Source organism: Alistipes sp. CHKCI003 (genome assembly GCF_900021155.1).
Lineage (GTDB): Bacteria > Bacteroidota > Bacteroidia > Bacteroidales > Rikenellaceae > Alistipes > Alistipes excrementavium.
Window position 1 is genome coordinate 1 of the sequence record NZ_FCNT01000079.1, and the last position, 57,671, is coordinate 57,671.

39 protein-coding genes and 1 tRNA gene (1 of these 40 running past the window's edge) are annotated in these 57,671 nt (G+C 62.6%); 20 read left to right on the forward strand and 20 right to left on the reverse strand.

Annotation, left to right across the window (positions count from 1 at the left end; all coding sequences use genetic code 11):
* The 4 genes from BN3659_RS10120 to aspS all read right to left on the reverse strand — a co-directional run.
* Positions 1-486: metallophosphoesterase family protein (locus tag BN3659_RS10120; protein WP_091536780.1), on the reverse strand; the 486-nt coding region annotated here is incomplete at its 3' end.
* A gap of 239 nt (positions 487-725) precedes the next feature.
* Positions 726-2,000: a replication-associated recombination protein A gene (locus tag BN3659_RS10125; RefSeq protein WP_091536694.1), complete on the reverse strand. Its 1,275-nt coding sequence runs from the start codon at positions 1,998-2,000 to the stop codon at positions 726-728.
* 334 nt (positions 2,001-2,334) lie between these two features.
* Positions 2,335-2,610: a putative quinol monooxygenase gene (locus tag BN3659_RS10130; protein ID WP_091536696.1), complete on the reverse strand. Its 276-nt coding sequence runs from the start codon at positions 2,608-2,610 to the stop codon at positions 2,335-2,337.
* A gap of 114 nt (positions 2,611-2,724) precedes the next feature.
* Entirely contained in the window at positions 2,725-4,479 is a 1,755-nt protein-coding gene (aspS, locus tag BN3659_RS10135; RefSeq protein ID WP_091536698.1) for an aspartate--tRNA ligase, read from the reverse strand.
* 477 nt (positions 4,480-4,956) lie between these two features.
* Between aspS and BN3659_RS10140 the strand changes: the two genes are divergently transcribed.
* The 5 genes from BN3659_RS10140 (at position 4,957) to BN3659_RS10160 (ending at position 10,860) form a co-directional block, all read left to right on the forward strand.
* Positions 4,957-6,735 carry an NADH-quinone oxidoreductase subunit NuoF gene (locus tag BN3659_RS10140; protein WP_091536699.1) on the forward strand — a complete coding sequence of 593 codons (1,779 nt, stop codon included), beginning with the start codon at positions 4,957-4,959 and terminating at the stop codon, positions 6,733-6,735.
* Between the two features lie 22 nt (positions 6,736-6,757).
* The gene (locus BN3659_RS10145; RefSeq protein ID WP_091536701.1) at positions 6,758-8,518 is read left to right on the forward strand and encodes an NADH-dependent [FeFe] hydrogenase, group A6; all 1,761 of its coding nucleotides are present in this window, start codon (positions 6,758-6,760) and stop codon (positions 8,516-8,518) included.
* A gap of 11 nt (positions 8,519-8,529) precedes the next feature.
* Positions 8,530-9,018: an NADH-quinone oxidoreductase subunit NuoE family protein gene (locus tag BN3659_RS10150; protein ID WP_091536703.1), complete on the forward strand. Its 489-nt coding sequence runs from the start codon at positions 8,530-8,532 to the stop codon at positions 9,016-9,018.
* 341 nt (positions 9,019-9,359) lie between these two features.
* Positions 9,360-9,809, forward strand: a complete 450-nt coding sequence (locus tag BN3659_RS10155; protein ID WP_091536782.1) for a nucleoside deaminase — start codon at positions 9,360-9,362, stop codon at positions 9,807-9,809.
* A 91-nt stretch (positions 9,810-9,900) separates the two neighbouring features.
* The gene (locus tag BN3659_RS10160) at positions 9,901-10,860 is read left to right on the forward strand and encodes a tetratricopeptide repeat protein (protein ID WP_091536704.1); all 960 of its coding nucleotides are present in this window, start codon (positions 9,901-9,903) and stop codon (positions 10,858-10,860) included.
* Positions 10,861-11,155: 295 nt separating this feature from the next.
* On the opposite strand, the gene queG is transcribed toward BN3659_RS10160, so the two are convergent.
* Positions 11,156-12,067 (reverse strand): tRNA epoxyqueuosine(34) reductase QueG, encoded by a 912-nt coding sequence (queG, locus tag BN3659_RS10165; RefSeq protein WP_091536706.1) that lies wholly within the window; start codon positions 12,065-12,067, stop codon positions 11,156-11,158.
* Between the two features lie 100 nt (positions 12,068-12,167).
* On the opposite strand from queG, the gene BN3659_RS10170 reads away from it, so the two are divergent.
* Positions 12,168-13,874 (forward strand): AMP-binding protein, encoded by a 1,707-nt coding sequence (locus tag BN3659_RS10170; RefSeq protein WP_091536708.1) that lies wholly within the window; start codon positions 12,168-12,170, stop codon positions 13,872-13,874.
* 391 nt (positions 13,875-14,265) lie between these two features.
* On the opposite strand, the gene BN3659_RS10175 is transcribed toward BN3659_RS10170, so the two are convergent.
* A complete protein-coding gene (locus BN3659_RS10175) occupies positions 14,266-17,502 on the reverse strand; it encodes a glycosyltransferase family 117 protein (protein WP_091536709.1) in 3,237 nt (1,078 codons plus the stop codon).
* Between the two features lie 1,045 nt (positions 17,503-18,547).
* Positions 18,548-19,168, reverse strand: a complete 621-nt coding sequence (locus BN3659_RS10180) for a hypothetical protein (protein ID WP_091536711.1) — start codon at positions 19,166-19,168, stop codon at positions 18,548-18,550.
* 233 nt (positions 19,169-19,401) lie between these two features.
* On the opposite strand from BN3659_RS10180, the gene cysS reads away from it, so the two are divergent.
* From cysS to BN3659_RS10205, 5 genes are all read left to right on the forward strand, one after another.
* On the forward strand, positions 19,402-20,877 hold the full coding sequence (gene cysS / locus BN3659_RS10185; RefSeq protein ID WP_091536712.1) for a cysteine--tRNA ligase: 1,476 nt from the start codon (positions 19,402-19,404) through the stop codon (positions 20,875-20,877).
* Between the two features lie 503 nt (positions 20,878-21,380).
* Positions 21,381-22,772 (forward strand): MATE family efflux transporter, encoded by a 1,392-nt coding sequence (locus tag BN3659_RS10190; protein WP_091536714.1) that lies wholly within the window; start codon positions 21,381-21,383, stop codon positions 22,770-22,772.
* Positions 22,773-22,784: 12 nt separating this feature from the next.
* On the forward strand, positions 22,785-23,435 hold the full coding sequence (locus BN3659_RS10195) for a cytidylate kinase-like family protein (RefSeq protein WP_091536716.1): 651 nt from the start codon (positions 22,785-22,787) through the stop codon (positions 23,433-23,435).
* Positions 23,436-23,446: 11 nt separating this feature from the next.
* Complete coding sequence (prfB, locus tag BN3659_RS10200; protein WP_091536717.1) at positions 23,447-24,559, forward strand: peptide chain release factor 2; 1,113 nt, start codon at positions 23,447-23,449, stop codon at positions 24,557-24,559.
* A 908-nt stretch (positions 24,560-25,467) separates the two neighbouring features.
* On the forward strand, positions 25,468-26,883 hold the full coding sequence (locus BN3659_RS10205; RefSeq protein WP_091536719.1) for an exo-beta-N-acetylmuramidase NamZ family protein: 1,416 nt from the start codon (positions 25,468-25,470) through the stop codon (positions 26,881-26,883).
* A gap of 480 nt (positions 26,884-27,363) precedes the next feature.
* Here the strand turns inward: BN3659_RS10205 and BN3659_RS10210 are convergent, their stop codons facing one another.
* The 4 genes from BN3659_RS10210 to serS form a co-directional block, all read right to left on the reverse strand.
* Complete coding sequence (locus BN3659_RS10210) at positions 27,364-27,945, reverse strand: sugar O-acetyltransferase (RefSeq protein WP_091536720.1); 582 nt, start codon at positions 27,943-27,945, stop codon at positions 27,364-27,366.
* A 493-nt stretch (positions 27,946-28,438) separates the two neighbouring features.
* A complete protein-coding gene (gene bla / locus BN3659_RS10220) occupies positions 28,439-29,389 on the reverse strand; it encodes a class A beta-lactamase (protein WP_091536724.1) in 951 nt (316 codons plus the stop codon).
* A 570-nt stretch (positions 29,390-29,959) separates the two neighbouring features.
* Positions 29,960-30,127 carry a DUF362 domain-containing protein gene (locus tag BN3659_RS10230; RefSeq protein WP_091536726.1) on the reverse strand — a complete coding sequence of 56 codons (168 nt, stop codon included), beginning with the start codon at positions 30,125-30,127 and terminating at the stop codon, positions 29,960-29,962.
* A gap of 57 nt (positions 30,128-30,184) precedes the next feature.
* The gene (gene serS / locus BN3659_RS10235) at positions 30,185-31,456 is read right to left on the reverse strand and encodes a serine--tRNA ligase (protein WP_091536785.1); all 1,272 of its coding nucleotides are present in this window, start codon (positions 31,454-31,456) and stop codon (positions 30,185-30,187) included.
* Positions 31,457-31,573: 117 nt separating this feature from the next.
* Between serS and BN3659_RS10240 the strand changes: the two genes are divergently transcribed.
* Positions 31,574-33,376, forward strand: a complete 1,803-nt coding sequence (locus BN3659_RS10240) for a peptidase U32 family protein (protein ID WP_091536728.1) — start codon at positions 31,574-31,576, stop codon at positions 33,374-33,376.
* Between the two features lie 432 nt (positions 33,377-33,808).
* Positions 33,809-34,693, forward strand: coding sequence for a class I SAM-dependent methyltransferase (locus BN3659_RS10250; RefSeq protein WP_091536732.1), 885 nt, complete (start codon positions 33,809-33,811; stop codon positions 34,691-34,693).
* Between the two features lie 542 nt (positions 34,694-35,235).
* Here BN3659_RS10250 and BN3659_RS10260 read toward each other — a convergent pair.
* From BN3659_RS10260 to BN3659_RS10275, 4 genes are read right to left on the reverse strand one after another with little or no spacing between them, the layout of a single operon-like run.
* On the reverse strand, positions 35,236-35,817 hold the full coding sequence (locus BN3659_RS10260; protein ID WP_091536735.1) for a chromate transporter: 582 nt from the start codon (positions 35,815-35,817) through the stop codon (positions 35,236-35,238).
* A complete protein-coding gene (locus tag BN3659_RS10265) occupies positions 35,814-36,311 on the reverse strand; it encodes a hypothetical protein (RefSeq protein ID WP_091536736.1) in 498 nt (165 codons plus the stop codon). The genes BN3659_RS10260 and BN3659_RS10265 overlap by 4 nt, the downstream gene beginning before the upstream one ends.
* Before the next feature lie 18 nt (positions 36,312-36,329).
* Positions 36,330-36,896: a chromate transporter gene (locus BN3659_RS10270; protein WP_091536738.1), complete on the reverse strand. Its 567-nt coding sequence runs from the start codon at positions 36,894-36,896 to the stop codon at positions 36,330-36,332.
* Complete coding sequence (locus BN3659_RS10275; protein WP_091536739.1) at positions 36,886-37,617, reverse strand: 16S rRNA (uracil(1498)-N(3))-methyltransferase; 732 nt, start codon at positions 37,615-37,617, stop codon at positions 36,886-36,888. Before BN3659_RS10275 ends, BN3659_RS10270 begins: the two co-directional genes overlap by 11 nt.
* A 66-nt stretch (positions 37,618-37,683) precedes the next feature.
* On the opposite strand from BN3659_RS10275, the gene BN3659_RS10280 reads away from it, so the two are divergent.
* Entirely contained in the window at positions 37,684-39,990 is a 2,307-nt protein-coding gene (locus BN3659_RS10280; protein ID WP_091536741.1) for a M3 family metallopeptidase, read from the forward strand.
* Between the two features lie 88 nt (positions 39,991-40,078).
* Positions 40,079-42,175 carry a M3 family metallopeptidase gene (locus tag BN3659_RS10285; protein WP_410488794.1) on the forward strand — a complete coding sequence of 699 codons (2,097 nt, stop codon included), beginning with the start codon at positions 40,079-40,081 and terminating at the stop codon, positions 42,173-42,175.
* Positions 42,176-43,585: 1,410 nt separating this feature from the next.
* On the opposite strand, the gene BN3659_RS10295 is transcribed toward BN3659_RS10285, so the two are convergent.
* A tRNA-Gln gene (locus BN3659_RS10295) sits at positions 43,586-43,656 on the reverse strand.
* Positions 43,657-43,791: 135 nt separating this feature from the next.
* On the opposite strand from BN3659_RS10295, the gene BN3659_RS10300 reads away from it, so the two are divergent.
* Positions 43,792-45,069, forward strand: a complete 1,278-nt coding sequence (locus BN3659_RS10300; RefSeq protein ID WP_091536745.1) for an MFS transporter — start codon at positions 43,792-43,794, stop codon at positions 45,067-45,069.
* Positions 45,070-45,579: 510 nt separating this feature from the next.
* Here the strand turns inward: BN3659_RS10300 and BN3659_RS10310 are convergent.
* The 4 genes from BN3659_RS10310 to BN3659_RS10320 all read right to left on the reverse strand — a co-directional run bounded on the left by BN3659_RS10310 (position 45,580) and on the right by BN3659_RS10320 (position 52,223).
* Positions 45,580-46,617, reverse strand: coding sequence for a DNA/RNA non-specific endonuclease (locus BN3659_RS10310; protein ID WP_091536748.1), 1,038 nt, complete (start codon positions 46,615-46,617; stop codon positions 45,580-45,582).
* Between the two features lie 93 nt (positions 46,618-46,710).
* Complete coding sequence (locus BN3659_RS10315; RefSeq protein ID WP_141682559.1) at positions 46,711-49,005, reverse strand: BACON domain-containing protein; 2,295 nt, start codon at positions 49,003-49,005, stop codon at positions 46,711-46,713.
* A gap of 13 nt (positions 49,006-49,018) precedes the next feature.
* Positions 49,019-49,186 carry a hypothetical protein gene (locus BN3659_RS13195; protein WP_171847755.1) on the reverse strand — a complete coding sequence of 56 codons (168 nt, stop codon included), beginning with the start codon at positions 49,184-49,186 and terminating at the stop codon, positions 49,019-49,021.
* A gap of 163 nt (positions 49,187-49,349) precedes the next feature.
* On the reverse strand, positions 49,350-52,223 hold the full coding sequence (locus tag BN3659_RS10320) for a putative LPS assembly protein LptD (RefSeq protein WP_091536751.1): 2,874 nt from the start codon (positions 52,221-52,223) through the stop codon (positions 49,350-49,352).
* Between the two features lie 140 nt (positions 52,224-52,363).
* Here BN3659_RS10320 and BN3659_RS10325 point away from each other — a divergent pair, with 140 nt between their 5' ends.
* The 4 genes from BN3659_RS10325 to alr form a co-directional block, all read left to right on the forward strand.
* The gene (locus BN3659_RS10325; RefSeq protein ID WP_091536753.1) at positions 52,364-53,485 is read left to right on the forward strand and encodes an N-acetylmuramoyl-L-alanine amidase family protein; all 1,122 of its coding nucleotides are present in this window, start codon (positions 52,364-52,366) and stop codon (positions 53,483-53,485) included.
* A gap of 10 nt (positions 53,486-53,495) precedes the next feature.
* Complete coding sequence (locus BN3659_RS10330; protein WP_091536755.1) at positions 53,496-54,497, forward strand: MlaD family protein; 1,002 nt, start codon at positions 53,496-53,498, stop codon at positions 54,495-54,497.
* A gap of 18 nt (positions 54,498-54,515) precedes the next feature.
* A complete protein-coding gene (locus BN3659_RS10335) occupies positions 54,516-57,017 on the forward strand; it encodes an endonuclease MutS2 (RefSeq protein ID WP_091536757.1) in 2,502 nt (833 codons plus the stop codon).
* 345 nt (positions 57,018-57,362) lie between these two features.
* Positions 57,363-57,671, forward strand: the 5' end (the start) of a protein-coding gene (gene alr / locus BN3659_RS10340) for an alanine racemase (protein WP_091536758.1). 2,067 nt of this gene lie beyond the right edge of the window; the window shows 309 of its 2,376 coding nt (coding positions 1-309); it begins with the start codon at positions 57,363-57,365; its stop codon lies beyond the right edge, outside the window.

Consider the following 57,671-nt stretch of genomic DNA (forward strand, 5'->3'; position numbering starts at 1 on the left):
GGGCCATTCGCCCACCTCCATGTCGCGCATGTCGGCGCCGTCGATCGTGAGACGAACGGCGGTGCGTACCTTGTGGAACCCGTAGCAGCCCGCGGCCCCCGGGTTGATGTGCAGCAGGTCGTGTACGGGGTCGTAGACGACTTTGAGGATGTGGGAGTGTCCCGCGACGAAGAGTTTGGGCCGCAGGGTTTCGATCTTTTGCAGCGCGCGCGGATCGTAGCGGCGCGGATAGCCTCCGATGTGGGTCATCAGCACGGGTACCTCCTCGCAGCGGAACGAGGCGAACTCGGGCCATGCGAGCCGCACGGCACCTCCGTCGATGTTGCCGTATACGGCCCGCAGCGGTTTGAAGCGGGCGATATGGTCTGCGAGCTCGGGCGAGCCGATGTCGCCGGCGTGCCAGATTTCGTCCACGTCGCGCAGGAATTCCTGCAGCGGAGCGTCGAAAGTGCCGTGGGTGTCGGAGAGGATGCCGATGCGTTTCATGAGCGGATGGGTTTTCGGACAAAGATACGAATAAGTCGGGCGCAAAAGCAAATCTATTTGCATTTTGCCGGGCGGAAATATCCGGGATGAAGTTAAAGGCGGCGGTAGGGCCGGCGATCCGTTTGATCCGGCCGGGGCGGACGTGCGCGGTTAGGGACGAACGGCGGACTGTCCTGCTGTTCTGCGGATCGGCCGGAAGCGGAACGGACCGTCCGTTCGCGGAGCGGGGCCGCCGGGTGTTACCGATATTTGTCTTTCCAGAGTTCGCGGATGCGTTCGGCGATTTTGAGTTCCTGTGCGTTGCTTTCGTTGGGCGTGTAGAATTTGGTGCCCGCGAGCGTCTCGGGCAGAAACTCCTGTTCGGCGAAGCCGCCCGCGTAATCGTGCGCATATTTGTAATCTTTGCCGTAGCCTTCGCGCTGCATGAGGCGGGTCGGTGCGTTGCGCAGGTGCAGCGGCACGGGACGGTTCGTCGTGTCGTGTTCGACGAGGGCGAGGGCCTTGTTGATGGCTGCGTAGGCCGAATTGCTCTTGGGGCTGGCGGCGAGGTAGATCGTCGTTTCGGCCAGCGGGATGCGCGCCTCGGGCATCCCGATCTTGTGGACCGTGTCGAAACAGGCGTTGGCCAGCAGCAGCGCATTGGGGTTGGCCAGACCGATGTCCTCCGCGGCGAGGATCACCAGCCGGCGGGCGATGAAGCGCGGTTCTTCGCCTCCGGCCAGCATCCGCGCCAGATAGTAGACGGCCGCGTTGGGATCGCTGCCGCGAACCGATTTGATGAAGGCCGAGATGACGTCGTAGTGCTGTTCGCCGTTTTTGTCGTAGAGGGCGATGTTCTGCTGGAGGCAGTCGGTAACGTAGCGGTCGGTGATCGTTACCTTGCCGTCGGATGCGCCGATCACGATGTCGAGGATGTTGAGCAGCTTGCGGGCGTCGCCGCCCGCGAAGCGGAACAGGGCGCCGGTCTCGTGCACCTCGATCTCGCGGGACTTCAGCTCGGCGTCGGTCGTAAGGGCCCGGTCGAGAAGCGTTTCGAGGTCCGCGTCCTCCATCGGTTTGAGCACATAGACCTGACAGCGGCTCAGCAGCGGAGAGATCACCTCGAACGATGGGTTTTCGGTCGTGGCGCCGATCAGCGTGAAGACCCCCTGTTCGACGGCTCCCAGCAGAGAGTCCTGCTGCGACTTGTTGAAGCGGTGGATTTCGTCGATGAACAGAAAGGGCGGTTTGGCGTCGAAGAAGCGTTGTTTTTTGGCCGCTTCGATTACTTCGCGCACGTCTTTCACGCCCGACGTAACGGCCGAGAGCGTGAAGAAGGGGCGCTGGAGCTGCGTGGCGACGATCTTCGCGAGGGTGGTCTTGCCCACGCCCGGAGGACCCCAGAGGATGAACGAGGGCACGTTGCCCGTTTCGAAGAATTTGCGGAATACGCCGTTCGGACCGACCAGATGCGACTGGCCGATGTATTGGTCGAGCGTTTTTGGGCGGAGGCGTTCTGCGAGCGGAGCGGACATAGGCATCGGAGTTATCGGGAGTCAAAGATACGAATAAGTCGAGAGCAAAAGCAAATTTATTTGATTTTGCCGGGCGGGAGTATCTAAGACGCAGTCAAAGGTACGAATAAGTCGGGTGCAAAAGCAAATGAATTCGGTTTTGCCGGGCGGAAGCATCTGAGACGCAACCGAAGGTCGAGATTTTCCCGCGGGTTTCCCGCGAACCGCAAAAATCATGCAGCTCCGTGCGCCGAAACCTTTTTTCGCTCCGGCCGGAGCGGGCTTCATCCCTAAGCAGGACCCGTTTCCGCGAGACTGCATGCGACCGGATTCGGCCGAAGCGGGGGCGCGGCGGCTAAAAAGCGAACCGTTCGGTCTTCATTTCGCCCAATTCGCGCAGGCGCGGAACGATGCGGAGAAAATGGGGAGCCTGCCGGTGAGCGTCGAGCGCCTCGGCGTCGCGCCATGTTTCGCAAATCATCAGCACGTCGGCACGTGTGGCGCTTTCGAATAGATCGTAGGCCACGCATCCTGCGTCTCGGAGCGAAGCGGCGACCAGTTCGCGGGCCAGCCGGACGAATTCGTTGCGATGTTCGTCCGTCGTGCGGACGAAAACGTTGAGTCGGATCATGTCTTTATTCCTTATTGATGGAGTGCCTTAGGGCGGCGATTGCTCTCGGGGGAGGGCGTGAGACGATGCCTTTCGATGCGGAAAGGCGTCGTCTCACGGTTCGCCTTCGTCGTGTTATTCGGGTTTCACCAGCGAGAGACGCAACTCGTCGAGCTGCGATCGGTCGATGGCCGACGGAGCGTCGAGCATCACGTCGCGGCCGGCGTTGTTCTTCGGAAAGGCGATGTAGTCGCGGATCGACTCCGCGCCGCCGAAGAGCGAGCACAGACGGTCGAACCCGAAGGCCAGACCGCCGTGGGGCGGGGCGCCGAACTTGAAGGCGTTCATCAGGAAGCCGAACTGCTCCTGCGCCCGTTCGGGCGTGAAGCCCAGCGCCTTGAAGATGCGGGCTTGGAGCGCGGCGTCGTGGATGCGGATCGAGCCTCCGCCGATCTCGGTGCCGTTGCAGACGAAGTCGTAGGCGTTGGCCCGCACGCGGCCCGGGTCGCTTTCGAGGTATTGCACGTCCTCGGGTTTGGGCGAGGTGAAGGGGTGGTGCATGGCGTAGAAGCGCTGCGTCTCGTCGTCCCACTCGAACATCGGGAAATCCACGATCCAGAGCGGCGCGAACCGCTTCGGGTCGCGCAGGCCGAGCTGCTGGGCCACTTCGAGGCGCAGGGCGCAGAGCTGCGCGAGCGCCTTGAACTTGGGGCCGCAGAGGACGAGGACCAGATCGCCGGCCCCGGCGCCGCAGCGAACGGCCATGGCGCGCACCTCGTCGGGCGTGTAGAACTTGTCGACGGAGGATTTGACGCTGCCGTCGGCCTCCATGCGGATCCAGACGAGCCCTTTGGCCCCCACCTGCGGGCGCTTCACGTAGTCGGTAAGGGCGTCGATCTGCTTGCGCGTGTAGCAGGCGCAGCCCGGGGCGGCGAAACCGACGACGTACTGCGCGTCGTCGAAGACGGAGAATCCGTGGCCGCGGGCGAGGTCCGTGAGGTCGGCGAACTCCATGCCGAAACGCAGGTCGGGCTTGTCCGAGCCGTACTTCTCCATCGCCTCGATCCACGGCATGCGGCGCAGCGGTTCGGCGAATTCGATGCCCATCACTTCGCGGAACATGTGCTTGGCCCAGCGTTCGAAGATTTCGAGCACGTCCTCCTGCTCGACGAACGACATCTCGCAGTCGATCTGCGTGAACTCGGGCTGGCGGTCGGCGCGCAGATCCTCGTCGCGGAAGCAGCGCACGATCTGGAAATATCTGTCGTAACCGGCTACCATGAGCAGTTGCTTGAGCGTCTGCGGCGATTGGGGCAGGGCGTAGAACTGGTTGGGGTTCATGCGGCTCGGGACGACGAAGTCGCGCGCACCCTCGGGCGTGGACCCGACCAGATAGGGGGTTTCGATTTCGAGGAACCCTTCCGCGTCGAGGAAGCGGCGGATCTCCTGCGCCATCTTGTGCCGCAGGATCATGTTGCGCTGCAAAGGCGGACGCCGCAGGTCGAGGTAGCGGTATTTCATGCGCAGGTCGTCGCCGCCGTCGGAGACCTCCTCGATGGTGAAGGGCGGGGTCTGGGCTTCGTTGAGGACGACGATCCGCTCGGCCGCCACTTCGATGTCGCCCGTGGGCATCTTGGGATTTTTCGACGAACGTTCGACGACGCGGCCCGTAACCTGCACGACGTATTCACGGCCCAGCGTCGCAGCCGTCTCGCGCACCTCGGCGGGCGAGTGCTCCTCGACGACCACCTGCGTGAGGCCGTAGCGGTCGCGCAGGTCGATGAAGGTCATGGCTCCGAGATTGCGCACCTTCTGCACCCAGCCGGCGAGGATGACGGTTTCGTTCACGTTTCCGGCTCTGAGGCAGCCGCATGTATGGGTTCTGTACATAATTGTTATAGCGGTTTGATTTTCGTTTTGTTTCGTAATCCGCAAAATTACGAAATAATTCGGGAATCCGTCGTCTCCGGCGCGGGTTTTTTATCGGGCGGTGCCGTTCCGAGCAGCCGGGGCGGAGGACGAACGGCCGTCCGTGGTGGCAAACGGATCGGAAGAGAGGCAAGTGCGGCGGCGGGACGATATCGAAAATTTCAATAATGAAGCGGCCGGAGACGGCTTATTTTCGAAACGAAGCGTCGGAATGGTTCGTTTTTGTTTTGCGGGCCGGATTATTTTCTTAACTTGCAGAAGATTTCCACGCACATGAACGAAATTTGACAACACTGCGAACTTTTCTATGGAGAAAATAAGATCGCTGGCCGATCTGGAGGGATCAAGGCGGCTGCGCTGCCCCGGATCGATCTGCGGGAGAGAAGCGACCGGAATTTCCCGGCGCAAACATGCGGGCGCGCATCGGGGACGCGGAAGATGCAAATACTGGTTTGCAGCGGCACGGGGTGCAACGCTTCGTCGAGCCGCACGATCGTCGAGCGGCTGCGCGAAGCGCTGCGCGCGGCCGGATTGGAGCGGGATGTAGAGGCGATTGCGACGGGTTGTTTCGGTTTCTGCGAGAAGGGGCCCGTCGTTAAGATCATTCCGGACAACACGTTCTACGTGCAGGTCGCACCCGAGGACGCGGCCGAGATCGTCGCCGAACATATCGTGGGGAGCCGCCGTGTGGAGCGGCTGCTCTACCGCGACCCCAAGGACGGCCGCCGCGTGAGCGACTCGAAGCATATGGATTTCTACAAGAAACAGCTTCGCGTGGCGCTGCGCAACTGCGGTTTCATCGACCCCGAGAACATCGACGAATACATCGCGCGCGACGGCTATGCCGCGCTGGCGCGCTGCCTGACGGAACGCACGCCCGACGATGTGATCGGCGAGATCGAGCGGTCGGGTCTTCGGGGCCGTGGCGGCGGCGGCTTCCCCACGGGGCTCAAATGGAAGCTGACGAGCCGCAGCCGCGCCGGCCGGAAATACGTGGTCTGCAATGCCGACGAGGGCGACCCGGGCGCGTTCATGGACCGTTCGATCATGGAGGGCGACCCCCACTCGATCATCGAGGCGATGGAGATCTGCGGGTACGGCATCGGAGCCGACGTGGGGCTGGTCTACATCCGTGCGGAGTATCCGCTGGCGGTCCGGCGCTTGAGGACGGCCATCGCGCAGGCCGAAGCCTGCGGACTGCTCGGCGAGCGCGTGTTCGGTACGGAGTTCAGCTTCCGCATCGAGATCCGCTACGGCGCCGGGGCCTTCGTCTGCGGCGAGGAGACGGCGCTGATCCGCTCGATGGAGGGCCGGCGCGGCGAGCCGACCATGAAGCCGCCCTTTCCGGCGGAGGCGGGCTATCTGGAGTGCCCGACGAACGTGAACAACGTGGAGACGCTGGCCAGCGTGCCGGTCATCATCACGCGCGGCGCCGAGTGGTTCGCGTCGATCGGCACCGAACGTTCGAAGGGCACGAAGGTCTTCGCGCTGGCGGGCAAGATCAACAACGTGGGGCTGATCGAGGTGCCGATGGGCACCACGCTGCGCGAGGTGATCTACGAAATCGGCGGCGGCATCAAGAACGGCAAGCGCTTCAAGGCCGTGCAGACGGGCGGCCCCTCGGGCGGCTGTCTCACGGAGAAGCACCTCGACACGCCGATCGACTTCGACAACCTCGTGGCCGCCGGTTCGATGATGGGCTCGGGCGGCATGATCGTCATGGACGAGGACGACTGCATGGTGGCCGTGGCGAAGTTCTACCTCGACTTCATCGTCGAGGAGTCGTGCGGCAAATGTACGCCCTGCCGCGTGGGCAACAAGCGCCTCAGCGAGATTCTGGAGAAGATCACCGCGGGCAAAGCCTCGATGGACGATCTGGAGCAGCTCCGCATCCTGAGCGGCGTCATCAAAGACACGGCCCTCTGCGGACTGGGGCAGACGTCGCCCAATCCCGTGATCTCGACGCTCGAACACTTCTACGACGAATACGTGGCCCACGTCGCGGACAAGTGTTGTCCGGCCAAGCGCTGCAAACCGCTGCTCACCTATTACATCAACCCCGAGATCTGCGTGGGCTGCACGGTCTGCTCGCGCAACTGCCCGGCGGATGCCGTCGTGGGCGAGCGCAAGAAACCCCACGTAATAAACCCGGCGCTCTGCGTGCGGTGCGGCACCTGCATCGAAAAGTGCCGTTTCAAAGCCATCGGAGTCAAATAACGAATATCACGGACCGACACACATGGAACAGAACGTAACGCTTCGGATAGACAAACATACCGTGCGCGTGCCTGCCGGGACGACCGTGCTCGACGCGGCCCGCAGCGTGGGCATAGACATCCCGACCCTGTGCCACATCGACTTGAAAGAGCTCTGCATCCGCAGTGCGCCCGCATCGTGCCGCGTGTGCGTGGTGGAGATCGAGGGGTTCAAAAAACTGATGCCCGCCTGCGTAACGAAATGCACGGAGGGGATGACGGTGCGCACGAGCACCGTGCGGGTGTTGAACGCCCGCCGGACGGTCGTGGAGCTGATCCTCTCCGACCACGCCAACGAATGCCTCGTCTGCCCCAAGTCGGGCAGCTGCGATTTGCAGAGCCTCGCCGTGCGGGTGAACGTGCGTCGGATCCCCTATGCCGGCGGAGCCTTTTCGGCGCAGAAACACGAAATGTCGCCTTCGATCGTGCGAGATATGAACAAATGCGTCTACTGCCGCCGCTGCGAGACGATGTGCAACGAGATACAGACCGTCGGTGCGCTGGCTGCCGTGAACCGCGGATTCGAATCGACCGTTGCGCCCGAAGGCGGGCGCAACCTCTCCGATTCGGAGTGCACCTATTGCGGGCAGTGCGTGGCGGTGTGCCCCGTGGGGGCGCTCACGGAGGCGGACCATACCGAGCGCCTGCTCGCCGATCTGGCCGATCCGCACAAGACGGTGATCGTGCAGACGGCGCCCGCCGTGCGTGCGGCGCTGGGTGAGGAGTTCGGGTTCGAGCCCGGGACGTCCGTAACGGGCCGTATGGCGGCCGCACTCCGACAGTTGGGCTTCGCCAAGGTTTTCGACACGGATTTCGCCGCCGACCTGACGGTCGTGGAGGAGAGCGCGGAGCTGCTTGACCGTCTCGTACGCTTCCTCGGCGGGGATAGGAGCGTGTGTCTGCCGATCCTCACGTCGTGCTGTCCGGCGTGGGTCAACTTCTTCGAACACCAGTTCCCCGATCTGCCGGGCTTCCCCTCCACGGCCCGTTCGCCGCAGCAGATGTTCGGTTCGGTGGCCAAGAACCTCTGGGCGCGGCAGGAGGGCATCCGCCGCGAGGAGCTCGTGGTGGTGTCGGTCATGCCTTGTCTGGCGAAAAAATACGAATGCATGCGTCCGGAGTTCGGCCTCGGCGGCGATCCCGACGTGAACTACTCGCTCACGACGCGCGAGCTGGCGCGGCTCATCCGGCGGGCCAACATCGACTTCGTCCGGCTGCCGGACGAGGAGTTCGACGCTCCGCTGGGCGCATCGACCGGTGCCGGCGTCATCTTCGGCGCTTCGGGCGGCGTGATGGAGGCCGCGCTCCGCACGGCTTACGAACTCCGTACGGGCCGGGAGCTGCAAAGGGTCGAGTTCGAGACCGTGCGCGGACTCGAAGGACTGAAGCGGGCGACGGTCGATCTGGACGGCTTCCGTCTGAAGATCGGCGTGGCGCACGGACTGGGCAATGCCCGCCGGCTGCTCGAAGAGATCCGCAGCGGCCGCAGCGAGTACCACGCCATCGAGATCATGGCCTGCCCGGGCGGCTGCATCGGCGGCGGCGGGCAGCCGTTCCACCACGGCCGCGGCGAAGTGCTCCGGGCCCGCATGGAGGCGCTCTACCGCGAGGATCGCGCGAAGGCTGTGCGCAAGTCGCACCGCAATCCCTCGGTCGTGCGGCTCTACGGGGAGTGGCTCGGCAAACCGCTGAGCGAGCGGGCCCGCCGGCTGCTCCATACCCGCTATTTCAACCGATCGGAATAAATTCCACAGCCATGAGCGGATACAAGATAGCATGCGATAAACTGAAGGAGCTCGACGCCATCTGCGAGGAGTTCGGCGACCGTCCGGGCGAACTCATCAACATCCTGCACAGAGCGCAGGATCGTTTCGGCTACCTGCCCGAGGAGGTGCAGCGGGTCATCGCCCGCAGGCTCGGCATCCCCGCGGCGAAGGTCTACGGCGTGGTAACGTTCTACTCGTTTTTCACGATGACTCCCAAGGGCGAGCATCCCGTTTCGGTCTGCATGGGGACGGCCTGCTACGTGCGCGGCGCCGAGAAGGTGCTCGACGAATTCCGGCGTCTGCTGAAGATCGACGTGGGGCAGACCACGGCCGACAACAAGTTCTCGCTGTCGAGTCTCCGCTGCGTCGGCGCCTGCGGCCTTGCGCCGGTGGTGATGATCGGCAAGAAGGTCTACGGACAGGTCGTGCCCGACGACGTGGAACGCATCCTGCGGGAGTTGGATGGCGATAGATGCTGACCCGTTTCATTGAGCCGGACGCGGAGCCGAACTCGTGCGGCTCTGTCGGGCTCTGTTGGGCGGGAAGACGGGGCGGAAAACGGAGCGCTCGTGCGGAGCCGGAGGAGCGGACTGCGGTCCGGCGGACGGGCTTTCGGACCGTCCGCCGGAAGCGTTGTGCCGCAGGGCGCGCTTCGCCCGGAATTCCGTCGGAGAGTGCGTATTGCCCCGGAATGTATTATTTTTGTGCGGATTTCGTGCGGACCGGATGCGGAACCGCACGGTGTGCGGCCGCTCCGGATGCCTCCCGATGCCGGAGGCGGGGCGTGATTGCACTGTTTTTGTTTGAACGGAAGACGATGATGGAACGGAACGAAGTAATCGACGAACGGTTCATGCGGCTGGCGCTGGCCGAGGCCCGCAAGGCGTTCGATGCGGGCGAGGTGCCCATCGGGGCCGTGGTCGTGTCAGGCGGCGCCGTCGTGGGACGCGGCCACAATCTGGTGGAGACGCTCTCCGATCCCACGGCGCATGCCGAGATGCAGGCCCTGACCGCCGCCGCAACGACGCTCGGCGGCAAGTATCTGGCGGATTGCACGCTCTACGTAACGGTCGAGCCCTGCATCATGTGCGCCGGAGCGATCGGCTGGAGCCAGATCGGGCGGATCGTGTGGGGCGCCGACGATCCGAAGAAGGGTTACCGCCGCTATTCGGAGGCGGTGTTCCATCCGAAGGCGTCCGCTGCGGGCGGTGTTTTGCGGGCCGAATGCGAGGAGCTCATGCACAATTTTTTCGCGCAATTGCGCGTTTAGATTTTGGGGAAATCCGAAAAAACGTTACTTTTGTGTCCAATGTGCCTTTGCGGTGCATCCGAACCTGAAAAATTAAAGCGTAATAGGAAAAATGAAAAGACTTTTTGTATCCGCAATCGCGCTGTTTGCGACGCTTTCGCTCTCGGCGCAGGATTTCACGGCGCTGTACAACGAGGCGGCGACCGCTTACACGAGCAAGAATTTCGCGGCTGCGGCCGCCAGCTTCCAGAAGTTGATCGACGAGGGCACCGGCTCGCCCGAGGCCGCCGATCTGGTCGCAACGGCCAAGGCGACACTCCCCAAATGCTACTTCCAGTTGGGCGGCATGGCTTTCAAGAGCCAGAATTTCGACGAGGCGCTGGCCAATTTCGAAAAGTCGGCCGAACTGGCCGATCTGTACGGTGACTACACCCAGATGCAGAAGTCGAACACTTGGGTGGCCAACATCTATCAGGTGCAGGGCGGCGAAGCCTTCAACAGCAAGGATTATGCTGCGGCGGCCGAGATTTTCGCCAAAGGATACGCGGCCAATCCCCGCAATACGGATATGGCGCTCAATCTGGCGATGAGCTACTGCGAACTCGCCGTGGCGAACAACGACATGGCGCAGTATGAAAAGGGAATGGAGGTTTACGAGAACGTTGCCGCCATGAAGGGTCCCAAGTACGACGAGGATGCCGCGAAGGCCGTGGAGATGATGGCTCTCTACACCAACAACATGGTGGCCAAGATGCAGCAGGCGGGCGATACGGACGGCATCATCGCTATGGCCGATGCGCTGCTTGCGAAGAATCCGGTGAATCCCACGGCGCAGAAGGTCCGTCTGCAGGCCTATGCCGACAAGAAAGACTATGCGAAGGTGATCGAACTGGGCGAAGAGGCGGCCGCTGCTCAGACCAATGACGAGGATAAGGGATATGTATATCTTGCGTTGGGCGCTGCATACAACGCCAAGGAGATGAAGCCGCAGGCCATCGCCGCATTCGAGAAGGTGGTCGCGGGACCTGCCGTGGAGCCTGCGAAGGCCGCGCTCGCCGAACTGAAAAAATAACCGGATCGGCCGCAGACAGTGAGAGGAGGGCTTCGGCCCTCTTTTTTTGTGCCGCGGCGGCCCGTCCCGCCCCATGCTGTTCCGTGCGGATGCGCCGGCCGAAAAGGTCTCCGGCACCCCGGACTTTTGTGGGACGGGTCCGTAAAACGTCTGGACCCTTCCGGCCGCTTCCCGGCTCCGGAAGAGGCGGAACGGTCGGCTGCACGCCGTATTCGGGCGCGCAGCCTCTTGCGGCCCGTTTTTTGCTCGGGGATGGGTCCGGATGGGAGGTCGGACCCGAGATGACAGCCGCGGTTTATCCTTCGTCCGCTACATTGCGCTTTATGCGCTCCAGTCCGCTGCGCATGAGCGGGGTTTCCCCGAAGCATGACGCGAACTCCCCGCAGCTCATCGCGGTCCAAGCGTCGGCGTCCAGCGCCGTCGGATCGAAAAGGGGGTCGAATACCGGATTGGAGTGCATGGGCGCTTTTCGGTTGTAGGGACAGCAGCTCAGGCACTCGTCGCAGCCGAAAATCCAGCCGTGGAGGGCGATCGGAGCGGCGGGTTCCCGCTCGATGGTGTGGCAGGAGATGCAGCGTGCCGTGTCGATCGTGCGGGGTGCGACGATCGCACCTGTCGGACAACTGTCGATGCAGTTGCGGCAGCGGCCGCACCGCGATCCTTCGAAAGGAGGGTCGTAGGCGTCCGCTCGGTCCGTGAGGAGCAGTTCGCCCAGCAGCACGTAGGAGCCGTAGCGGGGCGTTACGAGCAACGACTGGCGGCCGATCCATCCCAGACCGGCTTCGACGGCGAGTTGTTTTTCCAGCACAGGCGCCGTATCGCAGAACAGGCGTCCGCCGAGACGGGGGTATTCCGTACGCAGGGCGTCGAACAGCGTGCCGAGCATGCGTCTGATCGTCGTGTGGTAATCCTTCGTGCAGGCATAGGAGGCGATCTTCGTCCGGCACCCGTCGGGATAGCCCTCGCCGAACCGGTTTTTGTAGCTTACGGCGCAGACCACGGCCGTCTCGGCTCCTTCGACCAGACGGCGCGGATCGAACCGCTTGTCGAGGTTGCGTTCGAGGTAGCCCAGCGACGACTGATAGCCGCGTGCGAGCCAGTCGCGGAAGCGGGCTTCGTTGTCGGCGAAGTGGCGGCATGAGGCCACGCCGCAGAGGTCGAAGCCCGCTTCCGCGGCGAATTTTTTGATAGCTTCGGTCCGGATCATGACAATAATTTGGTACAAAGGTAACGTTTTTATGGTGTATAATTCGTACCTTTGCCGCGACTCCGTTATTTCCGGATAGCGGATAATATTGGAAAACAATATGGCTATAGATACGCTTTACGAGCTCGTCCGGCACAGCGTCCGGATGTTCCCGAACAAGGTCGCATACGAGATGTGCGACGGCGAAAAGGTTACCTATGCCGAGGTCGGCGCGCGAATCGCCAAGGTGCAGGAAATGCTCGTTTCGGCCGGTCTGGAGCCCGGCGACAAAGTGGCGCTGCTCAGCAGCAATATGCCCAACTGGGGTGTTTCGTACTTCGCCGTTACGACGGCCGGCATGGTCGCCGTACCGATTCTGCCCGATTTTTCGGACGACGAGCTGGACCGGATCATCGCCCATTCCGAATGCAAGGCGCTGTTGGTGTCGGACCGCCTCTTCACCAAACTTTCGAAACGGACGGTCGAGTCGCTCAATGTCGTGATCCGCACCAAGAATCTCGGCATCATCTCGCAGAAGGTCTCCCGAACCGGCGGAACGCATGTGCCCGCGCCCGACGATCTGGCGGTCATCATCTACACGTCGGGCACCACCTCGAAACCCAAGGGGGTGATGCTGACCCACAAGGCCCTGTGTGCGCAGGTCGGGCTCAGTTCGTCGATCTTCCCCGTCGTGCCCGACGACGTGTTCCTGTCGGTGCTTCCGCTGTCGCACACCTACGAGTGTTCGATCGGCATGATCTACCCCTTCTCGATGGGGGCCCGCGTCGTCTACCTCGACCGTCCGCCTACGGCTTCGGTGCTGATGCCCGTGTTGAAGCGAGTCAGACCCACGGTGATGTTGATCGTGCCGCTCATTATCGAGAAAATCTACCGACATCAGGTGCTCGCCAAGTTCCGGTCCAACGGTTTCTGGCGCACGCTTTATAAGGTAGGGTTCATGCGCCGCTATCTCCACCGCGTAGCGGGCCGTAAGCTCATGGAGGTGTTCGGAGGCCGTCTGCGGTTCCTCGGCATCGGCGGAGCGAAACTCGACCGCGGGACGGAGGCGTTCCTGCTCGAAGCCCGCATCCCTTATGCCATCGGTTACGGTCTCACGGAGACCGCTCCGCTGCTGGCCGGCGCCGCGCCGTCGCAGGTGCGTCTCGGATCGACCGGACCGCAGGCGCCGGGAGTCGAACTGCGGCTCGAAAACGTCAATCCCGCGACGCGGCAGGGCGAGATCGTGGCCCGCACGCCCAGCGTCATGCTCGGGTATTACAAGAATCCCGAAGCCACGGCCGAGGTCTTCACGGCCGACGGTTGGTTCCGCACGGGCGACTTGGGCGAATTCGACAAGGACGGGTGGCTTTATATCAAGGGCCGTCTGAAAAATATGATCGTGGGGCCGAGCGGCGAGAATATCTATCCCGAGGAGATCGAGAGCGTGCTCAATACGCACGTCTACATCTCCGATTCGATCGTTACCGAACAGGAGGGGCGGCTCGTGGCGCTCGTACACTTCAACACCGAGGCGCTCGAAGCCAAGTTCGAAGGCTGGCGCGAAGAATGGGAAGAGAAGAAAGAGGAGTGGGAGGCCCGGATGGAGCAGCTCAAGAAGGAGATCGTGGACTACGTGAATGCCAAAGTCAACCGCTTTTCGCGTATCTCGGAGGTCGTGGAGGAGAAAGACGAATTCATCAAAACCCCGACCCAGAAGATCCGGAGGTTTCTGTACAGCGGTAAAAATACGAAAGAGGCCGACGGCGGCCGGACGAGCGGCGGCGGGGCCGTGCGTTCCGAAGCGGGCGATCCCGATCGGGCTTCCTGAGCGCGTCCGATTCCGGGATTGCGGTGCGACGTTGCGAGACTGCGGGACGTCGACCGCGGCGGGCGATTTCGTTTCTGCAAATGTGGAGGACGACTGTCTGCCAAGTTTTCGCCCCCCCCCTGAGAAGTGCCGGTTCGGAAAAAACCTTGAAACATACGTATGGAAGGGGCTGTCTAACAAGTTTTTTCAACCCTCTGAGAATTGCGCATCCGGGAAAGTTCCCGATGAGCAGTACGAATGAAAAAAGGGGCTTGTCTAACAAGTCCCGAAAATCGGAAATCACCCCTGCCAGAATGAATTCTGGCAGGGGTGAAATCGTTGAAATCAGACTTGTTAGACAGACAGCCCCTTTTCGAGCGGCCTGCGACGCCGTCTGCCGGTCTTCCCTCGCTCAGGGTTGGGGAGCCGGTCGGAGCGAGTCGGCCGATGTCCGGTCGCCTACGTCGTAGAGTTCGGCGTCGGAGGCGCCCAGCGTCCGGAAATAGGCGTTCAGCTCGGCGACGATCTCCGTGCGGCCGGCGTAGGCCGCGAGGTGGTAGAGGTTCCACAGCATGTCGTACTTGTCGAGCATCACATCGTTCACCATATCGGCCTGCACCCCTTCGAATTGCAGGTAATATTCGATATAACCGATCAGATTGTCGATATATTCCCGCATCAGCGCGTCGCCTTTCTCGATGGCTCCCTCCGCCTTCATGGCTCCCGCGGCATAGTAGGCCTCGATGTAGGGATAGGTGTTGGACTCCGTGAAGCGGATCTGCGACGTGGGCAGTTTGGCGAGGCCCGCATCGAGCAGTTCGACCGCCCGATCGGTCTCGCCGCGGCGCAGCAGTTCTTTGGCCGTGCGGGCGAAGGCGTCGCGGGAGCGGGAGGCCCCGAGATTGTACTGGATGAAGTAGTCGACATAGACGCGCGGATCGGCCAGATTCCCGTAGCGGAAACCCCGCTCCCCTTCGCCCAACAGCAGCGGGGCCGTGTAGTCGGGATCAATGCGTCCGATTTCGAGCGTCCGGCGGTCGACGGGCGTGAGGATCGGCACGAAGCGGTAGGCGTAGCCGTCGAACTGGAGGTAGTCGAGCAGACCCAGCGCTTGAAAGATATAAGGCTGCGTGAGGTAGATGGGACGCTTCCATTCGAAGTTGGCCAGCATGTCGAGAATCATCAGTTCGTTCTTGTCGAGCGAGGACTTGGTGATGTTCAGATAGACCGTGTCGACCATAAGATCGCGGTCCGCCTCCTTGACGATGCCCGAGGCGACGGCGTTCTCCTTGTCGACCGGCAGGGCGATCCGCCGCGTGGGGATGAAGTCGGTCAGTTCCCCGTTCGAGAGTATGCGTTTGCTGTCGGGGTGGTCCGTCGCCACGAAGTCGATCACCTCCCGAATGTCCACGGGGCGTTTGATGTCGTCGGTTACGGGCAGCCAGTCGTTCACGAAGGTGTATTTGCTTTTGGGCAGCGAGAAGGGCACGGGAGCCGCTTCGTTGGCCCGCGTTTTCATCTCGTCGATGTACCACTCGCCGCCGAGGTAGGAGGTGTTCATCACCCGCACGTCGGTGCGCACGCCGTCGACCTCCTGATTGAACCACAAGGGGAAAGTGTCGTTGTCGCCGTAGTTGAGGATGATCGAGTTGGGCAGCGTCGACTGGAGGTAGTTCCAACCGATGTCGCGCGCGAAGGTGCGGTGCGAACGGTCGTGGTCGTCCCAGTTCTGGGCCGCCAGAAGGGTCGGAATGCCCAGACAGAGGAGCGCAGCCGCTCCGGACAGAAGCGGGGTGCTGCGGCGGAACAGTTTTTCGAGCAGCGCCTTGACGGCCAGTACGCCGAAGCCGATCCAGATGGCGAAGGCGTAGAACGAACCGGCGTAGACGTAGTCGCGTTCGCGGGGTTCGGCCGGCGAGGTGTTGAAGTAGACCACCAGCGCGATGCCCGTCATGATGAAGAGCCACATGACGATCGTGAAGTTGCGCTGGTCGCGGTTGAGCTGGTAAACGAGGCCGACGAGCCCCAGCAGGAACGGCAGGAAGTAGTAGGTGTTGCGTCCCCGGTTGCCGGCCACCTCGGGAGGAAGGTTCTCCTGCGGACCGACGAACTTCTCGTCGATCCACCGGATGCCCGACAGCCAGTTGCCGTCGGTGATGGGCGACCTCGACGGCTGTATGTCGCTCTGCCGTCCGACGAAATTCCACAGGAAGTAGCGCCAGTACATGTAGCTGAGCTGGTAGTTGAAGAAATAGTTGAGGTTTTCGGCGAAGGTCGGTTCGAGGATCGCATAGGACTCGCCGTCGGCCGTGGTGTAGATGCGCTTGCGGCCGAAGTCGAGCACTTCGCCGCGCTGGGGACGCCCCTGCGGGTCGCGGAGAATCTCGCCGTTCTCGTCGCGCAGCACCTCGGTGCGGGTGCGGTAGGCCGCCCACGGCTTGTAGTCTTCGTCGGAGAACTTGTAGTTCCACATGCGCGGGAAGAGGTGCATGAATTCGGCGTCGTGCTCCATGCCCGTGAGGACGGAGGCTTTTTTATACTTGCCGTCTTCGTCCAGATAGTAGAGCGTCTTGGACTTGAAGTCCGAGGGCGGGGCCGAGTAGTAGGCGCCGTAGAGCAGTGGGCGGTCGCCGTACTGGTCGCGGTTGAGCAGCGAGAGCAGGGCGTGGGGGTTGTCGGGGTTGTTGCTGTTCATCGGGGGATTGGCCGCGGCGCGGATCGTTACGGAGGCGTAGGAGGAGTAGCCCACCAGAATCATCGTCGTGCTGAGCAGGATGATGTTCCACACCGTTTTGCCGCGCCGGTAGGTCGCCCACGAGGCCCATCCGAGACCGCCGATGAGCGCCAGTGCGAAGACCGTCATGCCCGAATTGACCGGAAGCCCCAGCGCGTTGACGAAGAAGACATCGACCATCGCTCCGATGTAGACCGAGTAGGGCATGATGATGCCGTTGATGGCCAGCAGGATGGCGCCCGCGACGAGTGTGGCGCAGACTACGCCTTTGAGCGTAATCCGGTCCGTCTTGCGGAAGTAGTAGATGAAGACCAGTGCGGGGATCGTCAGCAGGTTGAGGATGTGGACGCCGATCGACAGTCCCATCAGATAGGCGATCAGCACGATCCAGCGCGAGGAATGGGGTTCGTCGGCCTGTTCCTCCCATTTGAGCATGAGCCACACCACGAGCGCCGTGAACATCGACGACAGAGAGTAGACCTCGCCTTCGACGGCCGAGAACCAGAACGTGTCGGTGAAGGTGTAGGCCAGCGCTCCGACGGCTCCGGCGCCGAGGATGCCCCAAGCGTTTGCGGGGGAGAGCTCCATGCCGTTGCGCTCCGCCAGACGGCGGGCGAGGTGGGTGATCGTCCAGAACAGAAAGAGGATGCAGAATGCCGAAGCGAGGCAGTTCATGGCGTTGACCATGTGGGGCACGTAGTGCGTCGAGGGGGCCAGCAGAGTCGCCAGCCGCGCCAGTATCATGAAGAGCGGCGCCCCGGGCGGGTGCCCGACTTCGAGTTTATAGGAGGTGGCGATGAACTCCGAGCAGTCCCATAGGCTCGACGAGGGTTCCATCGTCATCAGATAGGTCAGCGCCGCGACGGCGAATACGACCCAGCCGATGATGTTGTTCCAGCGTTTGTAGAGGTGCATGATTATGTGGTTTCTCGTGTGATTTCCCGCAAAAGTAATCATTTAACGCCGAATATCCATCATTATTGCCTCTAAATTCTGCGCGGCGGACTTTGCGGCTGTGCAATCGGCTGGAAAACGATTCCGCCGTGCGGCCGGCATGCGGGGTGTCGGGGCGCCGGAGGGGATGTCCGGCATTCGGGCAGGCGGACGGGCGGCGGCCCGTTTGCTTTCGGGTCCGTCCGCCTGCCGGGCCATCCGCCCGCTTATCCGTCCGCTCCTCTGTTCGCCCTCCTGTCCGCCGGCCCGTTTGCTTTCGGGGCCGTTTATTTGCCGGGCCAGCCGTCCGCTTATCCGTCCGCTCGTTTGTCTGGCGGTTCAGCCGTTTATTCGTCTGCTCCGGTTCGTTTCGAAGCGATCCGGGTCGGGAGCGCACGCGCGGTCTTCGGACGGAAGGGGCGTCCGACAAGTTTTTTTGATCCCTCTGAGAATTGCATATTCGGAGATAACACGAATAAACGGTGTGAATGAATGGGCTGTATAATAAATTATATTACAGCGATTTAACCTCTGTGGGAATGAATTCTGACAGGGTTGATTTCCGATTTTCGGGACTTGTTAGACAGCCCTTTGCCGCCGCCGTTCCTGTTATCGCCCGCCGGAGGTTTCGAGGCGGCACCCTTTTCGATCGGGTGTTTCGACAGACGAACGTTTTGCGCGGGGCCGCCTCCCGATTATTCCTTTAGGGTATTCGTCGTAAAAGGTTGGTCCGTCGAAGGCTTTTTCGCCTTCGAACGCTGCATAGAGGCAGGAGACTTCCTGTCAGTAACAATGCTTCGGTATCGGCTTGGGACCGTGCGGTGCGGGATCGCTTCGGTTGCGGGTGAGGCGAGTTTCCTAAGATGAGGCGATCGGGCAGGATTAAACTTACGGTTCGATACGAATATACGAAATCTTCCGACGCCGGATCGTGGGTATGATACGAAACTCGGCCGCGAATACGCAAAAAAGCGGAGATGCCCCGATTCGGCATCTCCGCAGGTCCGTTTGGCGGCCGATCCGCAGGCTAATAACCCGTCAACGGATCGCAATCGGTCAAATCGGTGCCATAACGACTGGCGTCTTTGGGATTCTCGATGAGATTCCAGATCGTTTGCAGTCCGACCGTTTCGGCTCCGAGACCGAGCTCCTCGCGCGTGTATTCCCTGACGGGCGCTTCGAAAACGACTCTGTCCTCTTCGACCGAAACCGGCTTGAGCTCCGCATCTGCGAACCAGCCGTTCCGGAGTTTGTCGCGTGTGGCGGTCAGCAGGAGCACCTGAGCGGTCGGATCGTATTTGTAAGTATATGCGTTCGAAAGACTTTTCGTCTCCTGTCCGTCGTAGACCGTGTATTTGCGGATCACGCCGTCGCCGCGCATGTAGAATACGCCGAGGTCTTCGTCGAAGGTGGGGTAGGTTTTCTGATTCTCGATCCCGACGGCCTCCTGAAGATCCGAGAGGGATTTGTCTTTCGAGACGACGGTCTGTCCGTCCTGCATGACGATGGGGTAGGTCGTCTCCTTCCAGTAGTTGCCCGTGAGGATCGGGTTCAGATCGGGAAAGACGACTCCTTCGTCTTTGGAGTCGTCGCAGGCCGCTGCGAGAAACAGTCCCGCGAGAAGCAGTAAGAAGTTCGGTTTTCTCATAAATCGAGGTTTTAAGGTTGTCTGGAGTGCGGATAAAAACGTTATTTTACCGCTTTCGTTTACAAATGTAATAAATTCCCCCCCCCCTCCAAAGTTTTTCGCAAAAAGTTCGACGGCTTTATGCGTTTTTTATTTTCCGTTTGTTCTGCGGCGGTTTCTCGGGCCGCTCTTTGCATCGGAGATTTTGGCGCATGTGGAGAAAAATTGCTATTTTTGCAGAAAATTCGCTGTTTATGGAATCCAAACCGGTCCTTTATAATACGCTCACCCGCCGCAAGGAGGTGTTCGAGCCCATCGATCCGCCCCATGTAGGCATGTACGTCTGCGGTCCCACGGTCTACGGCGACCCCCATTTGGGCCATGCCCGTCCGGCCGTAACGTTCGATCTGCTGTTCCGCTACCTCCGCTCGCTGGGCTACAAGGTGCGTTACGTGCGCAACATCACCGACGTGGGCCATCTGGAGCACGACGCCGACGAGGGCGAGGACAAGATCGCCCGAAAGGCGCGGCTCGAACAGCTCGAACCGATGGAGGTGGCGCACTACTACACGGAGCGCTACCACCGCGCGATGGATGCGCTGAACGTGCTCTCGCCCTCGATCGAACCCCATGCTTCGGGACACATCATCGAGCAGATCGAGTTCGTGAAACGGATTTTGGCCGACGGCTTCGCCTACGAGTCGAACGGCTCGGTCTATTTCGATGTGGAGGCTTACAACCGGAAATACCGCTACGGCATACTCTCGGGCCGCAATCTGGACGACATCGTGGCCAACACGCGCGAATTGGACGGCCAGAACGACAAGCGCCGTTCGTTCGACTTCGCCCTGTGGAAGAAGGCGGCGCCCGGGCACATCATGCACTGGCCCTCGCCGTGGGGCGAGGGATTTCCGGGCTGGCACATGGAGTGTTCGGCCATGAGTACGAAATATCTGGGCGAGCGGTTCGACATCCACGGCGGCGGCATGGACCTCATGTTCCCCCACCACGAGTGCGAGATCGCGCAGTCGACGGCCGCGCTCGGCCACGATTCGGCGAAATACTGGGTGCACAACAACATGATTACGATCAACGGGCAGAAGATGGGCAAGTCGCTGGGCAACTTCATCACCCTCGAAGAGCTTTTCGGCGGGACGCACCGGCTGCTCGCGCAAGCCTATTCGCCCATGACGATCCGTTTCTTCGTGCTGCAGGCCCACTACCGTTCGACGCTCGATTTCTCGAACGAAGCGCTGCAGGCTGCCGAGAAGGGCCTCGACCGTCTGATGAAGGGCATCGAGACCCTTTCGAAACTCCGACCCGCGGCCGTGTCGACGGCCGATCCGGCGGAGCTGGAGCGTCGCTGCGCCGAGGCCATGGCCGACGACCTGAACTCGCCGATGGTGATTTCGGCCCTGTTCGACTGGGTGCGTATCGTCAATCAGGCTGCCGAAGGAGTGCAGACTTTCACGGAGGCCGATCTCGAAAAGCTCCGGTCGCTCTTCGCCCGCTATGCGTTCGACATCCTCGGCCTGCGCGACGAGAAGGCTACCGGAACCGCCTCGGGGCGCGACTACATCACGCCTCTGGTGGAGATGCTGCTCGACGAACGCCTCAAGGCCCGTGCCGCGAAGGATTGGGCCGCCTCGGACCGCATCCGCGACGGACTTGCCGCGGCCGGAATCCGTGTCAAGGACCGCAAGGACGGTTCGGACTGGGAGCTGGAATAGATACCGGCGGCCGGCGATACCATCGGGACCGGGACGTAAGGCGCGGAGTCCGGACCGCCCGGAATCATAGGACGGACGGCGGCCGTCCGGCGGACCTCGGAGAGGACCGGAGGCGTTCGGGAAACCGGAGCGGTCGGTGGGGATGCGTTTCGCGTGCGGAGCATAGTCTTCGAGGAGAGGCGTCGGGGCGCAGTCTCCCGCGGGCGGGCTGTTCGGTGGGACGCCTCGGGTGTTTTCGTCCGAACGTATTTCGCGGAGCAGGCGATCGCGGGGGGGGGCGACGCGCCGGCGGCACGTCGAGAAACGGGGCCTCGGAGAGGGCCGGCGTCGGAGAGTTCGCCCTTGTCCGGCTCATACCGGGACGGGCGTCGCACGGGGCGGATCCGGCAGCGTATCGCAGGAGCGTTCTCTTTCGGACCGTTCCGTGTCCGACCGCAGAAGGCTCTCTTCCGGCCGGGTCGGTACCCGACGGTTTTACAAATAATTAAGATAATGACTCGATAATGAATGCAATAAAAGGAGCGGCTGCGGAACTCGGGACCGAACGCATCCGCAAACTGCTCGTTCAATATGCCGTGCCGGCGATCATCGCGATGACCGCTTCGTCGCTTTACAACATGATCGACAGCATCTTCATCGGGCATGGCGTGGGGCCGATGGCGATTTCGGGACTGGCGCTTACGTTCCCGCTGATGAACCTCGCCGCGGCGTTCGGTTCGCTGGTGGGCGTGGGTGCCGCGACGCTCGTGTCGATGCGTCTGGGGCAGCGCGATTACGAATCCGCGCAGAATATTCTGGGGAATGTGCTGGTACTCAATCTGATCGTCGGCGTCGTATTCGGCGCGGCCGCCCTCGTGTTCCTCGATCCGATCCTCTATTTCTTCGGTGCGAGCGACGCGACGATCGGCTATGCGCGCGATTACATGCAGATCATCCTGCTGGGCAACGTCATCACTCATATGTACCTCGGACTGAATGCCGTGCTGCGGGCTTCGGGCCATCCGCGCAAGTCGATGTACGCCACGATCAACACGGTCGTCATCAATGCCGTGCTCGACCCGATCTTCATCTTCTGGTTCGGCTGGGGGATCGAGGGCGCGGCCGTCGCCACGGTGCTCGCGCAGGTCGTGTCGCTCGTGTGGCAGTTCCGTCTTCTGTCCGACAAGGAGGAGCTGCTCCACTTCCGGCGGGGCATCTACCGCCTGCGCCGGAAGATCGTGGGCAATATCTTCGCCATCGGCATGTCGCCCTTTCTGATGAACCTCGCGGCGTGCTTCATCGTGATTCTCATCAACAAGGGTCTCAAGGAGTATGGCGGCGACCTCAACATCGGCGCCTACGGCATCGTCAACCGTCTGGGCTTCTTTTTCGTGATGGTGGTCATGGGCATCAATCAGGGCATGCAGCCCATCGCCGGATACAATTTCGGCGCCCGGCAGTTCGACCGCGTGAACCGCGTGCTGAAGCTGACGATCATCGGCGCCACGTGCGTTACTACGGCGGGCTTCCTGCTCGGCGAGCTGGCGCCGCGGCTGGCCGTCTCGGCCTTCACGAACGATCCCGAGCTGATCCGCCTTTCGGCGGAGGGGATGCGGATCGTCTTCCTCTGCTTCCCGATCATCGGATTCCAGATGGTTACGACCAACTTCTTCCAGAGCATCGGCATGGCCGGCAAGGCGATCTTCCTGTCGCTCTCGCGGCAGCTGCTCTTCCTCCTGCCCGGGCTGTTGTTCCTGCCCCGCATTTTCGACGAATACACCCGCTGGGACGGCAGTTGGGGCGTGTGGTGCGCCATGCCGCTCTCGGACTTGCTGGCCTCGATCGTCGCTGCCTGCATGCTCGCCTACCAGTTCCGGCGATTCAGGGCGCAGAAAGCGGCTCGGACCCACCGATAATAACGCATGGATATGGATCAGGATCAATTTTTCATCAACATCGGCCGTCAGTTGGGCAGCGGCGGCAAGGCCGTAAGCGAGATCATCGCCCGCCGGCTGGGCGTGAAGCTCTACGACAAACAGCTCATCAACCTCGCGGCCGAGCAGAGCGGCATCTGTCCCGAGGTGTTCGAGAAAGCCGACGAGAAGGAGTCGCGCAGCGTGCTTTCCACGCTGATCGGTTATCTGCGGGCGCCCTTTGCGGGCGACGACGGCGGTTTGACGGACGTGCTGAGCAGCGAAGCGCTCTTCAAGATCCAGAGCGACGTGATCCGCGACGTGGCTGCGCGCGAGTCGTGCGTGTTCGTAGGGCGGTGCGCCGACTACATCCTGCGCGACCGTCCGCGCGTGCTGAACGTCTTCATCGCCTCGGGCCGCGCCGAACGCCGCGACCGGCTCTGCCGCCTGCACGGCATCGCGCCTGCGGCGGCCGAAGAGCTGATGGACCGTACGGACGCGAAACGGGCCTCCTACTACAATTATTTCAGCCACGGGACGTGGGGCATGGCGGCGACCTACCATCTGTGCGTCGATTCCTCGGTGCTGGGGGTCGAAGGCACGGCCGACTTCGTGCTGGAATACGCGGCGCGCAAATTGGGTGTGAAACCCGCGGAAGAGCAATAACGGAAACGACTATGATACTTGCGGAACAAATCAAGGAGCTGACCGAGCGCACCGCGCAGCTCGAACGCTATCTGAACATCGAACAGAAACGCATCGACCTGCGCAACGAGGAGGAGAAGACGCAGGAACCCGATTTTTGGAACGATCCGGACAAGGCGCGCAAGCAGTTGCAGAAGGTGGCGTCGATCAAATCGTGGGTCGAGGAGTACGACGCCGTGCGCAAGGATGTCGAGGATCTCCGGCTCATGCCCGACTTCGTGAAGGAGGGCGTGATGACCGACGCAGAGATGGACGACCACTATGCGCGGACGCTGGAGCGCGTCGGCGCACTCGAAATGCGCAACATGCTGCGCCGCGAGGAGGACAAGCTCGGAGCCGTCATGGACATCAACGCCGGGGCCGGCGGCACCGAGGCGCTCGACTGGGCGCAGATGCTCGTGCGGATGTACACCCGCTGGGGCGAGGCGCACGGCTATAAGGTCAGGGTGCTCGACTGTCAGGCGGGCGAGGAGGTGGGAATCAAATCGTGTACGCTCGAATTCGAGGGCGAATACGCCTACGGTTACCTCAAGAGCGAAAACGGCGTGCACCGCATGGTGCGCCTCTCGCCCTTCAATGCCAACAACAAGCGCCAGACGACGTTCGTGTCGGTCTTCGTGTCGCCTGCGGTGGACGATACGATCGAGATCACGGTCAACCCGTCGGACATCGAGTGGGACACGTTCCGTTCGAGCGGCGCGGGCGGTCAGAACGTCAACAAGGTGGAGACGGCCGTGCGTCTGCGCTACCACGGCAAGGACCCCGATACGGGCGAACCGGTGGAGTTCCTGATCGAGAACATGGAGACCCGCTCGCAGCTGATGAACCGCGAGAACGCCATGCGGCTGCTGAAATGCAAGCTCTACCAGCGCGAGCTGGACAAACGCATGGCGACGCAGCAGGCGCTCGAAGCTTCGAAAAAACGCATCGAGTGGGGCTCGCAGATTCGTTCCTACGTCTTCGACGACCGGCGTGTGAAGGACCACCGCACGGGGGTGCAGACTTCGTGCGTGGAGGCGGTGATGGACGGCGATATAGACGCTTTCATCAAGGCCTACCTGATGGAGTTCGGAGGCGAAGCCTGAGGGACGCTGCCCGCAGAAACGGCCGAACGCTCCGCGGCTGCCGCCGATCGTCTTTTCGAGGATCGGATCGGCGGCCGCAGGTGTTTCGGATCATCGGCGGCGAATCGCCGCGGTGGTGTGGGTGTCCGGTGCGGGGCGTTGTCAGGCCGCGGCAGAGAGCGCATGGATTCGTGCCGAGCCTCCGGTTCGTTGCGAGCGCTCCTTTCGCAGCGGGGCGTGTTCCCGTCTCGGCGTTTCGCGGGGGCGCGTCCGGATTGCGCACGAGGCTGCCCGACGAGCCGAAGGCAGTCTCTTTTGATGCGGGGTTGTGCGTTCGGGAACGTATTCCGATCTGCGATTCTCGGATAGGTCCGGCGGGTCTGCCGGACGATCGTATCCGGGTGCCGGACGAAACCGACGTGCGGCTCCGGCCGGAGCCGCACCTGTTCCGTCGGAACACCCCGATCCTGTTGCGTAGCTCGTCTCCGGTGCGCCGCGTGCGCAGAAAGGCGTGCTGCGGAAATATCGACCGTCGTTTCCGGCGCATATCGCTGCCGTCCGCATCCGCTGGTCGTGTTTGCAGTCCCGGCCCGCTGACGGATCGTGCGTAGGGGCGAAGGGAGGCCGGGACAGTACGGATTGCTGCTCCGCCGCGCGGGTACGAGGTCCGTTCGCCCTGCCGAACGAAATGCTGTGCGGAGACTGCTGCGGATGCGGGACGGGCGATCCGCACTGCGGGGTGGACCCGGTCGGGGCTCGCCGTGCGCACAAGGATCGTTGCCTTTTTATTCGGAGGGGGCTTGCGGCGGGAGAATGAAATGGCTGGATCCGGGAGGAGGGCGGAACATCTGTTCGGCCGCATCGGCCGAATGTGGTGCGGGAAGCGGGTGCCGCATGAATTTTGCGGCGAATGTCCTATCTTTGTCCGCATGAAACGAATCTTGTTTGTCTTGTGTGTGTCATGGAGTGCCGTCGCCGTGTGGGCGCAGCCTTCCGATTCGCTCTGGCGGACGAGGGGGCGATGCACGGGCGCGACGGATGTTTGCGGGGCCGTGCAGGTCGGCATGACCGATACGGCAGCCTATTTTCCCCTTTTGCGCGGACGGCGCGTGGCCGTGCTGGCCAATCATACCGCCGTAGCGGAGCGCTCCTCGATCGGCGCCCCTGCGGCGGCCGGAAGTCGCCTCGAAGCACCGGGGCGCTCGCAGTCGGCCGCTGCGTGCTCCGGTGCCGGCGGTTTCGCCGACCGTGCTTCCGAAATCCGTTGGGGCTGCGGCTCGGGAGTATGCGGCCGCAACGGTTCGGGCCTTGGCAGCCGCTCCGCTTCGGCCGGTCCCGGAGCTTCCGATGGCCAGCTGCACCTCGTGGACCTGCTGCACGCCTGCGGCTTCGACGTGCGCGGGATATTCGCTCCAGAACACGGATTCCGCGGCACGGCCGACGCGGGCGAGGCGGTGCCGGGCGGCACGGATGCGGCGACGGGCATTCCGGTCCTTTCGCTCTACGACGGGCGGACGCTGCGTCCTTCGCCCGAGGCGATGCGTTCGTTCGACGTGCTGGTGGTCGACATGCAGGATGTGGGGCTCAGGTTCTACACCTACTACATCGCCATGCTCCGCATGATGGATGCCTGTGCCGACAGCGGCCGCGAGGTGATCGTGCTCGACCGCCCCAATCCGAACGGGCATCATGTCGACGGCCCCGTCCTCGACATGCGTTACGAATCGGGGGTCGGAGCACTTCCCGTGCCGGTTCTGCACGGACTGACGATGGGCGAAATCGCCCGCATGGCCGTGGGCGAGGGGTGGTGCGGACCCTGCGCGCTGACCGTGGTCAGATGCCGGGGTTATGCCCGCGATATGCCCTATGCGCTTCCGGTCGCCCCTTCGCCCAATCTGCCCACGCAGCGGTCCGTATACCTCTATCCGTCGCTCGGTCTCTTCGAGGGGACGGTGGTGAGCGTGGGACGCGGGACGGAGAAGCCGTTCGAACTGTACGGACATCCCGATCTGAAGGGGTATGCGTTTTCGTTCGTACCTCGTCCGACGGCCGGTGCCGGACATCCGCCTTTCGAGGGCATGCGCTGCTACGGGGAGGACCTGAGCGCAATGCCTGAGGCCGAGGCGCGGACCGTGGGGCTGAATCTCGAATACCTCGTGGAGGTTTACCGGAAGCTCGGGATCGGGGAACGGTTTTTCACCCCGATGTTCGAGAAGCTCGTTGGCGTGGATTGGGTGCGCGAAATGATCGTCGCAGGGGCCTCGGCCGAAGAGATCCGTGCACGCTGGCAGGGCGACGTCGAGCGGTTCCGCCGACTGAGGTCCGGCTATTTGCTCTACGAATGAACATCCGTCCGGCGAGCGTGAAAGACGCGCTTCGTTCGCCGCGAGGGGCCGATCCGGCTCCGGATTCTTCGTCGGTTCTCCGAAACGGCCCTTTTCGATAGGCAGAGTGCCCGAACCGAGTATCGCCCGAAGACGACCGGAGCGAATCCCGCAGGCATTGAAAATCCGAATACCTGTCGACCGTTACCTTTCCCGCAGCGGTTCCATCGGAGAGGCGCGGAGCCGCTGCCGATATTCTCCGCCGGCGGCGGAGGGGGCGTGCCGGGGCGTCTCTCGGGCGGTCGTATCTTTGGGTCGGGGCACTTCTCTCGTCCGCACCGAAAGAGCCGCCGTGCGGAGAGCCTCTGCGGGCGGAGGAACTCCCCGCGGTGGAGGTGCTGCCGGAAGCTGCGGGAAGAGGCGCTGTCTGCGGATGGACCTGACGAAGAGCCCGCGGAGCGGTTGGGGGAGGCCGTATGCCCCCCCTCCTTCTTGCCGGCGCTAAAGGACGGTCTCGATGCGATCCGCCGCAGTGATCGGACGCACGACGCGGCAGGGGTTTCCGAAGGCGATCACGCCTGCCGGTATGTCGTGCGTTACGACGCTCCCCGCGCCGATCACCGACCCGCTGCCGATCCTCACCCCCTGCATCACGACCGTGTTGCCGCCGATCCAGACGTCGTCGCCGATCGTGATCGGCCGCGAGCGCATGATGCCCGCATTGCGCTGCCCGGCGTCGAGGGCGTGCGTTACGGTGTAGAGCCCGACGTTCGGGCCGATGAAGACGTGGTTGCCGATCGTAACGGGTGCCTCGTCGAGGATCGTGAGGTTGTAGTTGCCGACGAAATGGTCGCCGATCGCGATCTGCGTGCCGAAGTCGCAGTGGAACGGGCTGTGGATGATGCAATCCCGGCCCAAGCGGGCGAAGAGCCCGCGGAGGATGGCTTCGCGCTCCGCCGTGCTGGAGGGCGGCAGTTGGTTGAAACGGAACATCAGCTCTTCGGTCCGGCGGAGCGCTTCGCCGATCTGAGGACGGATGGCGTGGCACCATGCGCCCGATTTCATCTTTTCGAGATCGTCCATGCGGTCGTTTTTAGCGGTTGTCTTCTTTACGGTGCGGCAGGGGCCCTGTCGTGTAGGAGCTTGTTCGTCGGGCGGTCTGCTTTCGGGTTCCGGTCGCCGGGCAGCCCTCCGCGACCGTGCGGTGCGGAGAACCGTGGCCTCTGCTGCGCCGTGCCTCCTCCGCCGGTCGGAGCCGGGCGGCTCGGTCGCGCGTTCCGCTCGAAAAGGTCGTGAAGGGTGTGTTTCGGGTGCGGGACGATCGCGAGGCGCGGTCTGTCTTTAGCGTGCGATTCCGAAAATACGCATTCCGTCGGCAGCAGCGGCCTTTCTGCGACTTCGATGCCTTTGCGGCATCTCTTCCCCGCCCCGCATGATGTCCGGCGGTATTTCAAGTCTTCCCTGCGGAGCCTGTGCAGCATCTTTTCCGAGCCTTGCATAGTGTCTTTTCACTCTTCCTTTTGGGGCGCTCTCCCGGTGTCTTTCCCGCACCTCTCCCATAGCCCCCCCCCTTCGTTCAGTGCGCCGGCGTTCGGTCGGCGTACCGATCCGGGCGGGGCGTCGAGCCGTGCATGCCGCTGTTCGGGTCGTCGGCGAAGTGATCGTAAACGGCTGCCGAGATGGCGGCGATGACGGCGGCGTTCGCCGCGTCGTCCTCCTCCGAGTCCGTTACGAAGACGGCGATGCAGTAGCTTCGTCCGTCGGGCAGGAGCACATAGCCCGCATCGTTGTCGGCGATCCGGATGCCATCGGCCGTCCGGTCGGAGGAGCCGGTCTTGTGCCCGATGACCGTGCGTGCCGGAAGACCCGCTTTGAGTTTGTCGGCTCCGGTTTCGGTCGAAACGAGCAGACTGCGCAGGAAGGCTTCGTGGGCGGCGCTGAGCACGCCGCCCCGCAGAAAGCGGTCGAAGAGGGCGCAGACGGCCGAGGGGCGCGCTGCGTTGAGGCGTTGGTTCCCGACGGTCAGGTGCATGCGGCGCTCGTCGGTCAGGATGCGCATGCCGTCGATGCCGAGCGAGCGGACATAGTCGTCGACGGCCGCCGGGCCGCCGGCGAAGTCGATCAGCAGGTCGCAGGCGATGTTGTCGCTCGCGGAGACGGCGTAGCGGAGCAGCGCTCCGAGCGCGACCGTGCCGCCGCCGGCGGGGAGCGAGTCCCGCATGGGGCTGTACGTGTTGCGGTCGAGCCGTTCGAAACCGACCGTTACGGGATGCGTCAGCGGAAGCGTGTCGCGTTCCATACGGTCGAGTGCGGCCAGCGCCACGGGAAACTTGAAGACGCTCAACATCGGCAGCAGGGTGTCGTTGCGGCTGAGCAGCAGACCCGCGGGTGTGGTTACGGCAACGCCGATCCGGGCGTCGCAGCGTTCCGCGATCCGGTCGATGCGGCGCTCCAGCCGTCCGATGTCGGTGGTGCAGCCGACCGGGAGCAGGAGGCAGAAGAGAAGTATCCGGGTGAGTGTTCGCATGGTCGGGGTACGTCGTGTCGATCTGTTTTTTTGTTTTGCCGCTGGCGGCTCCGCGCAGGGCTGTTTGCCGGTCTGTCCGCTTGCCGGTCGGCTTCGAGCCTGTCGGTCTGTTTTCCAGTTCGCTTCATCTGTCTGTCCGCATGCCCGGGTATCTGTCTGTCCGACTGCCCGGTCGGCTTCGAGCCTGTCTGCCGGTGAGTCTTCCGGATCGTCCGCCCAGTCCGTAGCCGGACGGCTTTCATGCGTTCGGAGGGGTGTCGCTCCCCCCCCCTGTCTATTTCGGTCGCCGGAGATGTCCGCCGCCGTCTGCGGGATCGCGCTGCGGCAGATGCTTCGCGTGCGGTTCCGGTTGCCGACGGACGTCGCCCGCCTCGCGTTCGGGTGCGGTGCGACCCGTCAGAGGGCGGCAGGCTGCCGCCGGCAGGGCGCCGCTTCGGTTCTGCGGCAGCCCGATCCGGGCCGGAAGCGGCACTTGGGCCGCCTGTGCGCCGGGGCGGATCGTCGTCCATGAAAAAAAGCACACTCCCGATCGGTCGGAGTGCGCTTTTTACGGATTTGCGATGCTTCGAACTACTCCGCTACGATCGCTTCGCTGGGGCAAACGCCTGCGCACGTACCGCAGTCGATGCACTTGTCGGGGTCGATAACGTAGATGTCGCCGGCCGAAATAGCCTCGACAGGGCACTCGCCGATGCAGGTGCCGCAAGCCACGCAGGTGTCCGTGATTTTGTAAGCCATGTCTGTAAGATTTTTGTGTTAGTGTGTTGTGTGTTTTGCGCGGCAAATATACGAAAATTATTTGATGATGTCAAATCCGGTATAAGGAATTAACACCTCCGGAATGCGGATGCCGTCGGGCGTCTGGTTGTTCTCCAGCAGGGCGGCCACGATGCGCGGCAGGGCCAGCGAGGAGCCGTTGAGCGTGTGGGCCAGCCGGATCTTCTTCTGCTCGTCGCGGTAGCGGAGTTTCAGGCGGTTGGCTTGGAACGATTCGAAGTTCGAGACGGACGAGACTTCGAGCCATCGCTGCTGCGCTTCGGAGTAGACCTCGAAATCGTAGGTGAGGGCCGAGGTGAACGACATGTCGCCGCCGCAAAGCCTGAGGATGCGGTAGGGCAGCCCCAGCGAACGGACGATCGATTCGACGTGGGCCACCATGCCGTCGAGCGCTTCGTAGGAGACTTCCGGAAGGCTGAGCTGCACGATCTCCACCTTGTCGAACTGGTGCAGGCGGTTCAGACCGCGCACGTCCTTGCCGTAGGAGCCGGCCTCGCGGCGGAAGCAGGGAGTGTAGGCGGTCATCCGCACGGGGAAGTCCCCGCGGTCGAGAATCACGTCGCGGTAGATGTTCGTAACGGGCACCTCGGCCGTCGGCACGAGGTAGAAGTTGTCGGCCGCGGCGTGGTACATCTGCCCCTCCTTGTCGGGCAGCTGGCCCGTGCCGAAGCCCGAAGCCTCGTTGATCATCACCGGAGGCTCCACTTCGAGGTAGCCGGCCTTCGTGTTGCAGTCGAGGAAATAGTTGATCAGCGCACGCTGCAAACGGGCGCCCTTGCCTTTGTAGACGGGGAATCCGGCGCCGGTGAGTTTCACGCCGAGGTCGAAGTCGATGATGTCGTATTTGCGTGCCAGCTCCCAGTGGGGCAGCGGGTTCTCGGGCAGCGGCGTGTAGCTTTCGACGAGCTTCACGACGAGGTTGTCCGCCGCGGTCTTCCCTTCGGGCACGATGTCCGCGGGAAAGTTGGGCAGCGCGACGATCTCCGATTGCAACTCCTCGGCGGCCTCTTTCTGTTCGGCGGCCAGCTTGGCCGAAAGCGCTTTCAAATCCGCGACGAAGCGCTTGCGCTCCTCGGCCTCGTCGCGGCGGCCCTGTCCCATGAGCATGCCGATCTCTTTGGCGGCCTTGTTCTGGGCGGCCAGATTGTTGTCCAACTCGGTCTGGAGGGCTTTGCGGCGGTCGTCCAGCTCTTCGATGCGGGCGATCGCGGGGGCGGCGTCCACGCCCTTCTTGGCCAGCTTGCGGATCGCAGCCTCCCTGTCGTCCCTGAGTTGCTTCAAAGTTAACATTTCGTTCCGGTTTTTTACGATTCTTTCGGAGGGCAAAAATACGAAACTATTTCCGAATCGAGCGCTTTTTCACGATAATTTCCGTACTTTTGCCGCAATTCGGAAACGCTCGCTCGCATGAAAACCGTCGAACTGCTCGCCCCTGCGAAAGACTATGCCTCGGCCGTGGCCGCCGTGGAGGCCGGCGCCGACGCCGTCTACATCGGCGGCGCGCGCTTCGGCGCGCGGCAGGCCGCGGGCAACGCGACGGAGGAGGTCGCCCGCGTCGTGGCGTATGCCCGCCGCTTCGGCGTGCGGGTGCATGCGACGCTCAACACGCTGCTCTACGACGACGAGCTCGCCGATGCCGAACGGCAGGCCCGCGAGCTCGTCGCCGCAGGCGTGGATGCGCTCATCGTGCAGGACATGGCGCTGCGGCGTATGGGACTGCCCGTGGAGCTGCACGCCTCGACGCAGGTGCATACGACGACTCCCGAGATGGCCGTGTTTCTCGAACGGTGCGGCTTCGCGCGCGTGATTCTCGAACGGGCCATGTCGCTCGACGAGATCCGGGCCGTCTGCGCGGCGACGAACGCCGAGGTCGAGTGTTTCGTCCACGGCGCCGTCTGCGTGGGATACAGCGGCCGCTGCTTTCTCTCGCGGTCGATGGGCCCCCGCAGCGGCAACCGCGGTGCATGCAGCCAGCCCTGCCGCCTCGCATGGGACCTGACCGACGGCCGCGGCCGCACCTATGTCGCGGGCCGGCATCTGCTTTCGGTGCGCGACCTCGACCTCTCGGAGCGGATCGGCGATCTGCTGGATGCGGGCGTTGCGTCGTTCAAGATCGAGGGACGGCTCAAAGACATCAACTACATCCGGAACGTGGTGGCCTACTACCGCCGTGCCGTGGACGCCGCGATGGCGGTCCGCGCGGGCTTCGTCCGCGCTTCGGCGGGGACGAGCGTGCCGGATTTCGAGCCCGATCCCGCCAAGAGTTTCACGCGCGGCGAGTCGGAATACTTTTTCGCGGGGCGCCGTCCGGGCGTCGCGTCGTTCGACACACCCAAGTCGGTCGGGGAGTACGTGGGCCGCGTGGTCGCGGCCGACCGGCGGAGCTTCGCGCTCGACAGGCCGCATGCGCTCGCTGCGGGCGACGGCATCTGCTTCGGCGGACGCGGCACGCGGATCAACGGCGTCGAAGGCGTGCGCGTGGTGCCCGACCGCATGGAGGGGATCGTGGTCGGGACGGAGATCTACCGCAACCACGACCGGCGCTTCAACCTCGCGGTCGAGCGCAGCCGGATGCGGCGCACGATCGCCGTGCGGGCCGACTATGCGGTCGGATCGGATCGGATCGCCGTGCGTTTTACGGACAGCGACGGCGTCGAGGTCGAAGCGGAAGCCGCAGGGCCGTTCGACGCGGCGAAGGATCCGGCGAAGATGGCGGCGACGCTGCGCACGCAGCTGGCGAAGAGCGGCGACACCGTTTTCGACGTGCGCGAAGTCGCCGGCGGGGGCGGGGACTTTTTCGTGCCGGCGTCGGTATTGGCGGCGCTGCGGCGCGAAGGGCTGGAGAGGCTGCTGGCGGCGCGTCTGGCGCGTCCGGTTCCGCACCGGATTCTGCCCGAGGATCGTTCGGCGCCCTATCCGGCGGACCGGCTGACGGCGCAGGACAACGTAACCAACCGGATGGCCGAGGCCTTCTACCGCGACCACGGCGTGCGCCGGATCGAGCGGGGGCTCGACCTCGCGCCTTCGACCGCGGGCCGCTGCGTGATGCGCTCGGCCTACTGCCTGCGCCGCGAGATCGGCGAATGTCTGCGCGAACGGCCCCGTCTTGCGGAGCCGCTCTACCTCGAACGGGGCACGCACCGCTACCGGCTCTCGTTCGACTGCGCGCGGTGCGAGATGACGCTGACCGACGAGAGCGGCAGCCGTTGAGTTCCGGTCTGCGGTCCGGTGTCCGGTCCGGATGCCGCGGCCTGTGCGGGGCGGCTTCGGCGATTCGTCCGGACGCCCGCCGGCCCGAAGCTCCCCTCCCGCGGCGGAACGGGCGGGGCTGCACGGAGCCGGAGCCCGGGAGGAGCGGCGGTCCGCGCGGATTGCCGGAGCGGAATGCGAGGATGGTCCCTATGTGCGTTTCCGGTCGGTCGGGTGTTCGTCCCCGGCGGAACGGGGCGCGGGGTCGTGCCGGAGGCCGTTCCGGGCCTTGGGCGGCGGTTTCGACCGCCGATCTCGGAAGAGCCCCGGCATTCCGGCGGTGCCGCGGGCCGATCCGGAGCGGGGCGGGGAGCGGGACCGCGCACGGACGCCGGGATCGTTTCGGTGCATCTGAAGCGGAAGATTTTCAAAACGATAGGATCAAGGAAAGCCATGCAGGAACAACTTACACCCCGTTTTGCCGATTACGAACTCATCGACACGGGCGATTTCGAGAAGCTCGAACGCTTCGGGCCTTATGTAACGCGCCGTCCGGAGCCGCAGGCGATCTGGCGGCGGAGCCTGTCCGAGGAGGAGTGGCGGCGCATGGCCGACGCTTCGTTTCTGCGCGACGCCCGCAGCGAGGAGCGCGGGCAGTGGAGCCTGCGGCCCCGGATGCCGGAGCGCTGGACGGTAGGCTACGACTGCGGCGGCACGATGCTTCGGATGCGTCTCGGTCTCACCTCGTTCAAGCACGTCGGTCTTTTCCCCGAGCAGGCTGCGAACTGGGACTTCATCCGCGACAGTTGTGCGGCGCTGCGGGCCGACGGCCTCGCGCCGCGCGTGCTGAACCTCTTCGCTTATACGGGCGGCGCGACGCTTGCGGCGCGTGCCGCGGGGGCCGAGGCGACGCATGTCGATTCGGTGAAGCAGGTCGTTGCGTGGGCGCGCGAGAACATGGAGGCGAGCGGTCTGGAGGGAGTGCGCTGGATCGTGGAGGATGCGCTGCGTTTCGTGCGGCGCGAGGTGCGGCGCGGCAGCCGATACCGCGGAATCATCCTCGATCCGCCCGCCTACGGACGCGGCGCCAACGGCGAGCGGTGGATTCTGGAGGAGAATATCTGCGAAATGCTGGAGTGTTGCGCCCGTCTGTTGGAACCTGCGGGTGCGTTTCTCGTGCTCAATCTCTATTCGATGGGACTTTCGTCGACGCTGGCCCGCACGGCCGTGCGTCAGGCGTTCGGCGTTCCGCGCGGGGAGCAGTACGGCGAACTCTGTTTCGCCGACCGGGCCGGGAAGGTGCTGCCGCTGGGGACCTACTACCGGATGACGCGGTAGCGGCGCCGCCCGGGTGCGGGCTTCCGTGTTGCGGCCGGGGCCGGGACACGCACCCATCGGCGAATCGCAGACTATTTTTCGTTTTGTACCTTTCGCTGCCCGAAGGCACCCAAAACCATTCGCAAGGCGAAAAGCAGCGAGGCCGTTCGCTCGCCGAGCCAAAACGGGCGACTGCGCGGGTTTGCAGGCGAACCGTCCCCGTTTTTGACGCTCGTCTTCGCTCCGTCCCTCTTCCGCACTTTTCGCATTGCGAAACTTTTTGTATCCGCTGTGCGGACGTGTTTATGAACTTCGCGTCCTGTCTTGCCCCCTCCTCCGGACGCCTTTTCCGACATTCGGCCGCCTTTTGCGCACCTTTTGCCCCGCCAAAAGGTAAAAAAGATATTTCCAAGTACCCTCGATGGCAGAAGGTGTGAAAAAATCTTATTTTGCGAATGATCGACATTGCTGAAGCATTGTCGGCAGTTCGCCGCCGGCGACGTGTCCGCAACGAACCCGACAGGGGGCGGCGACGGACTGCGAAGAGCTGCGGCCGCGGTCGCCTATGCCAGCGTCGGCAGATAGTAGATGCCGATGCCGGCCAGCGCCGAGAGCACGATCAGCAGGATCGGATTCACCTTGCGCCACGAGGCGATCAGCACCCCCGCGAAGAGCATCCAGCTCCAGCCGTCGATGAAGTTGGCGTCGCCCGGGCTGTCGCTGTGGGGGAACATGAGCAGCAGCGCTGCCGAGGCGATCATGCCGATCACGGCGGGCCGCATGCCGAGCATGGCTCCCGCGACGATGCGGTTGCCCTTGAGTTTTAGGAAGAACCGCGCTACGAGGATCATCAGCGTGAGCGACGGCATGCAGACGGCCAGTGTGGCGATCGCCGAGCCGAGGAGGCCGCACCAGAGGTGTCCGGTCTGCATGCCGACGTGGTAACCCACGTAGGTGGCCGAGTTGATGGCGATGGGCCCGGGCGTGATCTGCGAGACGGCGACTATGTCGGCGAACTCGGCATTGGTCATCCATGCGTGCTGCACGACCACTTCGTTCTGGATGAGCGAGAGCATGGCGTAGCCGCCGCCGAATCCGAAGAATCCGATCTTCAGGTAGCTGATGAAAAGTTGCCAGAGTATCATGACGTCTGCTGTCGGTCGGGTTGAGGAATTCCTATGTCCGTGATTCGCAGCGCTCCGTTCCGCACTGCGGCCTCGATGGGGACGACGACGCACGTGCCGCGGTACGGGTCGAGATAGGCTGCCGCATACCAATCGCCTGCAATGTATGTAACGGAGATCGTACCGATGGCGTCCGCATCGAAGTCTTGGGCTCGGATGATCGGGTCGTACAGTCGTTCGGATTCGATTTCCGCCGCTTTCTGCACGGCCTCGCAGGTCAGGTACTCGTCGAGCAGTCGTTGGATCGCTTTGAAATTCGTGCCGGAGGCCAGCAGCGTGCAGTAATCGGAGTAGAAAGTTTGCAGCAATTCCTGCGTTCGCTTTGTCGCGGGCGTCGTCGTCGCTGCTGCGGCAGGGACGGCATCCGCCGCAGCCCCTGCGGCAAAAGAACGGCCGTCCGCCTCCGTTGCGGTCAGAAGACAGCAGAACGCTCCGATGAATAATCCGATTTTCATGGCATTATGCGCGGTGTTTCATTTTCCGATTCGGCTCCGGTTCCGGCCGGTCGTCAGCAGCTCCCATGCGATGCCGGCGGCAGCCGCGCCGCAGAGGAGGTAGACGGGCGACCAGCCCAGACCCCATACGGCGAAGGCCGAGGCGGCGATCACGAGGAACATCGACCGGTGCATCCCCTGCGAGAGAGAGATCACCGGGCCTATGATGAGCGCCACGACCGCCGGCCGCATCCCCTTGAATGCGGCGTCCACCACCGGGTTGTGGCGAATGCCCGCGAAGAAGACGGCGATCGCGAGGATGATGGCGAACGAGGGTAGCACCGTGCCGAGCAGGGCCGCCGCCGCGCCCCGCAGTCCGTGGAGTTTGTAGCCCACGAAAACCGACGTGTTGACGGCGATCGGCCCCGGCACCGACTGCGCGAGCGTCAGCAGGTCGAGAAACTCCTCCCGGCGGATCCATCCCGTGCGGTCGATCACCTCGCGCTGGATGAGCGGAATCATGGCATAGCCGCCCCCGAAGGTGAAAAGTCCGATCTTGAAGAAGGACCAGAAGAGCTGCGGAAGAGATTGCCGGTCAGTAGTCATGGCGTTCCGTATGATTAACGACCGACACCATCACTGTGGCGGCCACCGCAGCCGTCTCGGTCCGGAGCCGCTGGGGGCCGAGCGTGATCTCCGCGAAGCCGCAGCGCAGCGCGAGTGCGGTCTCCTCGGGCGAAAAATCGCCCTCGGGGCCGATGAGTATCTGCACGTCTTCGCCCGCCCGGAGCACGGATGGCAGGTAGCCTTTGCCGGCCGGCGTGAGCGCTGCGCCGCAGTGGGCGATCAGCCGGCGTCCGGCGAAAGGCTCCGCGACGAACGTTTCGAAAGGCGTGAGGGGATGCAGGCGGGGCCGGTAGGCCTTGAGCGACTGTTTCATCGCCGCCGTGATGACTTTTTCCGCACGTTCGGGTTTGAAGGTCCGGCGCTCGCTGCGGGCCGTTTCGAGCGGCACGATCTCCGCGACGCCCACCTCGGTGGCCTTTTCGAGGAACCATTCGAAACGTTCGGCGTTCTTGGTCGGCGCCACGGCCATCGTGAGCCGGCAGGGCAGTTTTTCGAACTCCCTTTCCGCGCTCTCGGCCACGACTTTGCAGCATTTCGGGTCGGCCCGGACGATGCGGCAGCAAAATAAATCGCCCCGGCCGTCGGTTATATGGATGCAGTCGCCTTCGCCGAGCCGCAGGACGCGGATGCAGTGTTTCGACTCCTCCTCGCTCAGGCAGTGCTCCGGAGGCGAAAAATCGGGTGCATAAAAAAGTTGCATGCCGTCAGGGATATTAGCGATCTTTGATTAACTTTGCGCAAAGGTAAACAAAAATCAGACGAATCGATGAGAACTGTCGCACGATTGTGCCTTGTATTGTATACGATGATGACCTTCACAGCCTGCGGTTCCGCGAAAAAAGCGGAGGAGAATCCCCTTTTGGCGGAGTGGACCGCGCCTTTCGGAGTGCCGCCCTTCGACAAGATCCGCACCGAACACTACCTGCCCGCATTCGAGCGGGCCATGTCGCTCCACGATGCCGAAATCGACGCCATCGTGTCGAACAACGACGAACCGACGTTCGAAAACACGATGCTCGCCTACGACGCCTCGGGCAAGCTGCTCGCGCGATTGAGCCTCGTGTTCGGCATGGTGTCGGCCGCCGAGACGAACGACGGACTGCAAGCCGTGCAGGAACAGCTGATGCCGAAGCTGGCCGCCCATGAAGACCGGATCCGGATGAACGACCGGCTTTTCGGCCGCATCCGGACGCTCTACGACACGCGCCGCACGCTCGGTCTGGATGCCGAGCAGATGCGTCTGCTGGAGAAGACCTACGACGAGTTCGTCCGTTCGGGCGCACTGCTCGACGCGGAGCGGAAGGCGCGTCTGGGGCGGATCAACGAGGAGCTGTCGCTCTTGCAGGTCCGCTTCGGCCGCAACGTGCTGGCCGAGACCAATGCGTTCGTGCTGCCCGTGGGCGGCGGTCAGCTCGGCGGCCTCTCCAACGATGTGCGCGACGCGGCCCGCAAGAAAGCCTTGGAGCTGGGACTGAAGGACAAATACGCGATCACGCTCGACGGCCCAAGCCGCATTCCTTTTCTGACCTACTCTCCCGAACGCGAATTGCGCGAGCAGCTCTATAAAGCCTATGTTTCGCGCGGCGACCACGACGATGCGCACGACAACAAGCAGATCGTCAACGATCTCATCCGCCTGCGGCTCGAAAAGGCCGGCCTGCTCGGCTACGACTCCTATGCCGATTACGTGCTGTCCGAGCAGATGGCCCGCACGCCCGAGGCGGCCGGCGAACTGCTCGAAGGGGTCTGGGAGCCGGCGCTCGCACGGGCCCGGGAGGAGCTCGCGCAGATGGATTCGCTGTTGCAGACCGATCGGAAGGGGGCCGTTTTCGAAGCGTGGGACTGGTGGTATTACGCCGAGAAGCTGCGCAAGCGGAAATATGCGTTCGACGAAGAGATGCTGCGCCCCTATTTCTCGATCGAGAACGTGCAGACGGGTATCTTTTTCCTCGCCAACCGGCTCTACGGCATCACGTTCCGTCCCGTGGTCGTTCCGGTCTACCACCCCGATGCGATGGCCTACGAGGCGCTCGATGCCGACGGAACACATCTGGGGGTGCTCTATTTCGACTTCTTCCCGCGCGAAGGCAAGAGCGGCGGCGCATGGTGCGGCAACTTTACGGAGCAATACTACGAAGAGGGCGAACGGGTGGCACCCGTGGTGGGGATCGTGTGCAACTTCACGCCGCCCGTCAACTCCTCGCCGGCGCTGCTGAACCTCGACGAGACGGCCACGCTTTTCCACGAGTTCGGACATGCGCTCCACTTCCTGTTCCACGACGTGAAATACCGCGGTCTGACGGATGTGGAGGGCGACTTCGTCGAACTGCCGTCGCAGATCATGGAGAACTGGGCCTTCGAACCGGAGATGCTCCGGCACTATGCGACGCACTACCGCACGGGCGAAATCATTCCGGACCACCTCGTGCAGAAGCTCCGCCGCAGCGCCGGTTTCAATCAGGGCTTCGCCCTTACGGAGCTGGTGGCGGCCGCGCGGACCGACCTCGATCTGCACCGGATGAGCCGGTACGAGCCTTTCGAGGTGGACGCTTATGAAAAGCAGCTGACCGACGGCTACGGGCTGATCCCGCAAATCGCCCCCCGCTATCGTTTCCCCTACTTCAGCCATATTTTCGACGGCGGCTATTCTGCGGGCTACTACTTCTACATTTGGGCCGAAGTCCTCGACAAGGATGCTTTCGAGGCTTTCCGCGAGAGCGGCGATCTGTTCGACCGCCGGATCGCCCATGCCTTCCGGACCGAAATCCTCGAAAAAGGCGGTTCGGCGGACGGCATGACCCTCTACCGCGCTTTCCGCGGCAAGAACCCCGACAAGCGGGCCATGCTCCGTGCGCGCGGACTGTCGGACGAATCCGGAGCGACGGCCGGAGCGGCCCGCGAAGCGACTGGGTCGGCGGCCGGATCCTCGGCTGGAACGGCGGCCGCCGGAGGCCGGCTGCCGTCCGACGGCCCCGAAACGGTGCCTATGAAGGGAGTGCTGTCCTCGGACGGCTCCGAAACGGCGTCCGCCGGGCGGGAATCGCCGTCCGACGGGGCCGGCGCGCGCGAATAGCTCCGTCGCTCGCGGCCGATCTGCCCGACCCGAACGAGACGAATCGAAGAAACCTATTTTTAATCCTATGAAAAAACTCTTTGCCATCATGTCATTCACCGCTTTGGCTGCCTGCGGCGGCGACCGGATGCCCGTGCCGCAGCTGCCTGAAATCGACACGTCGAATCCGCTGCTCGCGGCGTGGGACACGCCCTTCGAGACGCCTCCGTTCTCCCGAATCGCGGTATCGGATTATATGCCCGCTTTCGAAACGGCCATCGCCTGTTCGCGTGCCGAGGTCGAAGCCATCGTGAAGAATCCCGCGAAACCGACCTTCCGCAACACCATCGTGCCGCTGGAGCGTCAGGGTGCGCTGCTCGATCGCGTGTCGGGCGTCTTCTTCAACCTGCTCGAAGCCGACGCTTCGGACGAGATGCAGCGGATCGCGCTCGACATACAGCCGGCGCTGACCGAACTGGAGAACGACATCATGCTCGACTCGGCGCTCTTCGAGCGCGTGAAGTATGTCTACGAACACCCGGGCCGCGGGCTTTCGAAGGAGGATGAACGTCTGTTGGAAAATACGTACAAAAGTTTTGCACGCAACGGCGCGGCCCTCTCGTCCGAAGACAAGGAGCGTTACCGCGAGTACACCTCCGAGGAGGCTTCCCTCACGCTGATATTCGGCCAGAACGCGCTGGCGGCGACCAATGCCTTCACGCTCAATATCACGGATCCCGCAACAGTCGCCGAACTGCCCGGGTTCCTCCGCGAATCGCTCGCGGCCGAGGCGCGGGCCCGCGGGCAGAAGGGATGGACCGTAACTTTGCAGGCTCCGAGCTATGCGCCCTTCATGACCTATTCGTCGAACCGCGCGCTCAAGGAGAAGCTCTGGAGGGCCTACAATTCGCGGGCTCTGGGCGGCGAGTACGACAATACGCAGATCGCCAAGCGAATCGCCGAACTGCGTTTGCGGATCGCCAACCTGCTCGGATACGAGACCTATGCCGACTACGTGCTCGAAGACCGCATGGCCGAGAACGTGCCGACGGTCGAGGCGTTCCTCGGCGAGCTGCTCGACGAAACGAAAGAGTATGCCGTGAAGGATTACGAGACGGTGAGCGCTTACGCCGCAACGCTCGGTTTCGCGGGCAGACTGATGCCGTGGGACTGGAACTATTACAGCGAAAAATATAAGAACGAGCGCTATGCGCTCAACGACGAGGTGGTGAAACCCTACTTCCGGATGGACAGCGTGCGCAACGGCATCTTCCTGCTGGCGAACAAGCTCTATGGGATACGGTTCGCTCCGGCGGAGAATATCGACGTCTATCATCCCGACGTAACGGCTTACGACGTAACCGATGCCGACGGCAGGCATCTGGCCGTGCTCTACCTCGATTTCTTTCCCCGTGCATCGAAGCGTGCGGGTGCGTGGATGACCGAATTCCGCGGAGCGAAGCGCACGGACGGCGTGGAGACCCGCCCGCTGGTATCGCTCGTGATGAACTTCACCAAGCCTACCGAGACCAAGCCGGCGCTGCTTACGTTCGATGAGGTAACGACCTTTCTGCACGAGTTCGGACATTCGCTGCACGGCATGTTCGGGCAGGGCGAGTACGAGTCGCTGAACGGCACGAACGTCTACCGCGACTTCGTCGAACTGCCGTCGCAGATCATGGAAAACTGGGCTACGGAGAAGGAGTTCCTCGATCTGTGGGCCGTGCACTACGAGACGGGCGAGCCGATCCCTGCGGAGATCGTCGACCGCATCGTCGCGGCGCAGCACTATCTGGCCGCCTATGCGAACGTGCGGCAGCTTTCGTTCGGGCTCAACGACATGGCATGGCACACCCTCAGGGAGCCTTTTACGGGCGATGTCGAGGCGTTCGAGACGGCGGCGATGGCTCCTGCGCAGATTCTCCCCGTGGTGGAGGGAACGGCCATGACGCCCGCCTACACCCATGTTTTCGCAGGCGGCTATGCGGCGGGTTACTACGGGTACAAATGGGCGGAAGTGCTCGAAGCGGACGCTTATTCGCTCTTCAAGGAGAAGGGGATCTTCGATCGGGAGGTAGCCCGGTCGTTCCGCGACCGCATCCTCTCGCAGGGCAACCACGAGCATCCCATGAAGCTCTATGTCGATTTTCGCGGACACAAGCCCGAAACACACGCCTTGATCGAAAAAATGGGGCTGGGGAAATAAACGATTCCGGAAGTCCGGTGCCGCGGCGTATCGTCGTCGATTGCGCGGAAGAGCCGGATTCCGGTTTCCGCTCCGGCCGGACTGTCGGGGCGGGGCCGTTCGCGGATGAGGCCCGTTCGCAGCGGGGATCTGTTTCGGATGGGGCCGGAGAATGACGGAAGGCGAGCCATTGCAGCAACATGCAATGGCTCGCTCGTTATCTGATGGCGGATTCGGGGTCGCCGCCGTGTGTGCGGTGTGCTTGGTTTCTTATCCGTCGTTCCGTGGGTTGGTCTGTGTGTCTTTCGCCCCTCCCCGACCGCAGAACGAATGCCTGTCGCCACCGCGGCGAAGAAGCGTTCCGCGGATGCGCAGCGATGGTGCGGTGGCCGCCGGGCGCGGTTTTCGGACAATCGGCGGCCGGGTGTGCGAAGCGCGGTCGGGGGGGCGAGCCCGTGTCCGTGTCGGCTTGCGGAGTTGTTCGGGCGGCAGCGTGGGGCGGCGGCCGCATGGGTTCCGGACCTGCTCGCGGCGGTTGCGCGGAGCCGCTCTTCGGGGTGCGGTTTTTTCGGTGCGCTGCGGGGCGCAGCCCCTTCGCCGTGCAGGGCGTTCGTTACGTTCATTGCCGGTCCGGCCGATGCCGCCGGATGACTGCTTGCAACGAATCTCCGCGAAGTGCGTCCGGCCGACATGATGCACCGTTTGTTTTCGGACAGTCCGCTGAGGCCGGCCCGGCGGGGATCGCTCTTTCTCCGCCGGATGCGCGGTGCCGCCCGGCGATGCCGACAGCAGGCTGCCGGCCTTTGGGCGGCGGACGACAATCGCTGAGGCGCATGCTCTTTTGCTGCGGGTGCCGATCCGCGTGTGGTTTCGCTCGGCTGCGAAGAACTTCGAAAGCGGCCGGGCGGCGGATGACCCGAAACCACCGGTCCGGCGCTCGAAACGTCCGGCCGGTTCCGCAAGGTTTTTCGAACGGTCGCACCTCGATTTTACGCGGTCGTTTGACCGCTCGGGCAGGTTTTTGCTGCGGGGCCGGCGGCGCGTCCGGCCGGATGACCGGAGCGTCGGCCGGCTCCGCGTTTTCATTTCTGGCGTGTCGAAGGGAGGCGGAGATTCTATTGCTCGCGCCGCGAGCCTCGGTCCGACGTTCCGGCCTCGGAAGCAGCGAATGATTCGGCGGAACCGAACGTGCGGTTTCGTGCCGTTGGACGAAGGGCGGCGTTGCGGAGGCGGACCGGAAAACAGTCCGGAACGCGGAAAGATTCGTTCTGCGTGCAAAGGCGGTGCGGGATTTGCGAAAGCCGGGCGGGGCCGGGCGGCGAACGGTCCGGCGCTCGAAGCGGCCGCAGACGGGGCCCGGTTTTTCGCAAGGCGGACGATGCAGGAAGATTCGCAAAAAGAAAAAAGGGAAGCAAATTTGCTTCCCTCGCGTTGAGCCACCAGGATTCGAACCTGGAATGACAGGACCAGAATCTGTAGTGTTACCGTTACACCATGGCTCAATGTCGTTTGACGATGCAAAAGTAGGACTTAATTTTTCTTTTTCAAAGAATTTTCCTGAAAAAATTCGTACATTTGTTTTGAACGTCTCCGGTTGAAGGGTGTAAAATATTGAAAACCAACTAAAATTACATACTATGGGAATTAAATTGCGTCTGACTGTCATGAACTTCCTGCAATACGCCGTGTGGGGTTCCTACCTTACCTCCATGGGTTCGTATCTGGTGGCGGTCGGTCTGGCGTCGCACATCGGCATTTTCTATGCCATGCAGGGCATCGTATCGCTGTTCATGCCGGCCGTGATCGGCATCATCGCCGACCGCTGGGTGCCGGCACAGCGTTTGCTGGGCATCTGCCATCTGCTCGCCGCCGCGTTCATGGGCATGGCGGGCTGGTATGCCCTTTCGTCGGGTGCCGGCGTGTCGTTCGGAATCCTGTTCGCATTCTATTCGCTGAGCGTTGCGTTCTACATGCCGACGATCGCCCTGTCGAACTCCGTGGCCTACTGCGTGCTGGAGGGGGCCGGTTACGATACGGTGAAAGCTTTCCCGCCCATCCGCGTGTGGGGGACGGTGGGGTTCATCTGCGCCATGCTGCTCTGCGACGCGGCGGGATTCCAGACCACCTACATGCAATTCATGCAGTGCGCCGCGATCGGACTGGCGCTCGGCCTCTACTCCTTCTCGCTGCCGGGCTGCCCGGTGGATCGCTCGGGCGACAGGAAGAGTTTCGTCGATGCCATGGGCCTCAAGGCATTCGCACTCTTCAAACAGAAGAAGATGGCGATTTTCTTCATCTTCTCGATGCTCCTCGGCGTGTCGCTCCAGATCACCAACGGATTCGCCAATCCGTTCATCACCAGTTTCAAGGATATTCCCGAATACGCTTCGACCTTCGGCGCCAACCACGCCAATGCGCTCATCTCGCTGTCGCAGGTGTCTGAGACGCTCTGCATCCTGCTGATTCCCTTTTTCCTCAAACGGTTCGGCATCAAGCGCGTGATGCTGATGGCTATGTTCGCATGGGTGCTGCGCTTCGGGCTGTTCGGGGTGGGCAACCCGGGCGGAGGGGTATGGATGTTCGTGCTCTCGATGATCGTCTATGGCGTGGCCTTCGATTTCTTCAACATTTCGGGATCGCTCTTCGTGAACAAGGAGACCGATATAGCCATCCGTTCGTCGGCTCAGGGGTTGTTCATGATCATGACCAACGGCATCGGAGCGACGATCGGTACGCTGGGGGCACAGGCCGTCGTGAATCGGTTCGTCTATTCGCAGCCGACACCCGCGGCACAGGTCGTCGGATGGTCGCATTCGTGGCTGACCTTCGCGGGATATGCGCTCGTCGTCGCTGTCGTTTTCGCGTTCGTGTTCAAATACAAGCACGATCCGGCGGCGATCGAAACGGAGCATTGACGGAATCGCCTCTCGGCGGCTTTCGAAACCGGTGTCCGCTCGCGCAGGCCGGCGTCGTGATCGGTGGCTTGGCATGCGGTCGCGGCGATTTCTGCGCCGGGGCGGCTCCTTTCGCAGTGTGGACGACGCTGCCGCTTCCGGGAAGTGGTGGGGACGGCGGTTTCCGGAGCGGGGCGGAAGCGCTTCCGGCTTTCGCTCCGGCCGGTCTGTCGGGGCGGAGCCGTTCGCGGATGAGCCCCGACCGCAGCAGGAACCTGTTTCGGATGAACCGGGAGCGGGAAGCGGGGCGTCGCAGCGGCATTGTCTCGGACGCTCGTCGTTTGATTGCGGACTCGGAAGCGCCCGGTCCGGAACGCCTGCCGGGGCTGGCCGTGCGGTAGGTGCCGGGTTCCCGGGGCTCCTCTCCGAATACATCCTCCGATAACGGTTTCACCCCCGATGCATGCGATTGCATCGGGGGTGAAAACTGTCTTCGGGCCGCCGGCGGCTCTTGTCCTCGGAAGAGGACCGTCAGAAGGACGAGAATGCCGACCAGCTGGTGTTCCGTTCCGCGGCGGCCTCGATCCCGTCGGGCAGGTTGGCGAAGTAGTCGTAACCCGTCCATGCCTCGATCTGGGCGACAGAGGTTACGTAGCCCGAAAAGTCGGTCGAAGCGAACGGCTCGTGGGGCAGCCAGACGCCGACGGCCGAAGCCGAGACGATGGTTTGCCCCGACCGTTTCACCTTGAGCAGTACCTTGTAGTAATAGTTCGGTACGGGACAAAGTTTGTCCGGATCGTTCTTCGGCCGGATATAGGTGATCTCTTCGCTGCCGCCCGCTTTGCGCAGGACCGCTCCCGTTACGACATACACCGTATCGGTCGCCTTGGCGATCGACCGGACGCTCCCTTCCAAGGCGTTCCATATCTTCGCGTTGAACGCATTCTGGATCTGGGGCGTCGAGTTCGTGGCATAGAAGGTCTGAGCCTGCATCGCATCGATCCCGTTGCGGTCGGCATTGGGAATCTGGTGTCCGCGGGCGTAGAGTTCCTTTTTGCTGTCGTATCCCTCGCTGGTCGTCGAACCGTAGTTGACGCCGTAGCTGCTCGTCCAGATGTCGATCTGGTCGGAGGTCGGGATGCCGGGCGTCGGTTTCCATTTGTCGGAGCGGCCCGAGCCCATGTGGCCCGACGCGAGCGGATAGGCCACCCACTCGGCCGTGTAGGTCGATTTGTCGTAGTACATCGTATAGTTGCGGTCGCTTCCGGCGTAGAAACTCATCGTGAGGGTCTCGCTGCCGCTCGTCTTGGCCGGGAGCTCCAGCCATGCCGTGTGGTCGGTGAGAATCTGTTGCGCCTGCGTCGTGAAGGAGACCGTGCCGCTCGTGTATCGCTGTCCGTTGGCCGATGCGTAGGCATAGACCGTGTATTCCGTATCGGAATGCAGTCCGGCGAGCGTGGCGGTCGCCATGTTGCCCGCGACCGAAGCTCCCGTGTGCGCATAGTCGCTTTCGGCTGCCGCCTTATAGGCGAAACGGACGGTCTTCGCATCGGTTACGAAGCACGACACCGCGGCGCTGCTCGTCGTAACGGAGCCGACCGTCGGTATTCCGAATCCCGGGGTAGGGTCCGGGGCGGGACCGGTCCCGCCCCCGCTCCCCGTTCAATAGGAAAGTTCTATATCCCATATTCTGACAGCTGCGGTTGCCGTGATATACCCTTCGGTGAATGAATTGTCGGGCATATCAATGATAACTTTGGATGTGCCGGTGGCACTCCCGATTACTTCGGAAGATGCAGATTCACCTCTGAATTCCAATGTTGCTTTATTCGAGCCGCCGGTCATTGGTTGCGAAGCATTTGATACTGTCATTACGATCTTTTTGATCGGTTTGGATACGGCTGGGATTTTTATGAAATATTGAGAACCGGCTTTTATTTGCAAATGATAATTCTCTTTTGTTGCCTTGCTGTGATAAGTGCGTATTGCATAGGCTGTCCATGTGTTTCCCTCATCGTCGGTCATGGTTTGATCCCCGTAAGAGGCGGGGCCTGTTCCGGCGACAATATTGGCATTAGTCAACATCAAGGTTTGCGCACCGACATCGCCTTTGGCCGCCTGTTTGACCGGAACGACGATTTGTTTGTCGTCGATCGTGCGGGTGAAGGTGATCGTACCGAGTTCCGTCTCCTCGGCACCGCCGTCGGCGAGTGCCGTTACGGTATATTTACCTTCGGCTCCGCCCTCGATCTTGAACTTGTCCGGTGCGCTGACGGCCGGTGTGCCGACTTCGAAATCGGAGGTGAGCGTCAGTTCGGTCGCTGCATTCGCATCGCCGCCGAGCGTTACGGTTTCGGGGTCCGCTTTGAATACATCGGCGGCCTGCGATACGTCGACGGTCGTCTCGGCGCCGTTGGCGGCCGCGACGAGCGTGATCGTGCCCTTGCGCTCGGCGCCCGTCGTGTTGGCCGAGACGGAGTAGGTGAGGGTCTTGGTGTCGGGATCGACCGATGCGGCGCTGACGCATCCGTCGAATGCCGAGACCGTCGTATCGTCGTTCGCGGTGAAGGCGATCGCCCGGTAGGTCGTCGTTGCATCGGTCGTTTCCCGGGCGGAAACAGCGAGGTCGTCGAGATAGATCGCGGCGCCCGTGTAGACCTCGATTTGTGTGATCTGAACGACGGCGTTCGATTTGATGTAGCCCGTCTTGAGACCTGCGTCGGCCGCGACGAGGGTGAACGACGTGCTTTCCGCATCCTGCGATTGCGATACGGCAGCACCCGAAGTGCTGTTCGAGGTGTTGAGCATGAGGGTCGCCTCCTTCGACAGTGCATGGGTCGTAACCCTGACGAGCGAAATATCGTTCGTGAATTCGGGAAGTCCGATGTATCCTTTGCTGCCGTTGATTTGCATCGAATTCTGTTTCGAAGCGACGATGGTCCATGTGCCGCCCGCATTCGTGTATTCGACGGGCGTGTCGTAGGCCATCCCCAGCTTGCCGACCTCTTCGTAGGTCAGCGTGGCGACCCGGGCGCCGGAGGCAGTCTCCTCTCCGGCGATGCCGGTCATGTCGACCGCGAAGGTGGAGAGCCGGCCCGACGTGAAGGAGAGCGTCTGCGCTTCGGCCAGCGTTACGTTTTTCGTGTACGTTTTGTTCTTGTCGGAGGTTACGACGACCGTGAAGGCGTCGCCTGCGCCCAGATCGCACGGCAGACAGGCGAACCAGACGGGGAACGAAGCCTTGCCGATACCCGTTACGGCGCTGTAATCCAGAACGATCCGTTCGGATGCGTTGCTGTAACCGAGCGCTCCGACCTTGCCGTTCGCCAGATCGAGGTAGCAGCGGCCGGCGAGTTTCCGCTCGGCCGCGGCGAAGCTCACCTGACGGACGGTCTCGCCGTCGGCGAGGTCGAGGCCCGTGATCGTCATCTTGGCGAGGGCGGCTACGCGGCCGAAGCTGAACGCGAGACCTTCCTCCGTGGGCTGGGTCGTTTCGTGCACCGCCTGCGAGATCATCAGATCGGCCGCAGGATCGAAGCTGGCGGCCGTCGGGGTCTGCGTGGCGGGCAGGATGGCTTTGATTTTCGTAAGGTCGCTGTAATTCTCAGAAAGGAATGCCGAAGCGGGGTAGACGGCGGCATAGATGAGGTCGGACGATGCGTTGGCCGGAAGCGTTACCGTGAAGCCGGCCTTGCCTTCGGCGAGGGTGCAGCCTGTCGATGCGGCGTATGCGATGCCTTTGTCCGATTTCTCCAGCACTTCGATCGCATCGTTCTCGGTCCACGAGATTTTGTTGTCGTCGCCGATGACGGTCCGCGTGCCGGCCTGATCGGCGGTGATGCTGAGCGTTACTTTGCGGGCTTCGGGTGCGGGATCCTGTGTGGCGTCCTCCGAGCTGCAACCCGCGAATGCCATCGCAACTGTTGCGATGCACACCGATGAAAGGAGCTTCTTCATGGTATGGGGCCGTTTAGAAAGATCCGAAATCCGTTCCGTCGCCGAGGTCGGACCCCGGGTAGCCCTCTTCGCCGAACACGAGCGATTGAGCGAATCCTTTTTCCGTCGAAACCTCTAAAGTTTCGAGCGTCGGGGTCGAGTACTCAGAATTCCCCCCCCCTTGCAAGTTGCGTTTTTCCATGGATAGAATGATTTAGGTAAGTTATGTCCGGAAAAATGTTTTTTAATATACGCACAAATATAGATAAAAAATCCCGAACGCGGAATGATTCCGTGTGAAGAGCGTGTTACAGCCGGACGGGAATGACTGCCGGTTGGACAAATGAGCCGGCGCACGGCATGCCTCAGAACATGTTGTCGTACATACTCTGGCTTTTGTCGTACTTGAGGTCGGCCAGCGACGCGGCCTTCACGCCGATGTTGAAGCTCCAGCTGCGGTGGAAGCCGAACGGAATCCACGAAAAGGACATCTGCCAGCAATGCAGATCGCGCGTGATGGTGATCGACGAGGTCGTGAGTTCCCCTTCGGAGATGTTGAAACCGCCTTGGAACGTGATGCCCGTCTTCGGCGTGAGGTTGATGTTGCCGTTGAAGTTGATGCTTTGCTGGACGTTTTTCTTGTATCCGGTCGTTCCGTTGTTCACGTAACTGATCCCGTAGTTGATGCTGTAAGTGAATCCGAGGTTCCACGGCAGCGAGAAGTCGTAGTAGGTCTGCGCCATGTACTGCCGCCGCAGCACGGGGTCCATCTGCCCGTAGGGGTCGTAGAACGGGTTTTGGTAAAGCGGGTCGATGCTGTTGATGTCGTTGATGGCCGGTACGGAGTTGTCGGATCGGGAATTGAACGTATAGCCGAACGAGGTGCTGGCGTTTACGATGCGCCCGGGCAGACCGCGGCGCCACATGAGCTTGTTGATGCGCTGGCCCTCGGGGGTTACTTCGTACGGATCGAGCGTGGCGGAGATGTTGATGCCGAAATTCTTGATGATCGTCGAACGCAGCCGGAGCGGCAGATTCGAAAGCCCCATCGAATCGGCGATGAGGTTGTAGGAGCCGCTGATCGAGAGTTCGTCGATCAGTTTGACTTTCTTGACGCCCGAGGTGTCGCGCTTGCTCAGAACCTTCATTTCGAGCGTCTGACCCAGCGAGAAGGTCAGCGACGCGGCCTCCACGGAGCTGGGGACGCCGTAGGCGTTGTTCGAAAAGGGGGAGTAGACCTCGACGCGGCCCGTCGAGTCGGATTGCACGGCTTTCCAGTAGCCCCGTTCGAGCGCCTTGAAGTCGGGCGTGTACGAGAAGCCGATCGTGGGGTTGATCGTGTGGCGCACGGCTTGCAGCTTGCGTGTTTTCTTTTTCGTCTCGTACATGCCGTAGAGGGTGGTCGAGGCCGAAATGCTCGCGCTGTAATTGTACAACCTCCAGAAACCGTACTCGGGATCGAGAAATTCGGCCTTGTTCGTAATCGGGTTGAACGCCTTCTCGTTTTTCTTGAAGTACCATTTTTCGGTGTAGTTGAACGAAGGCGAGACGTTGATGTAGTTGAAGACGTTGAACGAGGCCGAGACGGGAATCTGGTGTTCGATGCCGTTTTCCATGTTTTGAAGGGTCTCCTTCGAGAAGAATTCCGACTCCTTGGCCTGCATTTTGTTGGTCATCTTGCCCGAATAGCTCATCGTGATCTTCTCGTACCAGCGCTCTTTGCCCACGGCCTCCTTGCGTTTGAACGGTTTGAAGCGCGAGACGTTGAAGGTGATCGTCGGCAGCGTCGCGGTGATCTCCTCCGTGTTCGAGTTCTGCGACACGGCCATTTGCGCCGACATGGAGAACGGGGTGCCCGCCCAGCTCTTCGAGTAGGAGATCGTCGAGTTGGTCTGGGTCGAGAGAATGTCGTTGAGGTTGGTCGCCGAGTATTTGCTGTAACCGCTCGTGGTGAAGTTCACCGAGGCCGAAAAGGTCGATCCCGGATTGGCTTTGGGGTCCTGCGAGTGGGTCCACTGCAGGCGGAAGTTGTTCTGCTTGACGAAGTCGGGCTCGCCCTTTTCGCCGACGCGGATGCTCGAATATTCGAAACCGAAGTTGCCGCTGTATTTGTAGCGTTTGATGTAGCGCGACTCGGCCGACGCCTCCCACGATCCGAGGGTGTAGATGCCGCCGCGGACGGCCAGATCGGCGTAGTCTCCGAAAGTGAAATAGTAGCCCAGATCGCGGATGAAGAATCCTTTGGTGTACTCCTCGCCGAAGGTGGGCATCAGAAGACCCGATTTGGGGCCGCTGCTGATCGGAAAGAAACCTTCGGGGATGCCGAGGAAGTAGATCGGGACGTCCTCCATCACCAGATAGGCCGGACCGGTGATCACTTTCTTTCCGGGAATCACTTTGGCTTTGGTCATCGCCAGATAGAAGTGCGGATGTCCGGTTTCGTCGCAGGTGGTGTATTTGCCGTGCTGGATGTTGATCGTGTTGTCGGGCATCTTCTTGACGCTGCCGCCGATGAGCCAGCCGTCGCCTTCCTGCGTCGCCACGCCTTTGATCTTGGCTTTCTTGGAGTCGATGTTGTAGGTGATGGTGTCCATCGTGTAGGACGACGCCCCCTCTTGGAAGACGGGATGCGTAACCGAAGGTTTGCCTTCCACCGTGTCGGCCTTGCCGTAGGCGTATATCTCCTTGGTCTCCATGTTGATGCGCATGTAGTCCGCCTTGAGGTTGCTCGTCTGGTAGGTTACGTCGCCTTCGTTGTAGATGTAGACCGTGTTGTTCGCCAGATCGTAGACCAGCGAGTCCTTGTTCTTGCCCGAGATGATGTCGTCGAGAAAACCGCCTCCGCCCCTGCGGGCTGTGTCGGCGGGCATGGCGGTGCTGTCGGCGCGGCTGCCGAGCGAATCGGCGGGCGCGAGAGGGCCCGTTCCGGACGGCGGCATCGCGCCGGACGCCGAGTCCGGGCGGGCGGGGAGCGTGTCCGGCCGTTGCGGGAGTTCGCTCTGCCTGAGGCGCAGGGAGCGCAGACGTTGCCGGCGTTCGCGGCGCGATTCGGCGGCGGGCTGAAGCGAGGGTGCTGCGGTGTCCGGACGTTCGACGCCGGCTCGGACCGCGGGGGCGGCGAGCGTGTCCGGTGCTGCGGCGAAGGGCGGCGTGCGAAGGCCCGAATAGCCGAATACCCCTTGGGCGAACAGCAGGACCGCCGTCGCCGAAATGAGATATTTTACCCCCTTCCTATTCAAAATTCCAAAATTTTTCGTATCTTTGCCGACGTGTCGGCAAAAACGCCGGAAACGGCTTTCCGCCGCGCTCGGGCCGCGTTTTGCGACCGACAAAGATAGGTAAAAATTTGCAGATACGTCTAAACTGTACGCACTTTAATATGCATCGGGTCCTTTTCGCGTTTCTCCTTTTTTCCGTCGCCTCGCTTTTTCCAAACGGAGCCGGTGCGCAGAATATTGCGCATGGCGTGCGGGTCGTGGTGATCGACGCCGGCCACGGCGGAAAATTCCCCGGGGCGAACTACGCCGGAATCCGTGAGAAGGACCTCACGCTGAAGGTGGCGCTCAAGCTCGGCACGCTCATCGAAGAGGGGATGCCCGGCGTGAAGGTGGTCTATACGCGCAAGACCGATACGGAGTTGGGCGAGACGCTGCTCGCCGACCTGCAAAAGCGGGCCGACATCGCCAACGGCGCGGGCGGCGATCTGTTTCTGTCGATCCACGTCAATGCGGCGCAGTCCGCCGCCGCGCGCGGGGTGGAGACGCTCGTGATGGGAGAAAGCCCCAAGGAGCAGCGTTATAACGAGGATGCGCTCTACGCCAACAACCGCGAGGACCTGATCGACATGTCGGACGAGAAAACGGCCGCCATCGTGCGGGCCTACATCCAGAACCTTCAATTCACCTACGGCAATTTCAGCATGGCCATGGCCCGCTGCATCCAGCAGCAGTATGTGAAATCGGGCCGCCACGACCGCGGGATCAAGCCGCAGCTGCTCCGCGTGCTCTATGCCACGGACATGCCGGGCGTGCTGACGGAGATCGGCTTCATGTCCAATCCGCAGGAGGCGGCCTACATGAAGTCCGAGAAGGGCCAGAACGAGATCGCGCGGTCGCTTTACAATGCCGTGAAGAACTATTCGGCCTACGTGCGCAGTACGCAGACGGCCGACGAGGCCGATGGGCGGCAGAGCGCTGCGGAGCGGACGTCCGCCGCCGCGGAGGAGCCGGCGTCCGCGCCGAAGGAGGCGGCGGCCCGTGCGCAGCGGGGCTACACCGTGCAGGTGCTCGCTTCGCCCGCGAAAGTGGCGACCGGCTCGTCGCGTTTCAAATCCTACAAGGGGAAAGTGAAGCAATACGTCTCCGAAGGCAAGTACCGCTATAAGTACTGCGTCGGATTTTTCGCGGACAGAGCCTCCGCCCAAAAGAAACTGAAGGCGGTGCGCCGCACCTTCCCCGATGCATTCGTGGTGGAATGCGAGGGGAACCGAATCGTAAAATAATGAACGAGAAATGAAAAGAGAGGTAAAAATCGGTATTTTCGCCGTGCTGATGATCGGATGCGCATGGGCCGGAATCCGTTTCCTGAGCGGCATCGACATTTTCAGCAGCAACCGCGATTACTACGCCGCCTACGATCAGATCAACGGGGTGCAGGCCGCGTCGCCCGTTCTGATGAAAGGCGTGAAGGTGGGCACGGTAACCAAGATCGGTTTCGATCCCCGGCGCAGCGATAAGGTCGTGTTGCAGTTCTCCATCAAGCGTCAGTACCGCATTCCCGTCGATTCCGAGGCCAAGATCGTCAGCAACAGCATCATGGGCTCGAAAGCGATCGAAATCCGGCTCGGAAGCGCCGCGCAATACCTCGAAGGCGGGGATACGCTCCGTTCGGGCCGCGACCGCGATCTGATGGACGTGGCGGGATCCGAACTGGATTTCTTCAAACAGAAGGTTTCGCAGCTCACGGCCGATCTGTCGCGCACGCTGGGCAGCATCAACGACCTCATCGAAGCCAATGCCGCGAGCCTCTCGGGGACGATGGCTCATCTGAACGGCATCACGGGCAGCGTGGACGGTCTGCTCGCGGCCGAGCGGGACAACCTTCGCACGGCGATGCAAAACCTGACGCGGTTCACTCAGACGCTGGACGGCAATGCCGAGCGGATCGACAGCATCGTGGGCAGCGTGGACGCCTTTGCGGCGCAGTTGGCGGACCGCGAGTTCACCGAGAATCTGACGGGGACGGTGCGCCGGCTGAACGACATTCTGGCGAAGGTCGACGAAGGCGGGGGGACCGTGGGCTGCCTCTTCAACGATCCGGCGCTTTACCGTTCGCTCGACGAGGCCAGCGGCAATCTCGCGCAGCTTCTGGCCGATCTGAAGGCCAACCCCAAGCGCTACGTTCATTTCTCGGTTTTCGGCCGCAGCGAGGCCAAGGAAAAGGCCCGGGAGCAGAAGCGGGCGGCGAAGGCCGAAGCCAAAGCCGTGCGCGATTCGATTCGGCGTGCGCGATAGCCACTCTTCCGGGAAACGATGATCTACCCTGTAAACTTTGAACAGAAGGTCGGCTTCGACCGGCTGAGGGAGCAGGTCGCCGCATTGTGCACGCTGCGTTCGGCGCAGGAGAAGCTGGCGCAGGAGACCTTCACCGCGTCGGCCGACGAGATCGTGCGGCGGCAGTCGCTCGCCGACGAGATGCGTCTCATCACGCAGATGGAGCACGAGTTCCCCGATGCGGAGTTCGCCGATATCGATACGGTCGTGGCGAAGATCCGCATCGAAGGGGCCTTTCTCGACGTGGAGGAGGTCGTGCTCCTGCGCCGTGCGCTCGCAGCGGCGGGGGCGATCGCGCTTTTTCTCCGCGATCGGGGTTCCGGGAGCTATCCCTGCCTCGCGGCCCGCAGCGCCGGCATCGAGGCCTTCCCCGAGATTCTGCGGGCCATCGACGCCCTGCTCGACCCTTTCGGCAAGATCAGGGATACGGCTTCGCCCGAGCTGCATGCGATCCGCCGTTCGATCCGCGAACGCGAGGGGCAGGCGGCCAAACGGCTGCAGGCGGTGCTCGCGGCAGCCAAAAGCGCCGGTATCGTCGAGAGCGATGCGCAGCTTTCGGTACGCGACGGCCGGCCCGTGATCCCCGTCGCCGCAGCCAACAAACGCAAGTTGCAGGGCTTCATCCACGACGAGTCGGCCACGGGCCGTACCTTTTACATCGAACCGGTCGAGGTCGTGGAGCTCAACAACGAACTCAAGGAGCTCGAATACGCCGAGCGGCACGAGATCGTCCGCATCCTCACGGCTTTCACGGCCTCCGTGCGCCCCGAAGCCGACCGGATCGATGCGGCGGGCGACTACCTCGCCGACATCGACATGCTGCGCGCCAAGGCGCGCTGGGGCGCAGCCAACGGCTGCGGGAAACCGATCCTTTCGACCGACGACCGTCTCGTGCTGCGCAGGGCCCGCCACCCGCTGCTGGCCCAGACGCTCCGCGCGCAGGGCCGCGAGATCGTCCCCCTCGACCTCCAGCTCGACCGCACGAAGCACATCCTCGTGATTTCGGGGCCGAATGCCGGCGGCAAATCGGTCTGCCTGAAGACCGCGGGCCTCGTGCAGTACATGTTCCAGTGCGGATTTCCCGTACCGTGCGCGGAGAATTCGGAGCTGCCCGTCTTCCGGAGCCTCTTCATCGACATCGGCGACGAACAGTCGATCGACGACGACCTGTCGACCTACTCGTCGCATCTGCGCAACATGAAACACATGCTGGCGGGCGCTTCGGACCGTACGCTGGTGCTGATCGACGAGTTCGGATCGGGTACGGAGCCCACGATCGGCGGCGCGATCGCCGAGGCGATCCTCGAACGTCTCGTGGAGCGGGGATGCTACGGCGTCATCACGACCCACTACGCCAATATCAAATATTACGCTTCGAACACCGCGGGGATCGCCAACGGCGCCATGATGTTCGACGTGCAGCAGATACGTCCTCTTTTCCGGCTGGAGATCGGCAAGCCCGGCAGTTCGTTCGCCGTGGAGATCGCCCGCAAGATCGGACTGCCGGAGGAGATCATCCGCGCCGCGGGCGAAAAGGCGGGCAGCGACCACATGAATATCGAAAAACAGCTGCGCGAGATCGCCCGCGACCGCCGCTATTGGGAGCAGAAGCGCGACCGCATCCGTCTCACCGACCGCAAGGTCGAGGAGCTGGAGCAGAACTATGCGGAGCAGCTGACGAAAATCAGGGCCGAACGGGCCGAGATCTTGCGTGCGGCCAAGGCCGAGGCGCAGCGGCTCGTGGCCGAGGCCAACCGGCAGATCGAGCTGACGATACGCACCATCCGCGAGGCGCAGGCCGAGAAGGAGCTGACGCGCTTGGCACGCAGGGAGCTCGACGAGTTCCGCGAGCGTGCGGAGCGAGCCGACGAGGCCGCTTCGGGGCGCGACGCGGAGGTCGAGCGCGAGATGGAGCGCATCGAGCGCCGCCGGCGCCGCCGCGAGGAGCGGCGAGGAAAGCAGGCGGCCGAGCAGGTGCAGCAGCCGGCTCCCGAGCTGCCGAAGCCGCGCGAAATAACCGAGGGGGCGAAGGTCCGGATGGCCGGGCAGGAGATGGTCGGCGTGGTGCAGTCGCTCAAGGGGCGGCGGGCGCAGGTGGCCTTCGGACAAATACTGACCACGGTGGACGCGGAAAGGCTCACGCCGGTGTCGAACAGCGAATACCGCGAGGCGACGCGCCCGCAGACGGCCCGTACGGTGGTCTCGGTCGATGTCGCGGCGCGCCGGCTTCGCTTCCGCGACCGCATCGACGTGCGCGGCATGCGCGCCGCAGAGGCGCTCGAAGCGGTGCAGGACCTCGTGGACGATGCGCTGATGGTGGGCGTGGGATCGGTCTCGATCCTCCACGGCAAGGGCACCGGAGCGCTCAAGGAGGAGGTTCGCCGCTACCTGCGCACGGTGCCCGAAGTCGTTTCGGCGGACGATGAACATGCCGACCGCGGCGGAGCGGGCATCACGGTCGTAACGTTCCGTGCGGATTGAGAAACACACGCCCCTGCGGCAGTGTCCGGACCGAATGGGGAGGGGGCGGAGCATGTGCGACAGTATGAAAAGTGAACCGTTTCGTTAAGCCGAGTGCAGTGCCGGACACCGGTTCGGGCTCTGCCGGGGCGGGAAACGGCAGAACGAAGTTCAACCTTCTCGTTGAGGCGAGTGCAGAGCCGGACACCGGTTCGGGCTCTGCCGGGGCGGGAAATAGCCCCTTTCCTCCGAAAGGAACCGTTTTCGAAAAGTCGGGCGCGATCCGAGCCTGCTCGGGGAATTGCCGGGACGAGGAAACGATGACGTGAACGTATATGAACCGGTAGATCAAAAGATTCGGGAAACATGAAATATCGACTTTCGGACATCGCGCGCATCTGCGGCGGCAGCTTCGCAGGGAGCGACTCCACGGTGGAGACCGTGGCCACGGACAGCCGCTCGCTTACGTGCGAGTTGGGCGCGGCGCCGCTTTTCGTGGCTATGCGCGGCGCGAATCACGATTCGCACGACTTCCTTGTCCAGATGCGCGTGCGGGGTGTGCGGGCGTTCCTCGTCGAACGCGACGTGCCGGCAGCGCTGTGCACCGAAGGATGCGGGTACGTGCGGGTGGGGAATTCGCTCGCGGCCTTGCAGACCCTTGCGGCCCATTGGCGA

Excerpts from the sequence above, each read along its gene's own strand:
- queG (WP_091536706.1), bottom strand. The coding sequence starts at position 12,067 with ATGATCCGGACCGAAGCTATCAAAAAATTCGCCGCGGAAGCGGGCTTC.
- BN3659_RS10170 (WP_091536708.1), top strand. The coding sequence starts at position 12,168 with ATGGCTATAGATACGCTTTACGAGCTCGTCCGGCACAGCGTCCGGATG.
- aspS (WP_091536698.1), bottom strand. The coding sequence starts at position 4,479 with ATGTACAGAACCCATACATGCGGCTGCCTCAGAGCCGGAAACGTGAAC.
- BN3659_RS10315 (WP_141682559.1), bottom strand. The coding sequence starts at position 49,005 with ATGAAGAAGCTCCTTTCATCGGTGTGCATCGCAACAGTTGCGATGGCA.
- BN3659_RS10180 (WP_091536711.1), bottom strand. The coding sequence starts at position 19,168 with ATGAGAAAACCGAACTTCTTACTGCTTCTCGCGGGACTGTTTCTCGCA.
- BN3659_RS10190 (WP_091536714.1), top strand. The coding sequence starts at position 21,381 with ATGAATGCAATAAAAGGAGCGGCTGCGGAACTCGGGACCGAACGCATC.
- BN3659_RS10210 (WP_091536720.1), bottom strand. The coding sequence starts at position 27,945 with ATGGACGATCTCGAAAAGATGAAATCGGGCGCATGGTGCCACGCCATC.
- BN3659_RS10275 (WP_091536739.1), bottom strand. The coding sequence starts at position 37,617 with ATGCAACTTTTTTATGCACCCGATTTTTCGCCTCCGGAGCACTGCCTG.
- BN3659_RS10140 (WP_091536699.1), top strand. The coding sequence starts at position 4,957 with ATGCAAATACTGGTTTGCAGCGGCACGGGGTGCAACGCTTCGTCGAGC.
- BN3659_RS10145 (WP_091536701.1), top strand. The coding sequence starts at position 6,758 with ATGGAACAGAACGTAACGCTTCGGATAGACAAACATACCGTGCGCGTG.
- BN3659_RS10150 (WP_091536703.1), top strand. The coding sequence starts at position 8,530 with ATGAGCGGATACAAGATAGCATGCGATAAACTGAAGGAGCTCGACGCC.
- BN3659_RS10280 (WP_091536741.1), top strand. The coding sequence starts at position 37,684 with ATGAGAACTGTCGCACGATTGTGCCTTGTATTGTATACGATGATGACC.
- BN3659_RS10155 (WP_091536782.1), top strand. The coding sequence starts at position 9,360 with ATGGAACGGAACGAAGTAATCGACGAACGGTTCATGCGGCTGGCGCTG.
- BN3659_RS10195 (WP_091536716.1), top strand. The coding sequence starts at position 22,785 with ATGGATCAGGATCAATTTTTCATCAACATCGGCCGTCAGTTGGGCAGC.
- BN3659_RS10240 (WP_091536728.1), top strand. The coding sequence starts at position 31,574 with ATGAAAACCGTCGAACTGCTCGCCCCTGCGAAAGACTATGCCTCGGCC.
- BN3659_RS10125 (WP_091536694.1), bottom strand. The coding sequence starts at position 2,000 with ATGTCCGCTCCGCTCGCAGAACGCCTCCGCCCAAAAACGCTCGACCAA.
- BN3659_RS10160 (WP_091536704.1), top strand. The coding sequence starts at position 9,901 with ATGAAAAGACTTTTTGTATCCGCAATCGCGCTGTTTGCGACGCTTTCG.
- prfB (WP_091536717.1), top strand. The coding sequence starts at position 23,447 with ATGATACTTGCGGAACAAATCAAGGAGCTGACCGAGCGCACCGCGCAG.
- BN3659_RS10265 (WP_091536736.1), bottom strand. The coding sequence starts at position 36,311 with ATGAAAATCGGATTATTCATCGGAGCGTTCTGCTGTCTTCTGACCGCA.
- BN3659_RS10300 (WP_091536745.1), top strand. The coding sequence starts at position 43,792 with ATGGGAATTAAATTGCGTCTGACTGTCATGAACTTCCTGCAATACGCC.
- BN3659_RS10260 (WP_091536735.1), bottom strand. The coding sequence starts at position 35,817 with ATGATACTCTGGCAACTTTTCATCAGCTACCTGAAGATCGGATTCTTC.
- BN3659_RS13195 (WP_171847755.1), bottom strand. The coding sequence starts at position 49,186 with ATGGAAAAACGCAACTTGCAAGGGGGGGGGAATTCTGAGTACTCGACC.
- serS (WP_091536785.1), bottom strand. The coding sequence starts at position 31,456 with ATGTTAACTTTGAAGCAACTCAGGGACGACAGGGAGGCTGCGATCCGC.
- BN3659_RS10175 (WP_091536709.1), bottom strand. The coding sequence starts at position 17,502 with ATGCACCTCTACAAACGCTGGAACAACATCATCGGCTGGGTCGTATTC.
- BN3659_RS10330 (WP_091536755.1), top strand. The coding sequence starts at position 53,496 with ATGAAAAGAGAGGTAAAAATCGGTATTTTCGCCGTGCTGATGATCGGA.
- BN3659_RS10250 (WP_091536732.1), top strand. The coding sequence starts at position 33,809 with ATGCAGGAACAACTTACACCCCGTTTTGCCGATTACGAACTCATCGAC.
- BN3659_RS10205 (WP_091536719.1), top strand. The coding sequence starts at position 25,468 with ATGAAACGAATCTTGTTTGTCTTGTGTGTGTCATGGAGTGCCGTCGCC.
- BN3659_RS10130 (WP_091536696.1), bottom strand. The coding sequence starts at position 2,610 with ATGATCCGACTCAACGTTTTCGTCCGCACGACGGACGAACATCGCAAC.
- BN3659_RS10325 (WP_091536753.1), top strand. The coding sequence starts at position 52,364 with ATGCATCGGGTCCTTTTCGCGTTTCTCCTTTTTTCCGTCGCCTCGCTT.
- BN3659_RS10335 (WP_091536757.1), top strand. The coding sequence starts at position 54,516 with ATGATCTACCCTGTAAACTTTGAACAGAAGGTCGGCTTCGACCGGCTG.
- bla (WP_091536724.1), bottom strand. The coding sequence starts at position 29,389 with ATGCGAACACTCACCCGGATACTTCTCTTCTGCCTCCTGCTCCCGGTC.
- BN3659_RS10285 (WP_410488794.1), top strand. The coding sequence starts at position 40,079 with ATGTCATTCACCGCTTTGGCTGCCTGCGGCGGCGACCGGATGCCCGTG.
- BN3659_RS10230 (WP_091536726.1), bottom strand. The coding sequence starts at position 30,127 with ATGGCTTACAAAATCACGGACACCTGCGTGGCTTGCGGCACCTGCATC.
- BN3659_RS10270 (WP_091536738.1), bottom strand. The coding sequence starts at position 36,896 with ATGACTACTGACCGGCAATCTCTTCCGCAGCTCTTCTGGTCCTTCTTC.
- cysS (WP_091536712.1), top strand. The coding sequence starts at position 19,402 with ATGGAATCCAAACCGGTCCTTTATAATACGCTCACCCGCCGCAAGGAG.